This is a genomic window from Nitrospirillum amazonense (assembly GCF_029594735.1).
Lineage (GTDB): Bacteria > Pseudomonadota > Alphaproteobacteria > Azospirillales > Azospirillaceae > Nitrospirillum > Nitrospirillum amazonense.
Genome location: NZ_JARPAF010000004.1, coordinates 1,792,691 through 1,842,224, shown reverse-complemented (window position 1 = coordinate 1,842,224; position 49,534 = coordinate 1,792,691). Strand labels below are relative to the sequence as shown.

General features: G+C 66.8%; 37 protein-coding genes (1 of these 37 only partly in view). 21 read left to right on the top strand and 16 right to left on the bottom strand.

Going from position 1 to position 49,534, the window contains the following annotated elements:
* Positions 1–179: 179 nt before the first annotated feature.
* Positions 180–479, bottom strand: a complete 300-nt coding sequence (locus P5F91_RS29955; protein WP_422394503.1) for a helix-turn-helix domain-containing protein — start codon at positions 477–479, stop codon at positions 180–182.
* A gap of 263 nt (positions 480–742) precedes the next feature.
* On the opposite strand from P5F91_RS29955, the gene P5F91_RS28755 reads away from it, so the two are divergent.
* The 4 genes from P5F91_RS28755 to P5F91_RS28740 all read left to right on the top strand — a co-directional run bounded on the left by P5F91_RS28755 (position 743) and on the right by P5F91_RS28740 (position 4,401).
* A complete protein-coding gene (locus P5F91_RS28755; protein WP_277908933.1) occupies positions 743–1,219 on the top strand; it encodes a helix-turn-helix domain-containing protein in 477 nt (158 codons plus the stop codon).
* An 892-nt stretch (positions 1,220–2,111) separates the two neighbouring features.
* On the top strand, positions 2,112–3,056 hold the full coding sequence (locus P5F91_RS28750) for an HD-GYP domain-containing protein (RefSeq protein ID WP_277908932.1): 945 nt from the start codon (positions 2,112–2,114) through the stop codon (positions 3,054–3,056).
* Between the two features lie 702 nt (positions 3,057–3,758).
* A complete protein-coding gene (locus P5F91_RS28745; protein WP_040842923.1) occupies positions 3,759–3,980 on the top strand; it encodes a hypothetical protein in 222 nt (73 codons plus the stop codon).
* A complete protein-coding gene (locus P5F91_RS28740; RefSeq protein ID WP_145608879.1) occupies positions 3,970–4,401 on the top strand; it encodes a helix-turn-helix domain-containing protein in 432 nt (143 codons plus the stop codon). The genes P5F91_RS28745 and P5F91_RS28740 overlap by 11 nt, the downstream gene beginning before the upstream one ends.
* Positions 4,402–4,461: 60 nt before the next feature.
* On the opposite strand, the gene P5F91_RS28735 is transcribed toward P5F91_RS28740, so the two are convergent.
* Together P5F91_RS28735 and P5F91_RS28730 are read right to left on the bottom strand one after the other, a co-directional pair.
* The gene (locus P5F91_RS28735; protein ID WP_145608880.1) at positions 4,462–5,475 is read right to left on the bottom strand and encodes an NADP-dependent oxidoreductase; all 1,014 of its coding nucleotides are present in this window, start codon (positions 5,473–5,475) and stop codon (positions 4,462–4,464) included.
* A gap of 196 nt (positions 5,476–5,671) precedes the next feature.
* On the bottom strand, positions 5,672–8,584 hold the full coding sequence (locus tag P5F91_RS28730; RefSeq protein ID WP_277908931.1) for a TonB-dependent receptor domain-containing protein: 2,913 nt from the start codon (positions 8,582–8,584) through the stop codon (positions 5,672–5,674).
* Between the two features lie 473 nt (positions 8,585–9,057).
* On the opposite strand from P5F91_RS28730, the gene P5F91_RS28725 reads away from it, so the two are divergent.
* A complete protein-coding gene (locus P5F91_RS28725; protein WP_277908930.1) occupies positions 9,058–10,305 on the top strand; it encodes an aspartyl/asparaginyl beta-hydroxylase domain-containing protein in 1,248 nt (415 codons plus the stop codon).
* Between the two features lie 10 nt (positions 10,306–10,315).
* On the opposite strand, the gene P5F91_RS28720 is transcribed toward P5F91_RS28725, so the two are convergent.
* Positions 10,316–10,918: a TetR/AcrR family transcriptional regulator gene (locus tag P5F91_RS28720; RefSeq protein WP_277908929.1), complete on the bottom strand. Its 603-nt coding sequence runs from the start codon at positions 10,916–10,918 to the stop codon at positions 10,316–10,318.
* A 202-nt stretch (positions 10,919–11,120) separates the two neighbouring features.
* Here P5F91_RS28720 and P5F91_RS28715 point away from each other — a divergent pair, with 202 nt between their 5' ends.
* From P5F91_RS28715 to P5F91_RS28705, 3 genes are read left to right on the top strand one after another with little or no spacing between them, the layout of a single operon-like run.
* Positions 11,121–12,617, top strand: coding sequence for an efflux transporter outer membrane subunit (locus tag P5F91_RS28715; RefSeq protein WP_277908928.1), 1,497 nt, complete (start codon positions 11,121–11,123; stop codon positions 12,615–12,617).
* Between the two features lie 27 nt (positions 12,618–12,644).
* Positions 12,645–13,832, top strand: a complete 1,188-nt coding sequence (locus P5F91_RS28710; RefSeq protein ID WP_145608885.1) for an HlyD family secretion protein — start codon at positions 12,645–12,647, stop codon at positions 13,830–13,832.
* Positions 13,833–13,842: 10 nt separating this feature from the next.
* Positions 13,843–15,354: a DHA2 family efflux MFS transporter permease subunit gene (locus tag P5F91_RS28705; RefSeq protein WP_145608886.1), complete on the top strand. Its 1,512-nt coding sequence runs from the start codon at positions 13,843–13,845 to the stop codon at positions 15,352–15,354.
* A 126-nt stretch (positions 15,355–15,480) separates the two neighbouring features.
* Here P5F91_RS28705 and P5F91_RS28700 read toward each other — a convergent pair whose 3' ends face one another.
* From P5F91_RS28700 to P5F91_RS28685, 4 genes are all read right to left on the bottom strand, one after another.
* Entirely contained in the window at positions 15,481–17,628 is a 2,148-nt protein-coding gene (locus P5F91_RS28700; RefSeq protein WP_186454541.1) for a TonB-dependent receptor, read from the bottom strand.
* A gap of 518 nt (positions 17,629–18,146) precedes the next feature.
* Positions 18,147–18,683 (bottom strand): hypothetical protein, encoded by a 537-nt coding sequence (locus P5F91_RS28695; RefSeq protein ID WP_145608888.1) that lies wholly within the window; start codon positions 18,681–18,683, stop codon positions 18,147–18,149.
* A 180-nt stretch (positions 18,684–18,863) separates the two neighbouring features.
* Positions 18,864–21,797, bottom strand: a complete 2,934-nt coding sequence (locus P5F91_RS28690; RefSeq protein ID WP_277908927.1) for a TonB-dependent receptor domain-containing protein — start codon at positions 21,795–21,797, stop codon at positions 18,864–18,866.
* A gap of 564 nt (positions 21,798–22,361) precedes the next feature.
* Positions 22,362–24,809 carry a TonB-dependent receptor gene (locus P5F91_RS28685; RefSeq protein ID WP_211106826.1) on the bottom strand — a complete coding sequence of 816 codons (2,448 nt, stop codon included), beginning with the start codon at positions 24,807–24,809 and terminating at the stop codon, positions 22,362–22,364.
* Between the two features lie 616 nt (positions 24,810–25,425).
* On the opposite strand from P5F91_RS28685, the gene P5F91_RS28680 reads away from it, so the two are divergent.
* The gene (locus tag P5F91_RS28680; RefSeq protein WP_277908926.1) at positions 25,426–29,034 is read left to right on the top strand and encodes an ATP-binding protein; all 3,609 of its coding nucleotides are present in this window, start codon (positions 25,426–25,428) and stop codon (positions 29,032–29,034) included.
* A 60-nt stretch (positions 29,035–29,094) separates the two neighbouring features.
* On the opposite strand, the gene mbfA is transcribed toward P5F91_RS28680, so the two are convergent.
* Positions 29,095–30,051, bottom strand: a complete 957-nt coding sequence (gene mbfA, locus P5F91_RS28675) for an iron exporter MbfA (protein WP_145608890.1) — start codon at positions 30,049–30,051, stop codon at positions 29,095–29,097.
* A 241-nt stretch (positions 30,052–30,292) separates the two neighbouring features.
* Here mbfA and P5F91_RS28670 point away from each other — a divergent pair, with 241 nt between their 5' ends.
* Together P5F91_RS28670 and P5F91_RS28665 are read left to right on the top strand one after the other, a co-directional pair.
* The gene (locus P5F91_RS28670) at positions 30,293–30,943 is read left to right on the top strand and encodes a LysE family translocator (RefSeq protein WP_246134207.1); all 651 of its coding nucleotides are present in this window, start codon (positions 30,293–30,295) and stop codon (positions 30,941–30,943) included.
* Between the two features lie 146 nt (positions 30,944–31,089).
* The gene (locus P5F91_RS28665; protein WP_145608891.1) at positions 31,090–32,148 is read left to right on the top strand and encodes a tetratricopeptide repeat protein; all 1,059 of its coding nucleotides are present in this window, start codon (positions 31,090–31,092) and stop codon (positions 32,146–32,148) included.
* Between the two features lie 62 nt (positions 32,149–32,210).
* Here P5F91_RS28665 and P5F91_RS28660 read toward each other — a convergent pair whose 3' ends face one another.
* On the bottom strand, positions 32,211–33,248 hold the full coding sequence (locus P5F91_RS28660) for a hypothetical protein (protein WP_211106827.1): 1,038 nt from the start codon (positions 33,246–33,248) through the stop codon (positions 32,211–32,213).
* A 250-nt stretch (positions 33,249–33,498) separates the two neighbouring features.
* Here P5F91_RS28660 and P5F91_RS28655 point away from each other — a divergent pair, with 250 nt between their 5' ends.
* On the top strand, positions 33,499–34,794 hold the full coding sequence (locus tag P5F91_RS28655) for a hypothetical protein (RefSeq protein ID WP_277908925.1): 1,296 nt from the start codon (positions 33,499–33,501) through the stop codon (positions 34,792–34,794).
* 136 nt (positions 34,795–34,930) lie between these two features.
* On the opposite strand, the gene aceB is transcribed toward P5F91_RS28655, so the two are convergent.
* Together aceB and aceA are read right to left on the bottom strand one after the other, a co-directional pair.
* The gene (gene aceB / locus P5F91_RS28650) at positions 34,931–36,577 is read right to left on the bottom strand and encodes a malate synthase A (protein WP_277908924.1); all 1,647 of its coding nucleotides are present in this window, start codon (positions 36,575–36,577) and stop codon (positions 34,931–34,933) included.
* Positions 36,578–36,916: 339 nt separating this feature from the next.
* Positions 36,917–38,206 (bottom strand): isocitrate lyase, encoded by a 1,290-nt coding sequence (gene aceA, locus P5F91_RS28645; protein WP_145608894.1) that lies wholly within the window; start codon positions 38,204–38,206, stop codon positions 36,917–36,919.
* A 364-nt stretch (positions 38,207–38,570) separates the two neighbouring features.
* Between aceA and P5F91_RS28640 the strand changes: the two genes are divergently transcribed.
* Both P5F91_RS28640 and P5F91_RS28635 read left to right on the top strand, forming a co-directional pair.
* A complete protein-coding gene (locus tag P5F91_RS28640) occupies positions 38,571–40,010 on the top strand; it encodes a helix-turn-helix domain-containing protein (protein ID WP_277908923.1) in 1,440 nt (479 codons plus the stop codon).
* Between the two features lie 101 nt (positions 40,011–40,111).
* Positions 40,112–40,630, top strand: coding sequence for a hypothetical protein (locus P5F91_RS28635; protein ID WP_277908922.1), 519 nt, complete (start codon positions 40,112–40,114; stop codon positions 40,628–40,630).
* A gap of 16 nt (positions 40,631–40,646) precedes the next feature.
* Here the strand turns inward: P5F91_RS28635 and P5F91_RS28630 are convergent, their stop codons facing one another.
* Together P5F91_RS28630 and P5F91_RS28625 are read right to left on the bottom strand one after the other, a co-directional pair.
* A complete protein-coding gene (locus P5F91_RS28630; RefSeq protein ID WP_145608897.1) occupies positions 40,647–41,282 on the bottom strand; it encodes a hypothetical protein in 636 nt (211 codons plus the stop codon).
* A gap of 41 nt (positions 41,283–41,323) precedes the next feature.
* Positions 41,324–41,854, bottom strand: a complete 531-nt coding sequence (locus tag P5F91_RS28625) for a GNAT family N-acetyltransferase (RefSeq protein ID WP_145608898.1) — start codon at positions 41,852–41,854, stop codon at positions 41,324–41,326.
* 188 nt (positions 41,855–42,042) lie between these two features.
* Between P5F91_RS28625 and P5F91_RS28620 the strand changes: the two genes are divergently transcribed.
* Together P5F91_RS28620 and P5F91_RS28615 are read left to right on the top strand one after the other, a co-directional pair.
* Positions 42,043–43,359: a metal-dependent hydrolase family protein gene (locus P5F91_RS28620; RefSeq protein ID WP_145608899.1), complete on the top strand. Its 1,317-nt coding sequence runs from the start codon at positions 42,043–42,045 to the stop codon at positions 43,357–43,359.
* Between the two features lie 37 nt (positions 43,360–43,396).
* Positions 43,397–44,344 (top strand): phytanoyl-CoA dioxygenase family protein, encoded by a 948-nt coding sequence (locus tag P5F91_RS28615; protein WP_145608900.1) that lies wholly within the window; start codon positions 43,397–43,399, stop codon positions 44,342–44,344.
* On the opposite strand, the gene P5F91_RS28610 is transcribed toward P5F91_RS28615, so the two are convergent.
* Positions 44,341–44,703, bottom strand: coding sequence for a VOC family protein (locus P5F91_RS28610; protein ID WP_186454544.1), 363 nt, complete (start codon positions 44,701–44,703; stop codon positions 44,341–44,343). The two genes, P5F91_RS28615 and P5F91_RS28610, sit on opposite strands and share 4 nt — an antisense overlap.
* Before the next feature lie 202 nt (positions 44,704–44,905).
* Between P5F91_RS28610 and P5F91_RS28605 the strand changes: the two genes are divergently transcribed.
* Complete coding sequence (locus P5F91_RS28605; RefSeq protein WP_186454545.1) at positions 44,906–45,964, top strand: DUF6624 domain-containing protein; 1,059 nt, start codon at positions 44,906–44,908, stop codon at positions 45,962–45,964.
* A 78-nt stretch (positions 45,965–46,042) separates the two neighbouring features.
* Here P5F91_RS28605 and P5F91_RS28600 read toward each other — a convergent pair whose 3' ends face one another.
* A complete protein-coding gene (locus P5F91_RS28600) occupies positions 46,043–46,522 on the bottom strand; it encodes a YchJ family protein (RefSeq protein ID WP_145608903.1) in 480 nt (159 codons plus the stop codon).
* A gap of 316 nt (positions 46,523–46,838) precedes the next feature.
* On the opposite strand from P5F91_RS28600, the gene P5F91_RS28595 reads away from it, so the two are divergent.
* The 4 genes from P5F91_RS28595 to P5F91_RS28580 form a co-directional block, all read left to right on the top strand.
* Positions 46,839–47,231: a hypothetical protein gene (locus tag P5F91_RS28595; protein WP_277908921.1), complete on the top strand. Its 393-nt coding sequence runs from the start codon at positions 46,839–46,841 to the stop codon at positions 47,229–47,231.
* Between the two features lie 246 nt (positions 47,232–47,477).
* Complete coding sequence (locus tag P5F91_RS28590) at positions 47,478–47,615, top strand: hypothetical protein (RefSeq protein ID WP_157999424.1); 138 nt, start codon at positions 47,478–47,480, stop codon at positions 47,613–47,615.
* A gap of 302 nt (positions 47,616–47,917) precedes the next feature.
* On the top strand, positions 47,918–49,147 hold the full coding sequence (locus tag P5F91_RS28585) for a Bcr/CflA family multidrug efflux MFS transporter (RefSeq protein ID WP_277908920.1): 1,230 nt from the start codon (positions 47,918–47,920) through the stop codon (positions 49,145–49,147).
* A gap of 256 nt (positions 49,148–49,403) precedes the next feature.
* Positions 49,404–49,534, top strand: partial view of an efflux transporter outer membrane subunit gene (locus P5F91_RS28580; RefSeq protein ID WP_186454546.1) — the 5' portion only. It continues 1,423 nt past the right edge of the window; only the first 131 of its 1,554 coding nucleotides appear in the window; its start codon is at positions 49,404–49,406; its stop codon lies off the right edge, out of view.

The following is a 49,534-nucleotide window of genomic DNA, read 5'->3' as shown; positions in this document are numbered from 1 at the left end:
GCGGCCCTTGCGGCGCCTCACCAGGATGGGGGTCATCTGCCCCCGATCCCGCATGCTGGATGCCACCAGCATGGCCCGGGCCGCGTCCACCTCGCGCAGGCGCTCCCCGATTTCGATGTCAGCGATTTCGGCATCAAATTCCGCGCCGATCTGCGGAGAATTCGTTTCGTTAACCATGTTCAGGCGGCCCTACTTTTCTGACAGGACGAAGGGACTTCCACCGCCTTAGGGTTGCGGTGTTCACGAAGTTCTTTCGTACGGTGATCGAGGCGGATGCCATGACAGGACCAGCGGTCGGGCCACAGCTCCCAAAGCGGGATTTTCAGGAAATCGGACAGGGCGCGCTCGCCACCGACATGGCGGTGACGCAGGGCGAAGCGGCAGGCGTCCTCATGCACGTCGGCAGCGAGGGCCACAGCTTTCAGCGTCGAGCCGCGTTTTTCCACGGCTGCGCGGATGTCGGCAGGATGCCAACCCATGCTATGGTGCTCCTTTCCACGGAATGCCCGGCATGGCTCCATGGCGTCGAAGAAGGGTTCTTTTCAGAAGGGTTCGTTATGGGAGGGATGATGATCGAATTTTTCGGTCTTTGCAAGCTCGGAACGTCGAAAAATTAGTTCCAAGGCGGCGACACTCCGCCTATTGAGCGAAAAATTCGTTTTTTCAATCGGTTCAATAGCTTGCGCGAGTTCTGGAACTCGACGTGGGCCGAAGAACCTTGGTTCCAGGAAAGTTCCAGGAAATGGCGCCGCCCCTTAAGCCAAAAAGCCCTTTTGCTGAGCGTCTGATCGAGGCGCGCGGCGACATGAAGCGGATCGATGCCGCCCAGGCTCTTAATTTGACCCCTGGCCGATTGGGCAGCTATGAGCAAGGGACTGCCGAGCCAAGCATTAACACGCTCGCGGCGATTTCTTCGCTTTACCGAATTTCTATACAATGGCTTATAACGGGCGAAGGCGAGATGCGGCCAACTGTGGCCGCACAGGGAATGCCAGCCAGCCAGGAACCTGCGCCGGCGTTGGACGTGGAGATGTTGCGTAGCGCCATCGCCAGCGTACGCCGCTTCGCCCAGGAAGAAGCCTGGGTCGACAAGGCGTCCCCTGAGGTGTGGGCGGAGATGGTGGCGGAGGCCTACCGCTTCCAGGTCACCACGTCCGAGGGCGAAAAGCGGCGGATGGTGGCGGAAGAGAAGGCCAAGACGGACCGGATGGCGGGGTGACCGTCACATCCCGTCACAAAGCGAATACAGTAGTATTCTTAGTAGTGTTAAAGGATGATTTACACCCTAAAGGGTTGACACGAACGCGATAACCCTTTGATATTGAGGGTGCCCCCCAGGCGTAAGGGCGGGGCGGTGGACCGGCCTAGTCCACCGAGGTACGCTACTACCTCCCAGCGCGTGCACTGATGACCCCTGGGTGTACACCCTGGGGTCAGCATACGGGGGTATTCGTTAAGATGGCGTTATCTCGGCCTGTTAAAACCGTCTCTTATCGTGATGAGGCGGGGCTTATATTCCTAAGGCGTAAGTATTCATCCAATTTGGTGTTGCCCGTTCCGCGTTTTCGCGCCCCGGTAACTGTCTTGCGCCTGCCTATTGTTCTGATGCGCGGCAAGACGCACGCCTGGAACTACGGCCTGTTGATGGCCCGCCAGGCGGCGTCTAAGAGCGGCCTAAGAGGGGTTGCCTCGGCCGCCCCGCCACTCCAATTTCATGTGTCGAAACCGCCCGCCAGGGGCGCCCACTCCAACCTCAACGCCGCCCCGCCCGCGCGCCTGGTGGTGGGCCTGGACTGCCCGGTTTGCCTGGGCTGTCCCACTGGATCCCGGAATGTCCCGCCAGATCCCGCCTCACTCCAATCTCATATGTCCCCTAACAGCAGGTCCAGGTTTAGCCGGACTTGCGAACCGCCAAAGCTACCCACCCGGCGAGCGACGCCACGGCCGGTGTGGCCGTGACCAGGTGTGCCGGCGACTTCAAGCAGGGGTGGGCTGGGTCCTAGGTGGTACTCCTTATGCCATCGGCCAAGCAGTCTATTACTTAGGAGCCGGTAGCAAATCCTTAAGCACTTCCCGCCAAGACTGCCTTCGTGGGTAGAAGGAGCGGGGTTATGGATATCGTCGTGATGCGTGCCGGGGCCCTGCTGGTGGCCGACGCCGCGCACCTGGCCGGATACTGGCCCGCCCTGCTGACCGCCGCCCTGGCCGCGGCCGTGGCCGTGCGCGAGGTGTTGCGCCGCCGGACGGCGGTCCGCGCCCGCCGGACGCTCGTGGCCCCACCGCCCCCCGACCGCTTGACGGAAATGAGCCGCATCCTGGCGACGGAGGTGGCTCAGCGCCGCCGGTCGGAAGTCATGCTGGTCAGTGCGCGGGCCCAGCTGGGTGAAGCGCAATCGCAAATGATCAACCGCCTGCGATCCGCCAGCGCCTTGCGGGATAACGAAACCGCCTCCCACACCGACAGGGTGGGGCAGATGGCCCGTCATTTGGCGCTGCTGGCGGGATGCGACGCTGAATTCGCCGACCAGCTGGCGCTGGCGGCCCCCCTCCATGACGTGGGCAAGATCGGCATCCCCGACGCCATCCTGCTGAAGCCCGGCCCCCTGGCCCCCGCAGAATGGGACGTGATGAAGACCCACACCACCATCGGCGCCGGCATCCTCATGGGCAGCGGCCTGCCGCTGCTGGACCTGGCGGCGGAGGTTGCCCTAAGCCATCACGAACGGTGGAACGGCCAGGGCTATCCCCGGGCACTGAAAGGCCCCGCCATTCCCTTGTCCGGCCGCATCGTGGCCCTGGTGGACGTGTTCGACGCGCTCATGTCCGCCCGGCCCTATAAGGAGCCGTGGCCCCTGTCTCGGGCCCTGGCCCACATCACCGGCGAGGCCGGCGCCCATTTCGACCCGAACCTGGTGCGTCTGTTCATGGACCAGATCCAGGATTTCGTTGCCATCCGGGAGCGGGACCGCGACGATGAGGCGATGCTGGGCGCCGACCAAGCCCTGGATTGGGAGGAAATGGCGTCCGCCCAGGTGATTCCCCTGCCGATGCGCTGACCTTCTATAATCCATTTATTGAAATACCCAGGAGCGGGGCCGCAACCATTTGAAAAGGAATGGGCACCCGCCTTTTTCATGTCCGGCCCATGTCGGCCGCGGGCGGTGACCGCATAGGCGGATTGGCGGATGGCGCGCGACGGGTGCGGCCGCTACCGTGGGACCAACGAAAAGGATCCCGTCAGGGACGCCCGAACCGGTAAAGGGCGAATGCCCATTTCTTTTCAGATGGTCCGGCCCCGCCGCTCAAGGTGGCGCCGGGTGGCGTTCCAGGCTTTGTCCGGGCTTCCCCCGTGCCTTCGCGAGAGGGGCGGCAAAATCGGCGCCTTAATCGTTCCTGCAAGCGACAGCTTTTGACGGCTCGTCCGTATAACGACAAAAGCGCACCTAATTCGTGTCGCCCTGCGGAAGAGATGGCTGAAGTGCCAAGGGGCGGCCCCGGTGTCCGGGCGGTTTAGGCCCGGGAACCAGGATTGGTTGCAGCGTTGCATCGGTGTGTTGGGCCCGAGCGATCATGAGTGCCATTTCTGCAATGGCTCAGGTTGATTTCGCAACCACCAGGCGGATCCCGCGTCCGGCTGATGGCGGCGAGGATAGGCCGGGAGACAGCGGATCTGGCGGTTTCGGGCGGTTTCGTCCCGCGTTCCTGGAAGGGGCACGACCAGGGGGCGTGGGGCGGGCCAAGGAAATGGATTTGCAGAAATGAAGATCAAAAGCGTCATCGTGATCGAGGTAGAGGCAGACGACTTCGTGGCGGCGGGTGACCATCAAGCGGCGATCCGCCGTCTGTTCGAGCCCATCATGGCCACCTACCCTCAGGCCAACCTCACATTCTCGCAAGTGAAGCAGCGCGCGGCTTCCCAGGTGCGGCCGTCCCTGCGCCTGGCCTCCAACACGGGGAACATGCACCATTATGACAGCTAATCAGAACGACCACCGCCATCGGCAGCGCAGCGCTCCCCTGGCGGCCCTGGAAGCCATGCGGGCGGTGGATGAGCAGTTCTCGCTGCAGGAGGCCTGCGGTTTCCTGTACATCTGCGAGAACGAAGGCATCAGCCTGCGGGAGCTGGGGATGTTGCTGCGGGCGCAGCCGCACACCGTGTCGCGCATCGTTGCCCGCCTTTCCACCGGGTTCGGCAATCGGGCTTCGGACCTGGTGGAGGCGCGTACGCTGCACCATGACAACCGCGTCCGCACCCTGCACCTGACGGAACGGGGCCGCACCTTGTGCCGCACGCTGAACAGCATCATCGTGCAGGCCGTACCCATCCTGGATGATGGGGAAGGCGCCCCCGCTGCCACCCGGTCTGCTACCGGCGCCACCTGGGCGTCCGCCTCGGCCTGACGTGAAGTCGCGATCCCCGGCGGCGGTTGGGCCGCCGGGGCGCGTCTTGTCCCGTCTTGCTCAGTCGGCGACCTTCAGGGCCAGCTTGCCGAAATTCTCCCCCGTGAACAGCTTCAGCAGCGTGTCGGGGAAGGCGGCCACGCCACCCTCCACGATGTCCTCGCGTGATACCAGCCGGCCTTCCTTGATCCAGCCGGCGATCTCCGCCACCGCCTGCGGATAGCGGTCGGCATAGTCGAACACCACCATGCCCTCCATACGGGCGCGGTTGACCAGCAGCGACAGGTAATTGGCCGGTCCCTTCACCGCCGTGGTGTTGTTGTACTGCGAGATGGCGCCGCACACGACGATGCGCGCCTTGCGCGCCAGCTGCGCCAGCACCGCCTCCAGGATGTCGCCGCCGACATTGTCGAAATAGACGTCCACGCCGTCGGGGCAGTGAGTGCGCAAATCCTTGCGGATGTCGCCGGCCTTGTAGTCGATGGCCGCGTCATAGCCCAGCGTCTCCACCGCGTAGCGGCACTTCTCCGGCCCGCCGGCGATGGCCACGGTGCGGCATCCCTTGATCTTGGCGATTTGTCCCACCACCGCGCCGACGGCGCCGGTGCCGGCCGAGACCACCACAGTGTCGCCCGGCTTGGGCTGGCCCACGTCCAGCAGCCCGAAATAGGCGGTCATGCCCGGCATGCCGAGCGCGCTCAGGTGCACGGGCAGGGGCGACAGGGCGGGATCGACCTTGGTCAGGGCCTTGGCCGACAGGGTGGCGTATTCCTGCACGCCCAGCGCGCCGCTGACGTAGTCGCCGGTGGTGAAGGCGGGGGCGGCGCTGGCCACCACGCGGCCGATGCCGCCGGCGCGCATGACCTCGCCCAGCCCTACGGGCGGGATGTAGGACTTGCCCTCGTTCATCCAGCCGCGCATGGCCGGGTCCAGCGACAGGTACAGGGTCTGCACCAGCACCTCGCCCTCGGCGGGCGGGCGCGCCGGTTCTTCCGTGCGCTGCCAGTCGCTGTCCTTCGGCAGGCCGACGGGGCGGGCCGCCAGGCGGATCTGGTGATTGGTGGGCGTGCTCATGGGCGGATTTCTCCCGGTATCGAAGGGCCGGCGTGCCCCGGCCTTGGCTGACGCGGGACGCAGCCTAGCGCCAAGCGGGTGGGACCGGTATATCGAAAATCATCGATACAATCTTATTTTGCACAAGATATTGCCAACAAAGGAAAACGGCGGGTCCGAAGACCCGCCGTTCGTCTTGACACGGGATGATCGCCAATCAGAAATCGGCGGTCACACCCAGGAAGAAGGTCCGTCCCAGGGTGTCGTAGATGCCGGGGAAGGTGTTGCCATTGCCGTAGCTGGACGTGCCGGCGATGCCGTAGACGTTGCTGTCCAGGATCGGCGGATCCTTGTCGAACAGGTTGTTGACGCCGAAGCGGACCGTGTAGTGGTCGTAGAGTGTGGCCGACAGGGCGATGTCGAAGTAGCTGTAGCTGTTGATGCGGCCGTCGGCCTTGTCGTAGTCGCCCGACAGCAGGGCGTTGCTGGTGTTCTGGTCCAGCTTTACGCCGCCGATGTACCGCCAGTTGCCGGACAGGTCGACGTTCCACGGCGTCTGCCAGGTGACACGCATGGTGTGGCGCCACATGGGCATGGGCTGGCCGCAGGTCACGCCGAACAGGCCGCGGCAGTTGTAGGCGCTTTCGCCCGGCTGCTGCTGCACCAGGTAGTTGGCCATCCAGGTGCCGTTGAAGTTGAACAGCACCGAACCGCGGTCCTTGACGTTCAGGTCTTCCAGGTCGACCAGGTAGTTCAGGCCGATGTCCACTCCCTGCTCGTTCAGGTAGCCGGTGTTCAGCTCGGTATCGATGATGTAGCCGCCGGTCAGCGCCAGGCTGCCGTTGCTGGCGCGGTGCACCAGGCTGCAGTAATAGCTGTCGCCGCTGTTCAGGCACTGGTTCAGCACGGACGAGGCCGACAGGGTGCTGATCAGGTCGGTCACACGGATGTCGAAATAGTCGACGGTTGCCGAGAAGTTACGCAGGAAGGTCGGGGTGATGACGGTGCCGATGGTCCAGGTGTCGGCCGTTTCCGGCTTCAGCGCGGTGTTGCCGCCGGTCAGGACGTTGCACTGCGAGGACGTGCATTCCGCGATGGTGCCGTACTGGGCGGCGGTGACGCCGGTGCGGGCGCACTGGGCCAGCGTGGCCGACGGGCTGGAACCCGCGCACGGATCGGAGGCGGAGGTCAGGCCCACGGTCTGGGTGGAATACAGCTCAAGGATGCTGGGGGCGCGGACGGCGCGGTTGTAGCCGCCGCGGAAGCTGAGGTCTGACACGGGCGCGTAGGTCAGGCTGGCCTTCCAGCTGTCGACCACGCCGGACGAGCTGTAGTCCGACCAGCGGTAGCCGGTATCCAGCACCAGGGCCTTGGCCCACTCCCGCCCCTCGATCAGCGGCACGCGCAGTTCGCCGTAGATTTCCTTCACATCGTAGGAGCCGCTGGAGTTCTGGGTGGCGCCGCCGGAGCCGGCCAGGTCGCCCGAAGAATTCTCCTCGTCCACCTTCAGATTCAGGCCTTCCTTGCGGTACTCGGTGCCGAAGGCGATGGCGACCGGGTTGTTGGCCAGCGGACTCTGCATCCCGAACCGACCGAAGTCGCCGGTGATGGACCCCTGGACCACGTCCTGGGTGACGTTGCCTTCCTTGAAGGAGGTGGTCTTGATGTAGTTCCAGGCGTCGCTGCTGATGCCGTTCAGCGAGAAGATGTTCAGCGGCACGCAGTTTAGGTCGGTGCCGTCGACGACGGACTGGCAGGTGGCCACCCCGTTCACGTTCACGACGTTCAGGGCCTTCTGGACCTTGGAGATGGAGACGTCGTTTTCGTAATGCTCGGTGTAGATCACTTCCGAGTGCTGGGCCGAGACGTCATAGCTCCAGCCGCCGCCCAGATCGCCCTTGGTGCCGATGACATAGCGGTAATCGGTGTGGCGGATGTCGTCGTACCGCTCCATGCCCGAGCCGCTGAAGCGCAGGCCGATGGTGCCCGACCAATTGGTGCTGGTGCCGGCGTTGCTGCCGCACAGCGCCGTCGCTTCAGACGCCGACATCAGCGGGTTGTCGCAGTTGATGTTGTACAGGGCGGAATTGAAGATGGCCGACGGGGCGATCTGGGCCCGGGTGTGGTCGGTCATGAACATGAAGTCGGTGTAGACGTCGAACGCCGGGCTGACCTCATAGTGCGCGAAGGCGCCGCCCGTGTACCGCTCGTCCTGGCGCTGCAGGTAGTTGTAGGGCCCGTAGTTGTAGGACAGGGCGTTGGTGTAAGGCACGAAGGTGGACGAGCCGTCCGGGTTCAGCGACAGGCCGGTGCCCGACCCGTTGGTACGGAAACGGCCATAGGTGTTGTTGCTGGACCCCTGGCAGACGTGGCTGTCGTTGTCGGCGCCCGAGACGGAAAGGGAGCAGGCGGACCAGTCGCGGCTGGACTGTTTCACCGGCTCCGTCCAGCGGTATGTCGCATAGGCGGTGACGTTGCCGCGGTTGTTGGGGGCGTTGGCGCCGATGATGAAGCTGCTGTCGCGCACGAAGCCGTCGAACTGGCTGCCCGGAACGGACACGCCGAAGTTCTTCAGCGCCGTCTGCGCTTCCTTGTTGTCGTTGTCGTGCTGGGCGGCCGACAGCTGATAGTCGACCTTCACGCCCTCGAAATCGCGCTTCATCTTGAAGTTGACGACACCGGCGACGGCGTCGGAGCCATAGACGGCCGAGGCGCCGCCGGTGACCACATCCACACTGTCCACCAGCGCCGCCGGGATGAAGTTCACGTCGGCGTAGGGATAGCTGGGGTCGCCCCCGGCCATGCGGCGGCCGTCGATCAGCACCAGGGTGCGCGAGGGGCCCAGGTTGCGCAGGTTGATGGTGGCCGTGCCGCTGGCGCCGTTGGACACGCCCTGCGTCTGGTCGGCGGTCACGCCTGGCAGGCGGTTCAGCATGGTCTCGACGTTGGTCGTGCCCTGCAGCTTCATTTCCTTGTCGGTGACCGTGGTCAGCGGGCTGTCGCTGCTCAGGTTCGCGGCCTGCTTGATGCGCGACCCGGTGACGACGATTTCCTGCAGATCGTCCTCCGCGGCAGCGGCGGTGCCCACCGCCATCGCCATCACGCATGCGGCCATGGAACCGGCCAGCATGGTCCCCATCAATGTCGTCGACGTGAGCAAACGTCCCCGGTCTGTCATTTTCTTCACTTGTCTCTTCTCCACCCAACCGCCTGTAACGGCGTCTTGACGGTCACGCCGGCAATCCCCGTGCTGAAAAGGGGCTGAGGCTGCCGGATCGCTTGGAGCAGAGTTTTTGAGGAGTGAAAAACGAGCGTCAACTAAACGCGATAATAACGATTCATATAGCGAGTCTATGTCACGTTTCAGTGACACTTAATCTTAATAACGCATCGTGATTTTGGTAACTGCTTCGTAACTGGCATTATATTTATTTTGATGATGCGATCAGTATTAGATGCAATGTCGTGCTTCCATTCTTGGAAGATTGCACAACGGCGGTGCAATTAAGCGCTTTTCCAAAAGGTTAGGGCTCACATCCCTAGCATTGCGGCCAAAGTTGTGCTGCCATGGCGGTGTTAAGGCGCCTACAACGGGGAGCAACGATGCAGCCTGATGTCCCAGCCCAGCGGTCCAATGCGGCCGCCATGGCGGCCATGAAATCAGGCAATTACGCGAACGCGCACGCCATCCTGGAAGAGGCGCTGCGCCAGTCGCCCGGGGAATTGCCGCTGTGGCTGAATCTGGCGGCGGCCCGCCGCGCCATGGGCCGCCACGCCGACGCGCTGGCGGCGGTGGACCATGTGCTGACGGTGGAGCCTCGGCTGTTCATGGCTTTGCTGATGCGGGCGTCGCTGCTGCAGGCCTTGGGCCGCAAGCGCGAGGCGGGCGAGGCCTACGGCGTGGCCGTGGCCCTGGGCGAGACGCAGCAGAATTTGGATCCGCCGACTCAGCGGGCGCTGGACCAGGCACGCAAGGCCCACGCCGCCCATGTCCAGGAGATGGCCGATTTTCTGCGCCCGGTGGTGGACCAGGGCGCTGCGCGGGGCACCAGCGCCGACGCCCGGCGCATGGCCTTCTTCACCGACCAGGTGCTGGGCCGGCGCAAGGTCTACACCCAGCAGCCGACGCATTATCACTATCCCGACATGCCGGCGATCGAGTTCTACGATCGCGAGGAATGCCCATGGCTGCCCACGCTGGAGGCCGCCACGGCCGACATCCAGGCGGAATTGGCGGCCATTCTGGCCGACGAGGCGCTGGCCGACGCCTTTATGCCCTACATCGACTATCGCGATGGCCTGCCCCTGGACCAATGGGCGGAACTGAACCGCTCCCCACGGTGGAGCGCCTTTCACCTGCTGCAGCACGGCCTGCCGGTGCCCGGCAACGCCGACCGCGCGCCCAGGACCATGGCCGTGCTGGAGCAGATGCCGCAGCCGCGCATGATCCGCCGGTCACCCGCCGCCATGTTCTCCGTCCTGAAGCCTCGCACACGCATCCCGCCGCATACCGGTGTCGCCAACACCCGCCTGGTGGTGCACCTGCCCCTGGTGGTGCCGCCGGGCTGCGGCTTCCGCGTGGGCAACCAGACGCGGGAATGGAGGGTGGGGGTGGGTTGGGCCTTCGACGACACCATCGAGCATGAGGCCTGGAACGACAGCGACCAAGTGCGGGTGGTCATGATCTTCGACATCTGGAGCCCGCGCCTGTCGGCTGCCGAGCGTGACTTCATCGCCCACATCATGGCGGCTATAGACGATTTCCAGGCGCAGCAGCCCGTGTCCGTCGGCGGTTTCGGCGCCGCCCCCTTGACGCCCAAGGCGGCGGGTGGCGGCTTCTCCAGCCTGTGACGCGGCCAGGTCAGCCGGCGGCGTAGGCGCGCAGGAACACGTCCACCGCCGAGTCCGCCGCCGTGTCGATGGCGGCGGGACCAGGCTTCTCCTTGGCGTCCAGCATGACCAGGTCCACGTGCTCGGCCTCCACCAAGCCACGGAAGTGGGCGGCGGCGCGATCGGCGTCGGCGCGACGCAGGCGGCCGCGGTCCATCAGAACGGTCAGATAGGCGGCGAATTTCGACCAGCCCACCTTGGGGCCGTTCTCATACAGCAGCCGCCCAACCTCGGACCGCGCCGCTTCCGACACCGCGATGCGGCGGATGGACATGGCCCAGGGCGACAAGACGAAGCGCAGATAGATGCGGCCCAAGCGGGTCAAGGTTTCCCGAACGTCGTCGTCGGGGTTCAGCGCCTCGAACGAGGCTTGCTTCATCTCCGCCGCGGCATGCGCCATGACGGCTACGAACAGTTCCTCCTTGGACCGGAAATAGCTGTACAGCGTGGCCTTCGACCCGCCGACCCGCGTCGCCAGCTCGGACATGGAGGCGGCGGCGAACCCGACCTCCTGGAATAGGGCGCCGGCGGCGTCCAGGATGGCTTGGCGGCGGGCTTCGGTCTTCACCTTCATGATGGCGCGCGTTCCTAAAGGCTGGCCAGCCGGCTGGATTTGGTGGGCCGTGGTCGATGGCGGCGACCATGCCCGTACGGTTCCGCGACGGCAAGGCGTAACATTTCATAACTAAACCGTACGGTACGTTTATGGCTTGACCAGATCGCCACGCAAGCCCATAAAACCAAACCGTACGGTTTATTTATGCCAGTAGGCCCTCATGTCCGCCCCCGCTTCCCTTCCCAGCCGCCCGTTGCAGCGCCTGGGCGTTTCCCTGTGCCTGTCCGCAGCACTCCTGGGCCTGTCCGCCTGTGCCTGGGTACCGGAGGTGGGCCCGGCGCCCGCGCCGCGCGCCGCCGCCGGCTTTGCCACACAAGCCAGCTTTGCCCCTTCCTCTCCCGCCATCGCCGCAGTCGCTTGGCCGCAGGATCGGTGGTGGGCCGCCTATGGCGACGCCCAACTGGATGCGCTGATCGAGGAAGGGCTGGCCGGCGCGCCGGACCTGGCGGCGGCGGCGGCGCGGCTGCGCAAGGCCGAGGCCCTGGCCGACCAGGCGGATGCCGCCCTGCTGCCGCGCGTGACCGCCAACGCCCAGGTGACGGAGGACAAGCAGAGCTACCGCTACCTGTTCCCGCCAGCCTTCGTGCCCAAGGGCTATCACGAGGTGCCGCGCGCCACCCTGGACCTCAGCTATGACTTCGATTTCTGGGGGAAGAACCGCGCCAGCCTGGCGGCCGCCACCTCGGACGCCGAGGCGGCGCGGGCGGAGGTGGCGCAGGCCCGCCTGACCCTATCGGCCGGTATCGCCGCCGCCTACGCCGACCTGGCGCAGCAGGCGGCCGACCGCGACGCCGCGGCCGAGGCGGTGGACGTGCGGGTGCGCAGCACGAATCTGGTACGCCAGCGGCGGGAGAACGGGCTGGAAACCCTGGGCGCTGTCCGCCAGGCGGAAGCGCGCGAGGCGGCAGCCCGGGGTGACTTGGCCGCCCAGGACGAGGCCATCGCCCTGACCCGCAACCGCCTCGCCGCGTTGATGGGCGCCGGGCCCGACCGGGGCCTGTCCATCCAGCCGCCGGCCGGCGCCAGCCTGAAGGCATTCGGCCTGCCGGCCAACCTGGCGGCCGATCTGCTGGGCCGCCGTCCCGACGTGGTGGCCGCCCGCCTGACGGTGGAGGCGGCGGCCAAGCGCATCGCCGTGGCCAAGGCCGCCTTCTATCCCAACGTGAACCTGGCGGCCTATTTCGGGGTGCAGACCCTGGGCCTGAACGCCCTGACCAAATCCGGCGCCACCATCGGCAGCGTCGGCCCGGCCGTCAGCCTGCCCCTGTTCGAAGGCGGGGCGCTTGCCGCCCAGTATCGGGGTGCCCGGGCCGACTACGACGCCGCCGTCGCCGATTACGACGGCACGGTGGCCAAGGCACTGCAGGACGTGGCCGACGCCGCTGCCAGCGCCCGCGCGCTGGAAACGCGGCTGACCCACGCCCGCGACGCCATGGCCGCGGCCGCCGATGCCCATCGCATCGCCACCGCCCGGTACGAGGGCAAGCTTTCCACATACCTGGACGTGCTGACGGCGGAGGACACCCTCATCACCGACCGTCGCGCCCTGGCCGATTTGCAGGCACGCGCCTTCACGCTGGACATCGCCCTCATCCGCGCGCTGGGCGGCGGCTATCAGGCCGCGCCCGCCGCTCCCCAAACCGTCGCCGCCCGCTGACCCGCCGCGCTCCCGAGGATCATCCCCATGTCCACCCCGTCCCGCACCCCCGCCGCCGAGGCGGCCGAACCCTCCTCCGTCCATGTCCTCGCGCCGGCCGCCAGGAAGCCATCGCCCCGGCGCCACCTTTTCGCCGGCCTGGGCGCCGTCGTCCTGCTGGCGGGCTTGGGTTATGGCGGCTATCGCCTGGTGACGGGCGGTCGCTACGTTTCCACCGATAACGCCTACGTCAACGCAGACGCCGCGCAGGTGACCTCCTCCGTCGATGGTACCGTCCGGGCCGTGCCGGTGGTGGACACGCAAAGTGTGAAGAAGGGCGACGTGCTGGTGCTCATCGACGACACCGACGCGCGCATCGCCCTGGCCCAAGCCCAGGCCCAGCTGGGCCAGGCGGAGCGCCGGGTGCGCGGCTACTTCGCCAATGATGGTGCCCTGGCCGCCCAGGTGGCGGCGCGCGACGCCGACGCCGCCCGGGCCGAGGCGCAGCTGACCTCCGCCCAGGCCGATTATGATCGCGCCCGGGTGGATTTGGACCGGCGCCGGGCGCTGGCCGCCTCCGGCGCCGTGTCGGGCGAGGAACTGACCAGCGCCCAGAACGCCTTCGCCACCGCCACCGCCAACTTGGCCGTGGCCAAGGCGGCCCGGGCCCAGGCCGCAGCCAACCGCGCCGCCGCCCAGGGCTCGCAAAAGGTGAACACCGTGCTGATCGCCGACAGTGACGTGGCCACCAATCCCGAGGTCATGGCCGCCCGCGCCCGGGTGGAGCAGGCCCAGGTGGATCTGGGCCGCACGACGGTGCGGGCCCCCTTCGACGGCGTCGTCGCCCGCCGCCAGGTGCAGGTGGGCCAGCGGGTCAAGGCCGACACCATGCTGATGAGCGTGGTGCCGGTGGGCGAGGCCTATGTCGATGCCAACTTCAAGGAGGTGCAGCTGGCCCATGTGCGTCCCGGCCAGCCGGCGGAGCTGACGGCCGACCTTTATGGCGGGGGCGTCGTCTTCCATGGCCAGGTCGCCGGCCTGGCCGGTGGCACCGGCTCCGCCTTCGCCGTCATTCCGGCCCAGAACGCCACCGGCAACTGGATCAAGGTGGTGCAGCGCGTGCCCGTGCGCGTGGTGCTGGACCCCAGCGAGCTGGCGATCCATCCCCTGCGCGTCGGCCTGTCCATGAACGTCACCATCGATACGGCGCCGACTGGCGCCGCCGGCAAGCGCTGAGGGACCGCCCATGAGCAGCGCCGTCTCCGACGCCGGGGCGCCCAAGACCCTGGCCGGCGGGCAATTGGCCGTGGCGGCGCTGCTGCTGGCCGCCGCCAACTTCCTGGTGGTCCTGGACACCACCATCGCCAACGTCTCGGTGCCCAACATCGCCGGTGGCCTGGCCGTTTCCTCCAGCCAGGGCACCTTCGTCATCACCTCCTACTCGGTGGCGGAGGCGGTGACCGTGCCGCTGACCGGTTGGCTGGCCGGCCGCTTCGGCACCGTGCGTACCTTCGTCATCGCCATGCTGGGCTTCGGCATCTGCTCCGCCCTTTGCGGCTTCGCCCAGTCCCTGGGCATGCTGGTGCTGTTCCGGGTGTTGCAGGGCCTGGCCGGCGGGCCGCTGATGCCCCTGTCGCAGACCCTGCTGCTGCGCGTCTTCCCCAAGGAAAAGGCGCCGTCCGCCATGGGCATCTGGGCCATGACCACCCTGGTGGCGCCCATCCTGGGGCCCATCCTGGGCGGCACCCTGTGCGACAGCTGGGGTTGGCCCTTCATCTTCTACATCAACGTGCCCATCGCCATCCTGTGCGCGGCGGCCTGCTGGGTCCTGCTGAAACTGTTCGAGACGCCGACCGTTCGCCCCCGCTTCGACCTGGTGGGCCTGATCTTGCTGATCGTCTGGGTGGGCGCCCTGCAGATCATGCTGGACGAGGGCAAGGACATGGACTGGTTCTCCTCCACCGAGATCGTGGCGCTGGCCATCGTCGCCGCCATAGGCCTGGCCGCCTTCCTCATCTGGGAACTGACGGAGGCGCATCCGGTCGTGGATCTGAAGGTCTTCCGCCATCGCGGCTTCGCCATGGCGGTGCTGACCATCAGCCTGGGCTTCGGCGCCTTTTTCGGAGCCACCGTGCTGACGCCGCTCTGGCTGCAGAGCAATATGGGCTACACCGCCACCTGGGCCGGTTACGCCACGGCGGCCACCGGCATTCTGGCGGTCATGGCGGCGCCCATGGTCGCCAGGATGTCGGCCAAGGTCGATCCGCGCCCGCTGGTGTTTTTCGGCCTGATGTGGCTGGGCCTGGTCACCTTCTACCGCAGCGGCTCCAGCACCGACATGACCTATGGCCAGATCGCCTTTCCCTTGCTGTTGCAGGGTCTGGGCATGCCCTTCTTCTTCGTGCCTCTCACCGGCCTGGCGCTGGCCAGCGTGACGGTGGAGGAAACCGCCTCGGCGGCGGGCCTGATGAACTTTCTGCGCACGCTGTCGGGCGCCTTCGCCACCTCCCTCGTCAACACGCTGTGGGAGGATGGCGCCACCCGCAACCGGGCTGAACTGGCGGATTTGCTGCGTCCCGGCCTGGTGGGTCCCGACCTGTCCATCCAGCAGTTGGACCGCATCGTGCAGGGCCAGGGTGTCATGCTGGCCACCAACCAGATCTTCCTGGGGGTGGCCATCGCCTTCGGCCTGTCGGCCCTGGTCATCTGGCTGGCACCCAAGCCCACGCGTGTGGCCGACACCACCGGGGTGCACTGAGGCGGGCCCCCAGTCGCCGGCGCCCACAGCTTGGCCAAAGAAAAGGCCCCGCCCGGCGTGCCGTCCGGGCGGGGTCCAGGTTCGGGGCCGTCAGTCATCGCCCCCGGGGAAGATCAGCCTGGGGCTTTAAAACGTATATGTGGCCTTCAGCCCGAATTCGCTGCGGTCGTTGTTGCGGATGATCTCGGTGAAGCCGGCGAAGGCGTCATCCAGCCGGCCCACGTCGTAGCGTTTGTTGAAGATGTTCTCGCCATACACGGCCGCCGTCCAATGGCCCTGGGCCGGTGTGTAGGCGATGTTGAAACCGAACAGGCTGCGCGACTTGATCAGGTTGTAGCTGTCGTTGGCCGATTGCCCGTATTCCTTGCCGCGATAGGAATAGTCGATGCGGGCGTCGATGGTGCCGCTCTCCAGGAACAGGTGGTACTGCGGCGCCACCGACAGAGTCCACTGCGGGGTCAGCGCCGGGGTGAAGCCGACCTTGATGGCGGTGGCGTCGCTCGGTACCGCCGTGATCTGGGCGTCGATGAAACCGACGGAGGTCTGGATGTCGAAGGCCCTGCTCAGCTTCAGCGTGCCCTCGACCTCGAAGCCCTTGGCCTCCGACTGGCCGGCGCTCTCGATGCGGGTATTGAAGCCGGTGGCCGATGGCTGCGACACCTCCAGCGGCAGGTCGGTGTACTCGGTGTAGAAGCCCGACACGTTCATCTGCAGCAGGTCGAAGAAGACACCCTTGATGCCCGTCTCGTAATTGGTGGCGAAGGTGGGGTTGAAGGCGGTGAAGTAGCTGGGCCCGTTGAAAGGCCGGGGCGGGAAGCCGCCGCTCTGGTACCCGCGGGAGATGGTGGCGTAGGCGGCCACGGACTTGGCGATGTCATAGGTGGCCGACACGTCCCAGGTGGTGGCGCTCCACGACTGGCTGCGGTAGACGCGCGAAGGATCGGTCCAGCTGTCGAACTGGGCGCTGGCGTCCTTATGGTCATCGGAATAGCGGGCGCCGGCCGACAGCTTCAGATCGTCCAGGATCTTGTAGCCGGCGTGGGCGTAGACGGCGTAGCTGCTGGTCGTCTGCTTCAGGTCGAAATAACCGCTGGGGCTTATGTAGACGGTGGGACCTGAATTGGTGTTGCCCTGCTCATCACTGGCATAGGCGCCGATGACGAAGTCCAGCTTGCCGTATTCGCCGTTCAGCTGCGGTTCCACCGAATATTGCCGGGCGAAGCCGCGTTCCGGATAGGATTCCAGGTCCAGGTAGGTCTGATCGTCGTCCAGGCCGCCGGTGTAGTGGGTATAGCGGAAGCCGCCCAGCACCTTGGCCGTCAGGTTCTCATTCAGCTCCCAGTTGGCGGTCAGCGAGGCGCCGCGGTTCTGGATGGTCTGCTTGAACAGTTCCGCGTGATTGGAATTGCTGTCGTCCGGGTTGGCCGGCAGCAGGCTTTCGCTCAGGCCCAGGGTGCCGGTGAAGAAGCCGTTGGGGTTGTTCACCTCCATGGTGGTGGGCGTCTTGCCGTAGATGCCGTTCATGGCGTCCAGGGTCAGCAGCAGCGAGAAGGTTTCCGAGGCCTGCAGCTTGGCGGCCGCGCGGCCCGATACCTCGTTGATCTCGCCCACATCCTCGGGCGCGTTCACCTTCAGGGCCTGGCCGATCCCGTCGCGGCGGTTGACGGCGGCGGTGAAGGACACGGCTAATTTATCGGTGACCTTGGTGTTGGTGTAGACGTTGGCCTCGACCCGGGCGCGGCTGCCCACCTTCAGTTCCGCCTTGGTCACCTGCTCGTCGCCCGGCTGGGCGGTGATGATGTTGACGGCGCCGCCGATGGTGTTCTTGCCGTAGAGCGTGCCCTGCGGCCCGCGCAGCACCTCCACCCGCTCGATATTGGCCAGGGTCAGGTTGGACCCCATCTGCCGGCCCAGGTAGACGCCGTCGACATAGACCCCCACGCCGGGGTCGGTGGTGATGATGTGGTCCTGCAAACCGATGCCGCGGATGAAGATGGCGGCATGGGCCGGGTTGCCCACGCCGAAGCGGTTGATCTCCAGGTTGGGGACGTACTTGCCCACGTCCGCCAGGTTTTCCATGTTGCGCTGCTGCAGGTCCTCCGCCGTGAAGGCGGAGATGGCGGTGGGCGTCTCGGTCAGGCTTTCCGCCCGCTTGCGCGCCGTCACCACGATTTCCTGGAACACCGAGTCGTCGGTGGCGGTGGCCGCCGTTTGCGCCTGGGTGCCGCCAGCCAGCAGGGCGGCCGCGCCACCCGCCAGAAACGACGTCAGCATGGCGCGCATCTTCTTTTGATCTTTGCCCGTTATAGGAACTGCCCTGTTCGACATTGTTGTCCCCGTCTTTCGTGATTGGATTTGACGAAAGCAGGCTCGATGGATTCCGCCCGTTTTATTGTGGGGCCGTTTTATTGTGAGGCCCTTTTTGCCGTGGTTGGGCGGGGCGATCGTTGACGAGCCCCGAACCTACCCGCCCCGAGGCCCGCGGGCGGTTTGCCGCGCCTGTCGTTCCTGGGATGCCATCAGCATCGGCGCAGCCTGGGGTTGCGGCAACCATTTTCTGACCGAATGGTCAGGTTTGGCACAGCCAGGCGCTGGGCGCTTTCCATTCGCGCTTGCCAATGCCCCTGTGTTCCGCGCCAGAGGTATGCCGGATGGTGTAGAGGGTTGATTGTGCGGGTTCGGTCCGGGCCTGGCGCTGAATGGCCATGCCCCCGAGTCGGCATGCGGAAAGGGCGGCCATGAGGGCCGCCCTTCGAAATACACGATGTAATGACTGAGGTGCTGATGGACGGTCAGCTCACGCGCGTCGCCTTCGCCGGCCGGCTGCGGCCCACCACCATAGAGTAGCTGCCGAACAGGCCGTGCATGACGCGCACCTCGTCGCCCGGCTTCGGGTCGAAGGTCAGCGCCTCCTTGCTGACCCAGGTTTGGCCGTTGGCTAGGGTCACGGCGAACAGGCGATAGGGCAGGGCCACCGACGAGGCGACCGTGGAATGCATCTCCTCATCCTGTTCGGCATCGTCCTTGGCCTGCTGCTCTTCCGTCCGGGGCAGCTTTTCCTTGCCGAACCGTGCCGTGGGATCCTCCGGCACGGCGGGCGCGGTTGGGGTGGCGTTGGCAGTGGCGGCGTTGGGAAGGGGGGCGGCCGGCGCGTTGGCTGCGGCGGCGGCCAGGGCGTCATAGCAGGCCAGACGCTGGGTGGCGTCACCAATCGCCCGGCAGGAGGCCAGGCTCTCGGCGGCGCGGGCCGGCTGCGGGGCGGCGGGTGCCACGGCCAAGGCCAGCAACAGGGTGGCGGCCGTCAGCGACGGCATCTTCTTGAACGACATGGTCCGGGATTCCTAAGGCGTGATCCGTGGGCGGCAGTGTGCCACGGCTTTACACCGGGCGGAATAGCGACGGCTGTCGCCCAGGGTCAAGCAACCATCGCCAACGCATTGAATGGAAAAAGAAAACGGCGGGCCCCGGGGGACCCGCCGTCTCTGGACTGAAGGCTATGCCGTGTTCGATTAGAACTTGGCGGAAGCCTGGAAGAAGAAGTAACGGCCCAGGCTGTCGTACACCTGAGAATAGGTGTTGCCGTTGATGAACGAGGAGTTGCCGTTCACCTGGGTCGTGACCAGCGGCGGATCCTTGTCGAAGACGTTGTTCACGCCGCCGCTCAGGGTCAGCCAATCGCTGACCTGGTAGGAAGCCGAGAAGTCGAAGTAGTCGTAGCTGTCGATGTGAGCCAGGCCAGGGATGACGGAACCGTTCAGCGTGGCGTTGCTGCTGGTCCGTTCCCAATCGGCGCCGCTGATGTGGCGCCAGTTGACCGACATGGTCGCATCCCACGGGGTTTCCCAGGTCATACGGACCTTGTGGCGCCACACCGGCAGCGGCGTGGAGCAGGTCGCGCCGTACAGGCCGGCGCAATCATAGCCGTCCGAGCCCGGCAGGGCCTGGGTGACGAAATCGATCAGATAGGTGCCGGTGAAGTTGAAGTTCAGGGCGCCCAGCTTCTCAATGCCGATGTCGGCCAGGTCCAGACGGTAGTTGGTGTTGAAGTCGATACCCGACGTCTCTTCGCTACCGGTGTTCTGGTTGGTGTTGGTGACGTAACCCGTGGTGCCCAGCCACAGCGAACCGGTCGCCGAGCGCTTGATCAGCGGGCAGTAGAAGCTGGTGTTAACACCGGTCAAGCAGTTGGTCATGATCAGATCGGCGCCGATGCCGCTGATCAGGCCGTCGATCTTGATGTTGAAGTAGTCGGCCGAGAAGGTCAGGTCCGGCAGGAAGGTCGGGGTGATCACGGCACCCACGGTCAGGGTGTCGGCCGATTCCGGCTGCAGGTTCGGATTACCACCTTCCAGGTCGTTGTACTGACCGGCGCTGTTGGCGACGATCTTGCCGTACTGGGCGGCGGTCACACCGGTGTTGGCGCACTGCGCGGCCGTGGCGGTCGGGGCCGCACCGGCGCAGGGGTCGTTGGACAGGCCCAGGGCCACGCCCGACGGCGTGAACAGCTCGACCACGTTCGGCGCGCGGACGGCGTGGTTGAAGCCGGCGCGGAAGCGGACGTCCGAGGTCGGGGCCCACTCACCACCCACCTTGTAGGTGTCGGTCTTGCCCGAGGTGCTGTAGTCGGAATAGCGGTAACCGCCTTCCAGGTTCAGGTCCTTGACGAAGGGCTTGTCCTGGACCAGCGGAATCTTGACTTCCATGAAGGCTTCACGGACGTCGTAGGCACCGGCCACACCGTGGGTCGGACCGCCCTGGCCCGCCAGGTCACCGCTGTCGAACTCCTGGTCGACCTTCAGGGTCAGCTCTTCACGACGGTATTCCGTACCGAACGCGATGCCGACGCCATGGCTGGCCAGCGGGCTCTGGATGCCGTAACGGCCCAGATCACCGCTGATGGAGACATCCACCACGTCCTGGACGGTCGAGCCTTCCTTGAAGCCCGGGGTCTGCAGGTAGGTCAGCGCGGCCGGATCGATGGCCGTGCTGCTGCTGAACACGTTGTAGGGCACGCAGCCAGCGGCCACGGCGGCGGAGTTGGCGCAGACCAGCTTGCCGTTGGCATCGGTCGTGGCGTTGAACGCCTCGGCCGTGCGGGCCAGCGAGAAGTCGTTCTTGTAGGTTTCCGACAGGATGACGGTGCTGCGCTGGGCGTAGGCGTCATAGCTCCAGCCGTCCCACAGGTCGCCCTTCAGGCCGACCAGCTCGCGGTAGGAGGTGTGGCGCAGGTCGTCGATACGGCCGCCGCCTTCGACGTTACGGCGCAGGACGCTCACATCGGCCTGGTCGGAGGCGGTCAGGCCGTTGTTGGTGCAGAGCGTGGTGACTTCGCTGGCGGACAGCAGCGGGCTGTTACAACCGATGAGGAATTCCTGACCGAACACACCCGACGGCGCGATCTGGGCGACCGTGTGGTCGTCGTGGAACATGAACTCGGTGTAGACCTGGACATGCGGGTTGAATTCGTAGTGACCGAAGAAGCCCGCGGAGTAACGCTGGTCCGGACGCTGGTAGTAGTTGTACGGCGCGTAGTTGAAGGCATCGGCCGAGGTGTAGTCGCGCAGGCTGGTGCCGCTGACGATGTAGTCGCCGCCACCGATGTTGTCGATGATCTGGGCCGGGGCCGTGGTGCCCGAGCCGCCGCACGAATAGGCGCCCTTGGCCGAGACGCTGATGGCGCAGGCGCTGTAGTCGCGCTTGTCCTGCGTCACCGCCATGGTCTTGCGATAGTCGGCGTAGACGGTGATGTTGCCCTTGCCGTCGGGGGTGTTCACACCCAGCACGCCGGAGTAGGTGCGGGTGAAGCCGTCGGTGACGTCGTCTTCCGGCAGGCCGAAGTTGCGCGCCTTGACGGCGTTCTGGAACTTCGTGGCGTCGTTGTTGTGCTGATAGAAGCTGTAGCTGATGTCAGCCTTGGCGCCCTCGAAATTGTCGTCCATCACGAAGTTGACGACGCCGGCGACGGCGTCGGCGCCGTACACGGCCGAGGCGCCGCCGGTCAGCACGTCAACGCGCTTCACCAGGGCTTCGGGGATTTCGTTCAAGTCGGCGGCCGGGTTCAGCGGCGAACCGGCGGGCATGCGGTGACCGTTGACCAGCACCAGGGTACGGGACGCACCCAGGTCGCGCAGGTTGACGGTGGCGGTACCGCTGGAACCGTTGGAAATCATGCTGCCCTGGCCGGCGAAGGCCTGGGGCAGGTTGTTGATCACGTCTTCGATGCGGGTGGCGCCCTGCAGCTTGATTTCCTCGCTGCCGACGCTGGTCACCGGGCTGATGCCGGCGGACGAATCCGTCTTAATACGCGAACCCGTGATGACGATTTCCTGCAGATCGTCGGCGGCCGCCGCGGCGTAGGCCGTCGTCGACATCGTGAGGGCGCACACGCCAAGGGCGGCGCCCGTCAGCAGCGACTGACGGATCCTGCTCTCAAATCCCTTCATGTAGTCCATCTCCATTTCGGATTGGTTGTTCCCCGTTCGGCGCCGCCTGGGCGTGTTTCCCGGCCTCTGGCGGCAGCTCCCCAGTCCGCTTCTGCCCAGCGTTCTGTTTGGCTTGGGAGGAAGTTTTCCGATCACGTTAGCAATGCGTCAACGACCCAAGGGGTAGGGCGGCCGATTCCGTGCATGTCTGTAGCTTTTTGGTTACACTTAAGCGATAAACTTGCGCCAAAAATGTTGAAATTGGACAAAAATAACCAGGCGACAGAATGAGCTGTCCGACACACATCTGTTGCAAATTAAAAACCAAACGGTAACAGCGACAAATTGCATCGTTTCGCGGGTGGGGACGGGGCCCGCGCCGGGGCCGCTGCCGAATCAGTAGGCACTACCGCCCATTGCCCAAAGAGCGGGCGGCGCGTTCGCGCCCGACGAGAAAATCCGTCTTATCGCGCGCCTTATACATTCCCCGGTGTTCCGCGATGAACCAAAGAAAAAGGGGCGACCCGAAGGCCGCCCCTTTCGCATTGGGCCCGGCGGCTCGCAGACCGCCGGAGGAACGCGCGATCAGAACGAGGTATGGATGGTGCCCATGAACGTGCGCGGGGCGCCAACCTGGTAGAACGGCAGGCTGCTCTTGCCGGCCACCGTGGCGATCGAGGTCGAGGACGAGATCGTGTTCAGGTAGCGGCGATCGAACAGGTTGTTCACGTTGAACTGCAGGTACGTGCCCTTGAAGCCGCCGGCGTCCGGCAGATCCAGGCGGGTCTCGAAGTTGGCGACGAAGAACGGGGTCGTCCATTCGTCGTTCACGTCGGTGGCGGCGCGGGTGCCGGTGTACTTGCCTTCGATGGAGGCCGACAGGATGTCCAGCGGCTTGTATTCGACGCGGCCGGCGGCCATCCATTCCGGCGTGTCCACCAGCTGCTTGCCGGACGTGTTGTAGACGTAGCCCGCCGGGCCGGCCAGGTTGTTCTTCACTTCGGAGTGCGTGTAGCTGCCCGAGGTGTAGAAGTTGACCTGATCGGTGATGGCGAAACCGGCCTCGATCGAGGCGCCGTACAGATCGACGCGGCCCAGGCTGCGGTCGATGGTGTTGTTGGCGTCGTTCGGGTCCAGGGCGGACACGATGCGGTTGATGTAGCGGGTGTACCAGCCGCTGACCGAGGTCATCAGCCAGTTGGTCTGGAAACGCTCGCCCAGTTCGAAGTTATAGGTCTTTTCCGGATCGACGATGCCCGGCTGGTCGGTCTTCACGCCGTACAGGTTGTCGGTACGCGGCGCGGAGAAGCCTTCCGAGAACTGGAAGTAGACCTGGTGTTCCGGCGTGATCTGGTAGACGACGCCCAGGCTGGGCAGCGGATCGCTGAAGTCCTTCGTGCCGGTGAACGGCGTCCGGTACAGGTTGGTCTGCGTGATCGTCGGGTTGGTGGTGCAGTACTGGTTGCTGCTCAGTGACGCCACGTTGGTGGAGGTGCTGGTGTAGGTATAGCAGTACTGGTTCAGCTCACGGTGGAAGAAGGGCAGGCGCAGGGCCGGCACCACGGTCAGCTTCTGGTCCAGGGCCTTGAACACGTATTCCAGCGACGCCTGGTTCAGCTCGGCGATGGAGTAGCGGTTGCGGGCTTCCAGCTGCGAGCCGTCGGCGGCGTAAATCTGGCCGGAGTTCTTGCCACCGAACACGTCCAGCGGGGTGCCGTCGGCGCCGATGTAGCTGAAGTCACCGGTCTGACGGTGGCGGCCGTAGTCCAGGGTATAGCCGACGCGCAGGCGGTTGTTGTCGTCGATGTCCCAGATCAGGGAGGAGGTGACGCCGCTGCGGAAGGTGTTGGTGTTGCTGGGGGCGTACAGCAGCACGGTGTCCAGCAGGTCGCCGTCGCCGTTCAGGTCCACGCCCTTGGCGGTCTTGCTGGTGCCGATCAGGCGGGGGTCGGTTTCCTTGATCGAGGTGGTGCCGCCGCCGTTGGCCAGCGTGTACTGGAAGTACGGGTCGACGGTCAGCATGACGTCGTCGGACAGGTGGAAGCGCGACTGGCCGCGGATGTTGCCCGTGTTGGACGGGTTCACGCGCACATTATAGTAGTTGCTGTCCGTGCTGGGGACGGTATCGGCCTTGCCGTTGACGGCCGTCTGCGGCACCCAGGTGTTGTTGTAGTCGGCGAAGTAGTTCGAGGCGAACGTCGCGCGGCTGTTGGTCTGGTACGAGTTGTTGCGGTTCTCGTTGTAGTGGGCCGCGACCGAGATGAAGTCGCCGCCACCCAGATCCTCATAGATACGGGTGTTGAACTGCTTCTTCTGCAGGCTGCCGTAGCCCTTGAACTTGTCGTAGTCCTGGTAGGACGCGGCCAGGAAGGCCGAGGTGCGGTTGCCGGGGCCGAAGTCGCCGGTGTCAAGCACGGTGAAGATGCGCTTGTAGCTGTTGCTGCCGAAGCTCAGCTTGCCTTCGACACCCAGCTCGTCCAGCGGCTTGCGGGTCTGGACGTTGATGGTGCCGCCGGTGGCCGACGCGGTCGGGCTGTCGACGTCGGTGGTGCCGATGTTGACGGTGGCGCGGTTCACCAGCTCTTCATCGATGACCTGGTTGGAATAGATGGCGTAGTTGCCGGTGTCGTTCAGCGGAATGCCGTCGAAGGTCAGCGAGACGCGGTTGCCGTCGAAGCCGCGGATGCGGATGTTGCCGCCGGAGGAGCCGTAGGCGTCGTTGTTGGTGAAGTTCACGCCCGGCAGCAGGTTCAGGCTGGCCAGCACGCTCTGGCCCGCGGTCTGCGTGGCCAGGTATTCCTGCGTCACGGTGGAGCGAGACTTCGGGGACGTCTCGGCCTGGATCAGGCCGGCGATGTTGGGCTGCTTGCGCGCGCCGGTGATGACGATCTCATCCATTTCGGACGCGGTGGACTGCGCCAGGGCCGGAGCGACCCAGGCGGTGGCGGTCGCCAGGGCGACCATGCCCGTGCCAAGCTTCAGGAAAGTGGCGTAGCGGCGCCCCGGCGCCTGCGCGCGATTAAGCTTCTTCATCGATTGCCCCCAGAATTTGGATCGTTCGTCGTTCGGTCAGCCACACACCCGTCCGCACCCGTTCGTTCAGCCAGGTGAGGCCGTGTCGGGCGCTTTATTCCCTTCTTCGTATTACAACACCATTACAGAGGCGCGGCCTTCTTGCCCAACTCCCACCAAAACGCGCCGATTTGCCCCTAACTGTGGCCGTCAAAGCACATGTGATACGGGCGGCGCGACAAAGTGCAGCGCAGCTTTTTTGCGCAGAAATGGTCAAAAAATAATTTACTATCAATAAGATGAATATTGACGCACATGCGTCCACCATCTGTGTCGGGGCAAGTGTTGCAGAATGATGAAATCTTGACCTGTTGATCAGGAATTCGGGCGAATCAGCGCCGTGGGCGGCGGCGCGGCCGCCAGTCCGGCCGGCGGGGCCCGGTATGTCCGGAACGGCATGGTGGAATGACGGGACCTTCCTACCACCCAATCGCCAGTCTCGCGGCGGGCGCCGCTCTTGGCGGGGGCGGCGCCCGGCCCTAATATAGATATTGGTATGCCTTCCAGGGGCTTGCCGGCCAGGGCTTGCCGGCTGTAATCGGGGGCGGTGCATGCGGCGCGCGGACGGTGAGGGGTGATGCGGCTACCGGGACTGCGCAGCAGGCTGCTGTTGCTGCTGGTGGCCGTCATCGGCGCCATGGCGGCCCTGATGGTGGTGGAAGGGCAGTCCAGGCGCCAGGCGGCGGTCATGGCTGCCCAGGCCCACGTGCGCATCCTGACCCAGGTGGCGGAGGAGGAACACCGGGTGCTGGTGGAGCAGCTTGGCCATCTGGTGGAAACCGTTGCCCTGCAGGAGGTGGATCTGTCGGCCGGCGACTGCGCCGGCGACCTGGTCCGGCTGAAGGCGGCGGAGCCGTGGATCGCCAACGTCTTCCTCTCGCGGCCCGACGGCACCACGATCTGCGCCTCCACCGGCAACCCCCCGGCCGCCCTCAATGTCAGCGACCGCCCCTATTTCCAGGAGGCGGTGCGCACCGGCCGCGCCACGCTCAGCGACTACATGATAGGCCGCACCACGCAGGCCCCCATCTTGGCCATGGCCCGCCCCATCCTGGGTCCGGATGGCCAGGTCAAGTCCGTGGCCCGGGCCAGCATGCGGCTGAACTGGGCCGGTCGCCTGGCGGCCATGGCCGCCGACATGCCCAATGGCCTGTTCGCCATCGTCGATGCCAAAGGCGAGGTGCTGGTGCGCTTCCCCGCCCCGGCCCAGGCACCCGCTGCGGCGGCACCCCTTCCGGTGGAGCCCCAGGCGGACGGCGCGGCCGCCCCGCTGGGGAACACCCCGTCCGGCGCGGTCCTAACCGGCCAGCGGCTGGACGACGCCCTGGTTGCGCAGCTGTTCGCCCAACCCACGGGCACGCTGCTGTCGGCAGGGCTGGATGGTGTGCCGCGCATTATCGGCTTCGGCACCCTGCAGGGCATCAATGCCCGCGTTGTGGTCAGCCTGCCCCGGGCCGAGGCGGTGGGTGAGGCGGACGATGATTTCTGGCGCAGCATGATGGGCCTGGCGGCCGTGGCCGCCGCCGCCCTCCTGCTGGGGATCTTCGCGCTGGAAACCTCGGTCATGAGTCGCCTCGGCACCCTGACCCGGGTGGTGGAGCGGATCGGCCGGGGCGAGCGGGGGGCGCGCGCGCCGGAACGGGCGTCGGACGCCGAATTCGCCGTGCTGGCCCGGGCCATCAACACCATGGCCCATAACCTGGAACAGGGCGCCACCGACCTGGCGGAGCGCGAGGTGCGCTTCCGGGACCTGATCGACGTGTCCACCGATTGGTACTGGGAGGCGGATCCGGACCGCCGGCTGACCTATGTGTCGCCCGGCGTGCGGTCCATCGGCCTCGATCCCCTGCGCATGGTGGGTCAGAAGCAGATCGGCGGCCTGACCCCCACGCCCGAGACCGCCGCCGCCCTGGCCGGCGGTGCCGACAAGCAGGAATTCCGCGACCTGCGCTATGTGGTGAGCCACCCCAGCGGCAGGCGCTACCACATCGTATTGTCGGGCCGCCCGCTTTATGACGCCGACGGCGCCATCCGGGGCTGGCGCGGCGTCGGCCGCGACATCACCGCCCTGGTGGAGGCGCGCGACGCGCTTGAAGAGAGCGAGGCCCGCTTTCGCTTGTTGGCGGATCGCGCCAGCGACATCATCCTGCTGACGCGGCCCGACGGCACCCGCCTCTACGTTTCCCCTTCCGTGGAACGCATCCTGGGTTACGGCGTGGCGGAATTCACGCAGCTGCCCCTGTCGGATCTGCGCCATCCGGACGACCATGCCATCGACGCCACCCTGGACGCGCTATCGGCGGCGGCCTCGCGGGCCGGTTCCGGCGCAGCCGGGGCCATGGCCGACGGCGACCTTGCCAGCGGCGTTTCCGCCCGCTTCCGCCTGCGTCACAAGGACGGCCGCTGGATCTGGCTTGAGACCATCATCTCTCTCACCCGGGGCGACGACGGGATGCCCCTGCTGATCTCCGCCGCCCGCGACGTCACCGAGCGGGTGCGGCAGGAGGAGGAGTTGCGCGCCGCCCGCGATACCTTGACCACGGCCGCCGCCGAGCTGGAGCAGGCGCGCCGCGTGGCGGAAGACGCCAATGCCGCCAAGTCCGCCTTCCTGACCGCCACCAGCCATGAAATCCGCACCCCGCTGAATGGCATCATCGGGGCCGTGCAGCTGCTGGCGGCGGAGCCGCTGGCGCCCCTGCAGCGCGACCTGGCCGCGATCATCCGTGACAGCGCGCAGACCCTGTTGCTGCTGGTGGACGATCTGTTGGACCTTTCGAAGCTGGAGGCCGGGCGGGTGGACCTGGTGGCGACGGACTTCCAGCTGGCCGCGGTGGTGACGGAGGCCGCGCGCCTGATGGAAGGCCAGGCCCGGGCCAAGGGTCTGGCCCTCAGCACGCGCATCGCGCCCGAGGCGGCGGCCACCTTCCGCGGCGACGCCCGCCGCCTGCGCCAGCTGCTGCTGAACCTGCTGGGCAATGCCGTGAAGTTCACCGACAAGGGGCAGGTCCAGCTGACGGCCGAGGTGGTCGAAGGCGCGCCGGTGGGGAACGCGGGCCGCCCGCGCGACCTGCGCGTGGTGCTGACGGTGCGTGATACCGGCATCGGCATGACGGCGGATCAGCAGGCGCGGCTGTTCAACCGCTTCGTCCAGGGTGACGACAGCATCGCCCAGCGCTATGGCGGCAGTGGCCTGGGCCTGTCCATCTGCCGCGAACTGGTGACCCTGATGGGCGGCACCATCACCCTGGACAGCTCACCCGGCCAGGGCAGCACCTTCATCATCGACCTGACCCTGCCGCGCCTGCCCGGCCAGGCCGCAGCCGAAGCGGCGCCGCTTCCCTCCGCCCCGTCCCCAGCCCCCCCGCCCAGACGTGGCGCTGGCCGCCGCGTGCTGGTGGTGGAGGACAACAGCATCAACGCCCGCCTGACGGAGATGATGCTGCGCACCGAAGGCTACGCCGTTGAATTGGCCAGCGACGGGGCCGCGGGCGCCACTATCGCCTTGGGCCAGCCGCCGGTGGATCTGGTGCTGATGGATATCCAGATGGCCGGCCTGGACGGGCTGGAGGCGACGCGCCGCATCCGCGCGGGCGAGCCGCCGGGCCACCGCGTGCCGGTCATCGCCATGACCGCCAACGCCATGGTGGGCATGCGTGAGGAATACCTGGCCGCCGGCATGGACGACTACGTGTCCAAGCCCTTCGACCAGGGCCGCTTCCTTGACCTGGTGGCCCGCTGGACCGGTGGGGCCGCCGTGTCGGCGGTCCCTGGCGCGACGGAGGGGCCACAGCCCATGGCCGGCCCCAGCGACGGCTTTCCCATGGCCGACCAACCCCTGTTCGATGGCGAGCCGCTGGCTAAATTGGTGGACCTCGCGGGGCGTGATGGCACGGTGGACATGGTGCGGGAGTTCGTCAGCTTCGGACAGGCCCGCATCGCCCGCACCGCCGGCCTGGTCACCGCCGGCAACCTGCCCGAGGCGCGGCGCGAGGCGCACAGCCTGATCTCCACCGTGGGCAATCTGGGCCTGCGCCGCCTGCAGTACCTGGCGCAGTCGCTGGAGCAGGCGTGCATCCAGGACGACGCCGAAGAGGCGCGCCAGCTGGTCGCCGCCATCGTCGGCGTGGCGCCGGCATCCTGGGCCGCGCTGGCCCGCGACTATCCGGTGCCCATCGCCGCGGCCTAGCTGTGTAGTTTCTTCAGATGCCGGCGTCCCATCCGGGGGCGCCCGTGTCTGAGAAGCGCGTCACGCGCTTCCGATCAAAATCCCCGTCGCGAACACCAGCAGGCCGCCGATGATGACCTGGAAGGCGGCGGCCAGGAAGGTCGTGTCCATGTAGCGGTTGCGGATCCAGGAGATGACGCCCAGTTCCACCACCACAACGGCGGCGGCGGCGGCCGTGGCCGTCCAGAACTGGGGGATGAGATAGGGCAGGGTGTGCCCCAGGCCGCCCACGGCGGTCATGATTCCGCAGACCAGGCCGCGCAGCCAAGGGCTGCCCCGGCCGGTCAGGCTGCCGTCGTCGGACAGCGCCTCGGCGAAGCCCATACTGATGCCGGCGCCCACGGCCGAGGCGATGCCCACCAGGAAGGTTTGCCAGGTGTCGTGGGTGGCGAAGGCGGCGGCAAACAGCGGCGCCAGGGTGGAGACGGAACCGTCCATCAGCCCCGCCAGGCCCGGCTGCACCACCTGCAGCACGAACAGGCGGCGTTCCGACGCGTGCTCCTCCTCCCGCACCTGAGGCGTCACCAGGCGGGACTCCAGCTGCTCCGCCCGGGCCTCATGGCGGCGCTCCTCATCCGCCAGGTCGCCCAGCAACTGGCGGATGGCGGCGTCGGTGGAGCGGCGGGCCGCCCGGGTGTAGAAGCGCTTGGTCTCCGCCTCCATCAATTCGGCCTGCTGGCGCACTGTCTCCAGCGACAGCGGGCGGATCAGCCAAACCGGCTTGCGCTGCACGAAACCGCGCACGTCCTGGCGGCGGATCAGGGGGATATGCTCGCCGAAGCGCTGGCGGTACAGCTCGATCAGGCGGTGGCGATGGCCGTTCTCTTCGGCTGCCAGGGCGTTGAAGACCTTGGCGCTTTCCGGAAAGTTCTCGCGCAGGCCGGTGGCGAATTCGTCGTAGATGCGCGCGTCCTCCTCCTCCAGCGACACGGCCAGCGCCAGCAGCTCCTGTTCGGTGAGGTCGGAGAAGTCCTTCATGGGGATGGCCTTGCGCAGGAACGGGGAATGCCGGGAAGACTAGCCAAGTCATGGCGCCCGTCAACCCGCCGCGTGCGTGGCCAACGCGGGATATACGAGTAATAATAATGAGTTGCGCTTGCTGTCCCGAGATGGACGCCATGGCATGGCAGCATGGGCTCCCTGCGCGCGATCCCCCTCATCAGCCGGGGTCTTCCGCGTTAAACTCCCGCCCCACTCCATCCTTCGAGGACGCCTGGGCATGTTGAGCTGGCAGACCCTATCGGCCTTCGCCGTCACCTGCTTCTTACTGTCGGCCACTCCCGGCCCGAACATGCTGTTCGCCATGGGCATCGGCCTGCGCCATGGCGTGCGCGCCGCGGCCTGGGCGGGGGCGGGCATGTGCCTGGCGCTGGGCGCCATGGCCGGCCTGTCGGCGGTGGGCATGGCGGCGCTGCTGCAGGCTTCCTCCACCGCGTTCATGGTGGTGAAGGTACTGGGCGTGGCCTACCTGCTGTACCTCGGTGTCCAAGCCTGGCGGGCGGACCCGAAGGAGACGCTGCGCGCCGAGGCGGACGTGGAACAGCGGGGGGAGGCCGTACGTCCCGCCGACGCCAGCGCTCATCGACTGCTGCTGCGCGGCCTGCTGGTCTGCGGTTCCAATCCCAAGGCGCTGATCTTCATGGCCGCCTTCTTCCCACAGTTCATCGACGCCGCCCAGCCGCTGACGTCGCAGCTGGTCCTGCTGACCGTGCTGATGGTGGTGATCGAGTTCGGCTGGATCCTGACCTACGCCATCGGCGGGCAAACCCTGGCCAGCCGTCTGCAGACGCCCAAGGCCGCCCGCCAGCTGAACCGCCTCACCGGCGGCTTGCTCATCGGGGCTGGCGGCGTCCTGGCGCTGATGCGCTGACTGGATCCGCGCCAACGGGGTGTGCGCTGACTGGCGGCTATCGTGCCCGTGTAAAGCTGGGTCGCTTGCGGATCCGCGTCCATGGCCTACAGTGGGCGCGGGACCGGCTTGCGGTTCGTCCTGGGTATCATCCATATCGGGGTGTCATGCGTTCGCGTCGTCTTTCCGCTTCCGTCGCCGCCGCCGGCTTGGCCGCGTCCCTGCTGTCCGGCTGCGCCTTTTTCGAGGGTGACGACGATACCGCCCCCGCCAAGCCCGGCGACGGCCTGCTGTCCCGGTTGGCCCAGGGCCCTGAGGCCCCACCCGCGCCGGCGTCCGCCCAGCCTGCGGGTTCTGCCCAGTCAGTGACGCAGGCGCCCGCCGCCTCGCCGGCCGCCCCGATCAATGTTCCCGTCCTGCCGGCTCCGGCGGTACAGGCGCCTCCCGCGCAGGCCGAGCCGGTCCAGACGCCCGATACCATTATGCCCGGCGCGCAGGGCCGGGCGGGTCAGATGGCCATGTCCACCCTGCCGCTGGACGGCCACATCAATCCCCCCGTCGATCCGCCGGACGCGCAGCGGCTGGTGGCCCAGGCCGACGCGCAGATGGAGGATAAGAACGGCAAGGGACCGTCGTCGCAGGACATGGCCTCCGCCCTGGCGCTGTTCGACCAGGCCATGGCCCGCGGCAGCCTCAAGGCGCGCGAGGCGCTGGCGGTCTATTATTACTACGGCCGGGGTACGGCCCGGGATCCGCAGAAGGCGGCGCAGGTGGTGAAGCCCGCCGCCCAGGCCGGCCTGGGCATGGCCGCCCTGATCTACGGCCAGTTGTACAACAACGGCAGCATCCCCGGCGGCGGCGCCGGAGAGGCGCAGTACTGGTACAACATCGCCCGCCGCGCCGGCTGCGCCCCCTGCATATCCAGCCACCAGGAATTCCTGAACAGCATCGAGGCCAAGCTGAACCTGCCGGCCAGCAAGGGGCAGGGGGACCTCGCCAGCGACCCCATCGTGCTGGCCGGCATCACCGATAGCGCCGCCGGCACCAAGCGCGAATACACCACGCTGGGCATCCTCTATCCGGGCTGGAAGCAGGTGGAACAGCGCCAGCTGACGGAAAACGACCATGTGCTGGACCAGTTCACCCTGGAAAACGCCCAGCAGCGACGCGTGCGCGTCTATTTCGACGCCACCGGTTGGGGTAAGCCGGCACCCAAGGCCAAGTAGGAAGCCGGCCCACCGGATGCTGCCGCCCGGAACCACGAAATCCGGCCGAACACGAAGCCCGACTATTGATTCCAGGCGCGGCGCAGGGCCTGGCCGCAGGCCATGCTGGCCAGATACGCCTTCGGCGCCATGACCTCGCGCGCGATCAGGCCATAGGTGCGGCGGTCGGCGCTGATCCAGGGATAGAAGCCCATCATGCCCGGGCTGCTGAAGGCGCCGTCGCCGCCGGGGCCATCCTCCACCCAATGGTTCAGGCTGTAGTGCCAGGGCTGGGGCAAATCCGGCGCCTGCACGGCGGCGCAGTCGGGCCCCTGGGTGCAGACGGGGTGGCTGCCCAGCAGGTCATGGATGCGCAGATGGCCGGACACCACCTTGCGCAGGAAGGCACCATAGGCGGCCGGGCTGGCCTTCAGGCCGCCGGACACGCGGGGGGCGGCATAGTCTAGGTGCAGGTCCGGGCCCAACACCCGCCGCACCTCCGCCGCCAGGCCGTAGCGATCCAGATCGCCCAGACCCAGGGTGGTGGCCAGATACTGGTCGTGGCCGCCGTTATAGCTGAACCGGCCCTGGTGCTCGGCATTCCGCAAGCCGTTGCCGCGCCGGTCCAGGCAGGCGGCCACGGTGTGGGCGGCGAAACAGGCCAGCGGGTTGAAGTTGTCATAGCCGGACCGCATCTCCAGCGCGTCTAGCTGATCCGGCGTCAGCTGGCCGCCCACCCGCTCCACCACATACGCGGCGAAGACCAGCTTGCTGGCGCTGGCCACCTGCAAGGGCTTGTTGGCGCTGTAGCGGCTGCCCCGGGTGCCGCTGGCCAGGGTCCCGCTGCCGTCGCCGATCTCCCAGTAAAAATCGCCCATTTCCCGGCAGGCGGCGTCGGTGCTGGCCGCCGCCGCCACGGCCGCGCGGCGGCGGGCCAGACCATGATGGGGGTCGGCCTTCTGGTACGCCTGGGTTTGCGGGGCATCCACCGGGACGGCATGAGCGACCTCCGGCGAGGCTGGTGACGGGGCCGGCGATTGGGCGCTGGTCCCGGTGGCGGTCATCAAGGCGGCACCCGACAGGCCTGCCGCCAGGGCGGCCGCCCGCCATTTCACCGTCATTTCCAACACCCGCCGTTGCACACGCACGTCCGCCGACCACACCCATTGCCCAGAGCGCGGCCATGATATCAGCCGCCCCCGATGGCGGGTATGGATGGGGCCGGTACTGTCGTCTTTGTCGCAGGCGGGCTGTCCTGGCGACATGCATCTCATGCGCGTGTTGAACGGAAAATACATACGTATTAATTGTATTTCCGCCTTCATCTGGGACGCTCTTGATGGCGTCCTGCAATCAGCGGGAGTAAACGGGATGGTGACGACCTACGACGCGTGGCAGACCACCTTCTTCTTCAACAACATCGCCAACGACGCCGGCGGGCAGGACGTGACGGTGGACTTGGATAAGTCCTTGCCCAAAAACGCCGCCCTGCAGGCGGGCGCCACGGCGGCGGCGGCGCAGCTGACGGCCATCCTGACGACCGGCGTCGACAAGGCGATCAAGGCCGCTGGCTCGCAGCTGGGGGCTGACGACTGGACCGTGGTATGGGGCCCCCAGGTCCTGTGCATCAATCCGGTCGCATTAAGCGTCCGTTGGGAGGCGTCGCCGCCCACCGCCCGCTTCAACGCCGCCAACGCGCTATTCGTGGTCTACAGCCCCACGCTGGCCCGCTATGTCGTGGCCATCGCCGCCACCAACTTCAAATCCTTCTACGATTGGCTGAAGGAGGATTTCGCGGTGGCCACCGTGGTGGCCTGGGAAGGGGCCTTGCAGATGTGGAATGGCGGCACCAACGATACCCAGCCCAGCGCCCAGATTCCCTGCATCTCCATGGCGACGTACACCGGCATCACCAACCTGCTGGGCATCATCGACACCCAAATCACCCAGCAGACCTTGGTGGCTTTCCTCAAGGGGCTGACCCCGCCCGCCGGCACCACGCTGACCTTCACCGGCCACTCGCTGGCGGGCGCCCTGTCGCCGACGCTGGCCATGGCCTGTTTCGACCCCACCGCCGGCCTGCTGCAGGGCAGTTCGTGGACGGCCGGCGACGCCATGATCTACGCCACCGCCGGCGCCACCCCGGGCAATGCCCCCTTCGCGGCGCTGATCAACGGCACCGGCTGGGCGGGCGCAGACCAGACGGGCAGCCAGCCCTGGCAGATCTGGAACCACGACATGTACAACAACGTGGATGTGGTGCCCCACGCCTGGGGGTCCGCCATGCTGGACGCGATTCCCGGCTATTACGGCACCTATTACGGTGCGCTGACCACCGACCTCATCACCCACCTCATCTCGCACGCCCGCGCCCATGCCAAGAAGGGGGAGGCCGTGGCCGGCCCCTACACCCCCATCAACAACCAGGCGCTGAATCCCGAGGGGCAGTCCGCCGCCTTTGACGAATTCGTCTCCAGCTACAAGGTGTCCGAGGGTGGCGGCGAGGTGATCGAATACCTGACCCCGGCCCAGGCCGCGGCGGTGTCGCCCCCGCCCACGGATAAGACGCAGGTGTCGTGGACCGAGCAGGTGCTGTTCCAGCACACCACGGCCTATGGCCAGCTGATCCTGCAGAACCCGCCCCAGCCGGTGAAGTTGCCGTCTTAAGGCCGAGGGGACCAAACGCCGAGGGGACCAAACAAGGAAAGCAGGCCAACAAGGAAGGCCGGCATCCATCCGGGCGCCGGCCTTTCCCCGCGGTCTTCGCCCTTTTGCTTGGGCGTTCCTCCCTCTCCCCGGGAACTCAGGAACCTGTCTCCATCAGCCGATCATAGGCCGGCAGGGTCAGGAATTCGGCGAAGCGGTGCTGGAACACCAGGTCGGAGAACAGGCGCGCCGCCTCCTCATGCCGGCTGTGAGCCAGGGCCACCTCACCCACGCGGCCGATCCAGGCGGCCAGTTCCTCCTCGATGATGCGTTCCACCAGGGCATGGTCGACGGTGCGGCCGTCGTCCAGCTTGGCGCCGTGGCGCAGCCACTGCCAGACCTGGGCGCGGCTGATCTCCGCCGTGGCCGCGTCCTCCATCAGGTTGAACAGGGGCACGCAACCCTGGCCGCGCAGCCAGGCCTCGATATAGCCGATGCCCACCGCCACGTTCTGGCGCAGGCCGGCCTCGGTGCGCGGGCCCTGGGGGATGGCCAGCAAATCCTCCGCCGTCACCCGCACGTCGTGGCAGGTGGCGTGGATCTGGTTGGGGGTGCGCATCAGGTCGTCGAACACTTCGCGCGCTACCGGCACCAGCGCCGGATGGGCCACCCAGGTGCCGTCATGGCCGTTGCGGGCCTCCCGTTCCTTGTCCGCCCGCACCTGGGCGAAGGCGCGGGCGTTGGCGACGGGATCGTCCTTCACCGGGATGTAGGCCGCCATGCCGCCAATGGCCGGGGCGCCGCGGCGGTGGCAGGTCTTCACCGCCAGGCGGGAGTAGGCATTCAGGAAGGCCTTGTCCATGGTGACGGCCGCGCGGTCGGGCAGCAGGGCGTCGGGATCGTTCCGGAATTTCTTGATGAAGCTGAAGATGTAATCCCAGCGGCCGCAGTTCAGGCCGGCGGAATGGCAGCGCAGCTCATACAGGATCTCATCCATCTCGAAGGCCGCCAGGATGCTTTCGATCAGCACCGTCGCCTTGATGGTGCCGGGGGGCAGGTCCAGGCATTCCTGGGCATGCAGGAACACATCGTTCCACAGGCGCGCCTCGGCCCGGCCCTCGATCTTGGGCAGGTAGAAATAGGGACCGCTGCCCCTGGCCAACAGTTCGCGGGCGTTGTGGAAGAAATAGAGGCCGAAGTCGAACAGCGCGGCCGACACGGGCCGGCCGTCGATCAGCACGTGCTTTTCCTCCAGGTGCCAGCCGCGGGGGCGGACCATCAGCACCGCGACCTTGTCATTCAGGGCATAGCTCTTGCCCGACACGGGATCGGTATGGGTGATGGTGCGGCGAATGGCGTCGCGCAGGTTGACTTGGCCATCCATGACGTTGGCCCAGGTGGGGGCGTTGCTGTCCTCGAAATCGGCCATGAACACCTGCGCGCCTGAATTCAGCGCGTTGATGATCATCTTGCGCTCGACGGGGCCGGTGATCTCCACCCGGCGGTCGCGCAGGTCGGCCGGCTGCGGCTCGACCGTCCATTCCTCGTGCCGGGCATAGCCGCAGGCGGGGTTGAAGGCCGGCTTCTCACCCGCGTCCAGACGGGCCTGGCGCTCCACCCGCTTTTCCAGCAGATAGCGCCGGCGCCAGCCGAAGCGGCGTTCCAGGTCGGCCACAAAGGCCAGGGCGGCGGGGGTCAGGAGGACATCATAGCCGGGCTTGGACGCGGCGCGGATCTCGATACGGCCTACCGGGGCATCCGGGGACAGGCGGGGGGCCGAGGGGGCGAGCAGAGCGTCAGGCATGATACCTCTCCCTTCAGATCAGGGGGCCTGTCGCGGATAGGCTCAGGCCCTCGGAGGCGGTGATTTAAGGGGGCAGGGGTGCGGCGGCGGGACGCTCCAGCGTCGTTCAAACCCCGTCGCCGCACCCTTGCCAGGGCAGGGGATGGAATGGGCCATCCCCTGCCGATCTCGTGGACGCGTTGGAATTCGGTGAAATCCGGAGGGAAATCCGGAGGGGAAAACCGGGCGGCGGCGGGACGCTCCAGCGTCGTTTATTCCCGCCGCCGCCCGAAGGGTGCTTCCAGGCGAACGGTGCGTCGGCCTTCCCTGGGAGTCACCCCATTCCGGGGACGGAGACGATCAGTGGAACTGGTCGGTCTCGGTCGAGTCCTTCATGGCGGTGGTGCTGCTGGTGCCGCCGGTGATGGCCATGGACACGGCGTCGAAGTAGCCGGTGCCCACCTCGCGCTGGTGCTTCACCGCGGTGAAGCCGTGCTCCACGGCGGCGAATTCCTTCTGCTGCAACTCGGAGAAGGCGGCCATGCCGCGCTCCTTATAGCCGCGCGCCAGCTCGAAGGTGGCGTAGTTCAGCGAGTGGAAGCCCGCCAGGGTGATGAACTGGAACTTGTAGCCCATGGCGCCCAGCTCTTGCTGGAAGCGGGCGATGGTCGCCTCGTCCAGGTTGGCGCGCCAGTTGAAGCTGGGCGAGCAGTTGTAGGCCAGCAGCTTGCCCGGGAACTGCTTGTGCACGGCCTCGGCGAAACGGCGGGCGTCATCCAGGTTGGGCTTGGACGTTTCCCACCACAGCAGGTCGGCATAGGGGGCGTAGGCCAGGCCGCGGGCGATGCAGTAATCGACGCCCATGCCCTTGCGGATGCGGAAGAAGCCTTCCGGCGTGCGGTCGTTGCGGTCGATGAAGGGATGGTCGCGCTCATCCACGTCGGACGTGATCAGCTGCGCGCTTTCCGCGTCGGTGCGGGCAACCACCAGGGTGCTGGTGCCGGAGACGTCGGCGCCCAGGCGGGCGGCGTTCAGGATGCGGATGAACTGCTGGATGGGGATCAGCACCTTGCCGCCCAGGTGGCCGCACTTCTTTTCCGACGCCAGCTGGTCCTCGAAATGGACGGCGGCGGCGCCGGCCTCGATCATGGACTTCATCAGCTCATGGGCGTTCAGCGGGCCGCCAAAGCCAGCCTCGGCGTCGGCGACGATGGGCACCATCCAGTTGATGTCGTCCTTGCCCTCGGAATGGGAAATCTGGTCGGCGCGCAGCAGGGCGTTGTTGATGCGCTTCACGACGCTGGGGACCGAGTTGGCCGGGTACAGGCTCTGGTCCGGGTACATCTGGCCCGCCAGGTTGGCGTCCGCCGCGACCTGCCAGCCGGACAGATAGATCGCCTCCAGGCCAGCCTTGGCCATCTGCACCGCCTGGTTGCCGGTGAAGGCGCCGAGGCTGTGGACATAGGGGCGGGTGTGCAACAGTTCCCACAGGCGGCGGGCGCCCAGTTCGGCCAGGGTGTATTCGATCTTCACCGTGCCGGACAGGCGCTTCACGTCCTCCATGGTGTAGTCGCGCTTCACACCGTCGAAGCGGCGGGCATGCAGCGCCTTCAGGTCGGTGGGGGTGGTGCCTTGATCCAGCGGAGCCATGATCGCCTAATTCCTTTCATTCAAGACGTCGGACGGCCTTTTGAGCGGGGTTGGAACCATGATGGTTCCGGCCGACCTGATGATGTTCCCGTGACCGCCGGCGTTCGCCTGTTTCGCACTGCGTCCGTCGCGTTCACTGCACTGCATTAGACTTGGCGATTTGGTAAACTGGATCAATAAGTCTTTGATTGAAAAGTGGTAACGATGTAATCTCTTGTAATGTCGGTAAGTGAAAACTTGTAAAGTTTGTAAATTCACTTACCTTTCCGGCGCAGTGCTGAAGGGGTGGGAACCAAGTGGCGGCAGGGCTAAGACCCCGTCTGAACAGGCCGCCACGGGACCGGATGGGAGGGGGTGGCGGGCGATGGCGGAAAAGAAGGCGATGCTGGGCCACAAGGTGCGCCGCCTGCGTCGCGACCTGCACCTGACCCAGGCCCAGATGGCGGAGATGCTGGCCATCTCCCCCTCCTATCTGAACCTGATCGAGGGGAATCAGCGGCCGCTGACCGTGGCGCTGCTGCTGAAGATCGGCCAGACCTTCGACGTGGACCTCGCCACCTTCGCCGAGGATGACGAGGTGCGGCTGGTGGCGGGCCTGCGCGAGGTGTTCGCCGACCCGCTGTTCGACCATACCGACATCAAGAACCAGGACATGAAGGAATTGGCGGCGGTCGCCCCCGGCCTGGGCCAGGCGGTCGTCACCCTTTACCGCGCCTATCTCGAGGCGCGGGAGGATATCCAGGCGCTGGCGGAAAAGGTGGATGACCGCGACCGCCAGCACCCCCAGGCGGCCGGCCAGCAGTTCGCCCAGGATGAGGTGGGGGAGTTCTTCCAGGACCAGAACAACCATTTTCCCGAGCTGGAGCTGGCGGCGGAAACGCTGTGGTTCGACGGGGACCTGGATTCGGCCGACCTCTATGGTTCCCTCGCCCGTTTCGTGCAGAAGGCCCACGGCCTGACGGTCAAGCTGATGCCGGTGGAGGTGATGGGCGAGACGGTGCGCCGCTACGACCGCCATTCCCGCCGCGTGCTGATCTCGGAAATGCTGCCGCCGGCGGGGCGCACCTTCCAGCTGGCGGTGCAGGTGGCCCTGATGCGCCACCGCGACCTGCTGTCGGCCACGGTGGAAAAGGCCACCATGGCCAGCGAGGACTCGCGTCAGCTGGCCCGCATCGTCCTGGCGGGCTACTTCGCCGCTGCCGTCATGATGCCCTATGGCCGCTTCCTGGAGGCGGCCAAGTCCGCCCGCTATGACATCGAGGTGCTGATGCACCGTTTCGTCGCCAGCTTCGAGCAGGTCTGCCACCGGCTGACGACCTTGCAGCGGCCGGGGGCCAAGGGCGTCCCCTTCTTCCTGGTGCGGGTGGATCCGGCGGGCAACATTTCCAAGCGGTTCAGCGCCGTGCCTGGCTTCCACATGGCCCGCTTCGGCGGCGGTTGCCCGCGCTGGACCGTGCACCAGGCCTTCCGCAACCCGGGCCAGATCCTGACTCAGCTGATGCGCATGCCGGACGGCACCAGCTATTTCGCCATTGCCCGCACCCTCAGCAAGGCCGGCGGGTGGAAAAGCGTGCCGCGCCAGTTCGCCCTCAGCCTGGGGTGCGAGGCGACGCAGGCGCACCAGCTGATCTATGCCGACGGCATCGACCTGGCCGGCGCGCAGGCCACGCCGGTCGGCACCAACTGCCGCCTGTGCCCGCGCCTGGACTGTACGCAGCGGGCCTTCCCGCCCTTGAACCACCGCCTGGTGGTGGATGAGAACATCCGGGGCCTGTCCAGCTATATCGGGCCGCCCACCGGCTGACGGTCATATTAACGGCGGGCATCCATCCCATCCCCTTGCGTCCTTGCCGCCTAAGGCTGTAGGCGGCAGGGTGGCGCCGGATCGTCGTGGGGGAATGCATCATGCGCAGGTTGGCGGTGGGTATGGCCTTGGGCGCCATCGGGGGCGTGTCGATGGCCGCGTTCGCCGATCCGGCGCCGGGTCTGAAGCCCATGGCCTTTCTCGCCGGCCATTGCTGGAGGGGTGAATTCCCCGGCGGCCAGCGTACCGATACCCACTGCTTCGCCTGGCTGTATGAAGGCAAGGCCCTGCGCGACACCCACACGGTGCGCACGCCCGGCCAGCCGGACTATGTGGGCGAAACGACATACTATTGGGACCCGGCGGCCAAGCGGGTGGAATACCTCTACATCGAGAACCAGGGCGGCATCAGTCACGGCACGGTGACGGCCGAGGGCGGCGCCCTGGTCTTCCCCGCCACCCAGTATGTGGCGGAGGGCCAAGCCATGACCTATCGCGTGCGCTGGACCCCGCAAGGGACCGGCGATGGTGAGCCCGCATCATATGAGGCGTGGAGCGAGGCCCAGACCAAGGACGGCTGGTCCACCATGTTCAAGCTGGCGCTGAAGCGGCAGCCCTGACCTTGCCACCGCCGGATCAATGGCTCTTGGGGGTTTCCAGCGCGCGGTCGGCCGCCGCCAGGGCGCCCTTGCCGGCCAAGGCCAGGACGATGACGTAGTTTTGATAGTGGCGCAGCCGTTCGATCAGGGTCTGGCGCTGGGCGGGGCTCATCTGGGCGGGATCGGTGCCGAACAGGCGCATGTCCTGCCATTCCGCCAGCTGCGCCTTCTCCTGCTCTGTGAACAGGCGGAAGCCGGCATAGGCTTCGGCGTAGCGGCGCACCTCGTCGTAGGGCAGTTCACCCAGGGCCTGGGTGGCGATGGCGGCATCCCAGCTTGCGCTGGACATCAGGTCCAGGCGGATGCCGGGGTACTTAAGCTCCGCGCCCGCTGTCCCTTTGCCTTGCTGCCAGGCGGTCAGCAGGGCGATGTCTTCCTCCGCCCGGCTACTGTGCCCGGCGACCTCGGCCATGACCTCCTGCACCGCCTTGCGATTCTCCGCCAGCTCGGCATGGAAGCTTTCCACCGCCTGCCGCGCCAATTCATGGCGATGATAGGCCTCCACCGCCTGTTCCAGGCCCAGCGCGATAAGGATGCCGATGGTGACCACGCCGATATGGATGGCGAAGTCCTTCAGGGATTGGATGGGGCCTTCCGGGGCGTGGATTTCCATGGGCGTGTTTCGCGTCTGGTCAGGATGGGAATGGGAAAGGGTCAGTTCAGGATTTTCTGCAGGAACACCAAATCCAACCAGCGGTCGAATTTGCGCCCCACTTGGGGCAGGCGCCCGGTCTCGCTGAAGCCATAGCGCTGGTGCAGGCGGATGCTGGTCAGGTTGCTGGCCTCTATCCCCGCGATCATGACATGCAGGCCGGTGGCCGTCGCCCGCGCCAGCAGGGCGGACAGCAGGGCGGTGCCGATGCCCCGGCCCCGCGCCGCCTCATCCACGTACAGCGAATTCTCCACCGTGTGCTGATAGCCGCTGCGGGCGCGGAACTCCCCATATGTGGCGAAGCCCAGCACCTCGCCCGGCGGCGCGTCGGGGCCGGGTGTGGCCACCAGCACGGGCTGTCCCTTGGACTGGCGCTCGGCCAGCCAGGCGGCACGCTCCGCCACCGAGGTGGGCTCCAGGCTCCATATCGCGGTGGTATGGACGATGGCCTCGTTCAGGATGGCCACGATTCGCGGCAGATCGGCGGCGTTGGCGTCGCGGATGTGGACGAAGGGGGACGGCGCGGCGGACATGGGCGTCGGACGGACCTCGGGTTCTCGCTTTGGTGGCACCGGTAAAACACATGAACGCGGCCCCTTTGGCAATGGCCGTTGCCGGACCGGGGCCGGGCCGGATACCGTTGCACCAAGGGCCGCCGCCGGAACGGGCGGCCCCACAAAGATGGGCGACCGGCAGAAAGGGCATGGGGATGAGGGGCTTGATGGGGACGTGCGCCGCGGTGGCGGCGCTGCTGGCGTCCACGGCGATGATGGTGGGCGCGCGGGCGGCCGAGGCGCCGCACGACACCGTGGTCTATGCCGGGGCGCTGATCGACGGCGTCACCTTCACCCTCCGCCGCCAGGTCACCATCGTGGTGCACGAGGGCAAGGTGGCGGCGGTGGAGGCCGGCTACGTCGCCCATCCCGGCGCCACGGTCGTCGACCTGAAGGACCAGACGGTGCTGCCGGGCCTGATCGACTGTCACGTCCACATCTCGTCCAAGCTGCCCAGCCAGGCCAACGCGGTGGAGGACATGATGACCCACACCGCCGTGGACGCGGTGCTGGACGGCGCCATCTTCGCCCGCGCCATGCTGCTGCAGGGCTTCACCAGCGCGCGCGACGTAGGCGGCGGGGACGACACGGTGTCGCTGCGCAACGCTATCAATGACGGCAAGGTGCCGGGCCCGCGCCTGTGGGTGTCGCTGGAACCGCTGGGCCCCACCGGTGGCCATGGCGACCCGTCCAACGGCTTCGACTCCCGCCTGCACCATCCCGACTGGCAGAACGGCATCGTTGATACGCCGGACATGGCCCGGCTGCGGGTGCGGGAGCATCACAAGCGGGGCGCCGACGTCATCAAGATCATGCCGTCGGGCGGCATCGCCAGCACCGGCGACGACCCCCGCGCCCAACTGATGACGAATGAGGAGATCAAGGCCGCCATCGACACCGCCCACGCGCTGGGCATGAAGGTGGCGGCCCACACCTACCCCGCCCAGGCCATCATCAACACAGTGAACGCCGGCGTCGATTCCATCGAGCACGGTTCCTTCGCCGATGCCGACGCGGTGAAGGCCATGAAGGCCCACGGCACCTACCTGGTGCCGACGCTGACCGTCTACGACGTGTTCATGAAGGCGGCGCAGGAACATCCTGAGCTGCTGCCCCCCGGCACGGCGGAAAAGGAACTGGCCAACGACGCGATCCCGAAGCGCAACCTGCCGCTGGCCTACAAGGCGGGGGTGAAGATCGCCTACGGCACCGACATCGGCGAGGGCGACCACGCCCGGGAATTCGCCCTGCTGGCCGAGGCGGGCGTGACCCCGGCCGACGCGCTGGCCTTCGCCACCCGCAATGCCGCCGACCTGATCGGTGCCACGGACCGCATCGGCACGGTGCAGCCGGGCCGCTATGCCGACCTGATCGCCGTGACCGGCGATCCGCTGAGCCATCTGGAGTTGATGGAACAGGTGCGGTTTGTCATGAAGGGGGGCGTGGTCTACAAGGCCGATGGCCGCCCCGTCCTGCTGCCCTGAGCGCGGGCGGAACCAGACGGTGAAGGGGGAACAAGCGGTGACGGGATCTCGGGAGGGCGACATCAGTTTGGTGGAGCGCTGGCGTACCCGCATCCCCTCCTGGCGCGTCTTCCTGGAACGGGCGCAAATCGACCGGCGGCTGGCCATCTATGACCTGCTGCCCATGATCTGGACGCCGCGGGCGCGTGATGTCGCCGCCGCCGTCGTGGCCTTCTTCCAGCCCAAGTCGCCTTGGCCTCGGCCCACGAACCAGGCCCGGTCCTGGGCGCGCGACTTGGCCTGGCAGGGCCTGGTGCCCCTGCCGGCCCTGGATGGCGAGGTGGCGGCGGAGATCCGCGCCTATTTCCAGGGTGTGCGGTGCAGCGACCCTTTCCGGCCCCACCTGGGGACCTTCCCCTGGGATCAGCCGGCCAGCGATGAGACCAACATGGGCTATTACGCGGTACAGGACATCCTGGCCGCCCCCCATGTGCTGGCGCTGCTGAACGATCCCACCATCCTGGACGTGGCGGAACTGTACCTGGGCTGCAAGCCGGTGCTGGACAACATCGGCTGCTGGTGGTCCTACGGCGACCGTCCGTCGGCCAAGGGCACTCAGCGCTATCATCGCGACTGGGACTCGCTGAAGGGCTTCAAGCTGTTCTTCTACCTGACCGACGTGGGGGAGGAGGACGGCCCCCATGTCTTTGTGCGTGGCAGTCACCGCGACCCCCGCCTGGCGGTGGGCAAAGCCTTGTCGGACGAGGTGGTGCACCGTGTCTTCGGCGCCGACAAGGTGGCGACGGTGACCGGGCCGGCCGGCACCCGCTTCCTGGCTGATACCTTCGGCTTCCACAAGGGGCAGCTGCCCCGCGGCGGCCGCCGCCTGATCCTGACGGCCCAGTACAACGTCCACTCCTCCCCCCATACGCCGCGCCAGCCCTGGCTGCCCCGCGACAGCCATTTCGACCCGGACGTGAACCGGCGGGTGATGAAGCGGCGCTAGCGCTGCTGGAAGATGAAGGTGTTGCCGCTGGGATCGTCGATATAGACCTCGCGCGTGCCCCAGGTCTGATCCAGTGGCCCCTCATGCACCGGTGAATTCGCTCTCGTCGGTACCACCAGGCCACGCGCCGTGAAGGATGCGAACAGCCCGTCGACATCGTCACAGAGAACGATGGTCGACGCGCGGCCGTATCGCCCGTCCGGGGTGAGGTTGAGGTGCAATTCGTCCATGCCCCTGTTCAGAAGGGCGTAAAATGGCGCTTCTGCCGGAAAGCTCCGGACCAGGTTGAAGTCGAGCACCTGGGTGAGGAACGTCAGCGCCTCCGCCATGTCCCGCACGATAAGCACAGGGATAAGCATGGGCCCATCTCCTCGCCTGGTTTTATCGTCCGCGACGGTCGCATGAAAAGCGAACTGCCAGCAAGCGTCGGACGGGTTACCCGCCCCGTGACAGCCATGTCGGCCCAAAGTCCGAAGACGGGACGAAGCGACGTTAGGACGCGCCGGGTACCGCAGGCGCTGATAGTATAAGCAACGGCATATTCCATTTGTGGGGGGCGCGATGCGGCGTGGATGCGGTGGCGTTTTGCTGGCTATGGGCGTGATGCTGGCGGTGGCGCCGGCCGGTGCGGTCTTCATCCAGCCCCAGACCACCGGGTCTTTGGCTCAGGCGGCGCCTCAGGCCGCGGCCTACATGGCACGGTCGCAGGCGGCGTTGGACGACCACACCTGCGACCCGGCCGAAATCGTCTGCGCCGTGGGGATCGCCGCCTTCGCCACGACCGCCGTTTTCACGGTCAGCCATGCGGCGTGCGATGACGCCGCCTGTGAAACGGAACGCGCGGCCCTGGTGTCCAATTATCGCAACCAGGTGGAGGCCATCCGCGCCCGGATCGCCCACGACAACACGTTTTTGGCGCAGGGCCCTGGCGGTGGGCAAGGTTCCGTGGGCATGGTCGATGGCCTTCGGGCCCGCGGCGACATGCCCAGCAAGGCGCAGGTGGACTCGCTGCTGGTCCGGGCGCAGACGGCTCTAAACGCCGACGCTTGCCCGCTTACCGCCCCAGCCTGCGTGGAAGGTGAGCTGTGGCTGATCTGGGACATGGACCAGATGGTCCGCGCCTTCCCTAATTGTAACACCTTGCCCAGGGTGGAGGTGCAGGCCTGCTGGCAGGCGCTGGGCCCGCGCATGCGGGCGGCTGACACCTATGATCGCCGGCGGCTGCGACGGCTCATGGACGCGGTCGGCTGGCCGGCCGAGGTTGACTGGGGGCGTCGCGCGGCGACGGGGGCGTGGCTGGTGGCGCAGCACTCGGGCCGCACCGATCCCGACCTTCAGGCGGCCGTGTTGGTTGCAGTCAAAGCGGCGGTTGACGCGGGGAAGAGCCCGGCGGTGCAATACGCCTATCTGTTCGATCGCAACGCCGTGTCCAACCAGCACCCGCAACTGTACGGCACCCAGGGACGGTGCGACCCCGCCACCAAAACCTGGGTCATGAGCGAGGTCAGTGATCCCGATGGGCTGGCGGCGCGCCGCGCCGCCCTGGGCCTCGACCCCATGGCGCTTTACCAACAGCAATCCGACCGGTTCTGCCGGGGCGGCAGGGAGGACGACGACTGAACCCGATCCTCATGGCTGGAATCGAAACCCCCGCCGGGCTTCGCCTGGCGGGGGGCAATCGCGTGAACGCCAGGCGGCTCAGGCGCCGTGGCACTTCTTATACTTCTTGCCGCTGCCGCAGGGGCAGGGGTCGTTGCGGCCGACCTTCTCCGCCGTGCGCGGGCGTGGGCCCATGGCGCCGTCGACATAGTACCAGCGGCCGTCGCGCTTCTCGAAGCGGCTGGTCTCGTGGTGCAGGTAGTCCTTGCCCTCGAAGTTGAAGCGGGCGACGAACTCCACCTTGCCGGTATCGTCCTCGGGGCCGCCGGCCTCGGTCCACCGCACTTCCAGGCCCTGCCACGTGCTGTCGCGGGCCCACTGCTCGGTCTCTTCGCGGTTGAAGTCCTCCGCCGTCTCCGGCAGCAGGGTGCTCTGCAGGTAGTCAATGTTGTGCACGATGAAGGCGGAATAGCGCGAGCGCATCAGCGCCTCGGCCGTGGGCGGCAGGGCGGTGCCCGCGTGATAGGGGCCGCAGCAATCTTCATAGGCGCGGGCGCTGCCGCAATGGCACTGGCTCATCGTCGTGATGTCTCAAGGCTGAAAGAAGGGGTATCTGTGCTGCCAGATACCGCAAACCGTCGCCGGACACCAGTGCGCAGGCCGCGCCACCGCTTTCCCGCCACCGTTGGCGGGCAACCATCGGCCGCAACCCTGCGCGCATGGGCGGCACGCCAGCCTTGCGGCGCCCGGGTCTTGCGGCGGCGGGGCCGAGCGCTCATTTGCTTGATGTAACAGGATGTGTGCCCGGGTCGCATGCCGGGGCCGACCACCGCCGATCCCAGGGCCGACCCCATCCTCGCCCGCCGCACGATCCCCCTCAGGGAGTGCACGAACCATGTCCTTGCCTGGCAACACCGCGCTGACGACCGGGCCATCCACGGCCCCGAAACGCCGCTGGCCCTTCCTGGCGTTGAAAGGCCTGGCGGCTGGCGCGGCGCTTCTGGCCCTGTCGGGCTGCGTGGCCGACGGCTACTACGCCACGCCGGTCTATTCGGGCCCCTACGCCTATTCCACCTACCCTTACTACGACGGCTACGGCTATTACGGCGCCTATCCTTATTACGTCGGCATCGGCGGCTATTACCCGTATTACGGCTGGGGCCATGGTTACTGGCATGGCCACTACGGGGGCTGGTCTGGCGGCCACTGGGGAGGCGGCCACTGGGGTGGTGGTCATTGGGGCGGTGGTCACTGGGGCGGACACGGCGGCGGGTTCGTCCACCACTGACCCCGTCCCCAGGCGGGAAGCATCGGCATAAGCATTTGCGGGCTTGCCAGGCGCCCGGTCCAGCGATGGGCCGGGCGTTCTGCTGCGCACTCCGCGGCGCTTTCCCTGCGTCAGCGTGCCACGGCATGAACCCGATCATGCCCAGCAGCCGCCGTCTTGTTGTCGCATTTGGCTGCCAGATTTTTCCCATGCCGATAGCCCCACGGGACACGCCCAGGGCGCGGCCCGATAGTCCGGAGATACATCATGTCTGATCGATCCCGTTCCATTCTGACCCGGCTGGTCCTGGCCGGGATGGTGCTGGCCGGACTGTCCGGCTGCGTGATTGAGGAACGTCCTTATCACCACCACTATTGGCATCACGATTATTACGACCACTATTAAGCCAATCGGGCGCCGACGTCGGGCGCCGGAGGCGATCGCGAAAGGCCGGAGGCGCCGGGGGACCGGGGCCTCCGGCCTTATATTTTGGGAAATGGCTATCTTGGGAAATGGCGGTGACGCCGCCGCCCGTCGTCCGGCGCGGGGCTGATCCGCACAAAGGCCGGATTGGTTAGCGGCCCGGCTGTGGCCATCATTGTTGCACATGCTCAATGGCGTGGTTGGGGGCGGGCGCACCGCTCAAGGAGCTGAAGGTGGCGGTGGAACAGGTGGCCTCGGGATCGGCGATCGCCGGCGGTGCGTCGATGGGGATCTCCGCGGTCTCGGGGGCCGTGGATGCGGGCAGGCGCCGGGGCGCTGGGCTGCTGACGCAGCGTGGCGTGGGCTTTGTCGCCATGCTGGCCATGCTGATGTCCTTCGGCTCCATGTCGGTCGACATGTACCTTCCGGCCATGCCGCAGATCGCCCGGGACCTGGGGGTCACGCAGGCCGGGGTTGAATCGTCGCTCACCGCCTTCTTCCTGGCCTTCGGCCTGTGCCAGCTGTTCTGGGGGCCTCTGGGCGACCGTTTCGGCCGCCGCGGGCCTATCCTGGTGGGGATCCTGCTGTATCTGGCGGGCAGCGCCGGCTGCGCCGCCGCGCAGGACATCACCACCCTCAGCCTGTGCCGCGCCATCCAGGCGGCGGGCGCCGGCGCCGCGCCGGTTCTGGCCCGCGCCATGGTGCGCGACGTGTTCGACCGTGACCGCGCCGCCAGCGTCTTCTCCATGATGATGCTGGTCATGGGTGTCGCCCCTATGGCCGCCCCGCTGCTGGGCGGCCAGGTGCTGGCCTACCTGGACTGGCGGGCCATCTTCTGGGTGCAGGCGGGCTTCGGCCTGGTGGCCATGGTGGGCCTGATCAGCCAGCATGAGACCCTGAACCCGGCCTTGCGGGCGCGGTCCAACGGGCTGGCCCAGCTGCGCAGCTATGGCCAGCTGATGATCAGCGGCCGTTTCCTGGGCTACGCCCTGACGTCCGCGATGATCTATGGCGGCATGTTCGCCTACATCGCCGGCACGCCCTTCGTGTACATCGACTATTTCCAGGTGCCCGCCCGCCTGTACGGCCTGCTGTTCGGCCTCAACATCGTCGGCATGATCATCGTCAACATGATCAACAGCCGGTTGGTGCTGCGCCTGGGCACGGATCGCCTGCTCGCCTGGGGATCGGCCTGCATTGCCCTGTTCGGCATCGGTCTCGCCATCGCCGGCCACACCGGCGCGGGTGGCTTGTGGGGCATCGTCGCGGGCCTGTTCCTGTTCATGGCCTTCACCGGCCTGATCGGCGCCAATGCCACGGCGGGCGCCCTGGCCTCATACCCGCACATGGCGGGCACGGCCTCGGCCCTCATGGGGTCAACCCAGTTCGTCACCGGCGCCGTGGTCGGCACCCTGGTGGGCTGGCTGGCCGACGGCACGCCCTGGCCCATGGCCGCCATCATCGGCGGCGTGGGTGTGCTGGGTTTCGTCTTCAACCGCCTGCTGATCCGCTGAACGCAACAGTGGCATGCGCCACTATTGTGCGCCCGCGTTAATCCATGTGCGCCGCGTCACTGAGACGCGATCGGGGTTTGCCTTAAACAACGGCACGATTGCACCGGGTCGGGTGCGCAGGGCAGGGGCGGGGGGCCAACCCGATCGGCCTGGCGCACGCCGCTTCCCTCTGACACGCGTCCTATCTGCCCAGCCCCTGCGCCGTTTCCGCGCGCGAGGGGCACGAAACCGTTTTGCCGGATCGAAGGTTTCCACGATGTCCACGTCGCGTACCCTTGCTTCCACCTCCTGGTTCCGCCGCCTCGCCACCCGTCGCCTGGCCGTCGCCTTCCTGCCGCTGATGCTGGCGGCCTGCGCGCTGGACGGGGAAACCCCGGCCGACCCGGC

Bases quoted from the DNA above. Each gene is read 5' to 3' on its own strand.
- P5F91_RS28720 (WP_277908929.1), bottom strand. From the start codon at position 10,918: ATGAAGGTGAAGACCGAAGCCCGCCGCCAAGCCATCCTGGACGCCGCC.
- P5F91_RS28755 (WP_277908933.1), top strand. From the start codon at position 743: ATGGCGCCGCCCCTTAAGCCAAAAAGCCCTTTTGCTGAGCGTCTGATC.
- P5F91_RS28750 (WP_277908932.1), top strand. From the start codon at position 2,112: ATGGATATCGTCGTGATGCGTGCCGGGGCCCTGCTGGTGGCCGACGCC.
- P5F91_RS28605 (WP_186454545.1), top strand. From the start codon at position 44,906: ATGCGGCGTGGATGCGGTGGCGTTTTGCTGGCTATGGGCGTGATGCTG.
- P5F91_RS28665 (WP_145608891.1), top strand. From the start codon at position 31,090: ATGCGTTCGCGTCGTCTTTCCGCTTCCGTCGCCGCCGCCGGCTTGGCC.
- P5F91_RS28715 (WP_277908928.1), top strand. From the start codon at position 11,121: ATGTCCGCCCCCGCTTCCCTTCCCAGCCGCCCGTTGCAGCGCCTGGGC.
- P5F91_RS28600 (WP_145608903.1), bottom strand. From the start codon at position 46,522: ATGAGCCAGTGCCATTGCGGCAGCGCCCGCGCCTATGAAGATTGCTGC.
- P5F91_RS28690 (WP_277908927.1), bottom strand. From the start codon at position 21,797: ATGAAGGGATTTGAGAGCAGGATCCGTCAGTCGCTGCTGACGGGCGCC.
- P5F91_RS28640 (WP_277908923.1), top strand. From the start codon at position 38,571: ATGGCGGAAAAGAAGGCGATGCTGGGCCACAAGGTGCGCCGCCTGCGT.
- P5F91_RS28730 (WP_277908931.1), bottom strand. From the start codon at position 8,584: ATGCTGGCCGGTTCCATGGCCGCATGCGTGATGGCGATGGCGGTGGGC.
- P5F91_RS28625 (WP_145608898.1), bottom strand. From the start codon at position 41,854: ATGTCCGCCGCGCCGTCCCCCTTCGTCCACATCCGCGACGCCAACGCC.
- P5F91_RS28745 (WP_040842923.1), top strand. From the start codon at position 3,759: ATGAAGATCAAAAGCGTCATCGTGATCGAGGTAGAGGCAGACGACTTC.
- P5F91_RS28590 (WP_157999424.1), top strand. From the start codon at position 47,478: ATGTCTGATCGATCCCGTTCCATTCTGACCCGGCTGGTCCTGGCCGGG.
- P5F91_RS28735 (WP_145608880.1), bottom strand. From the start codon at position 5,475: ATGAGCACGCCCACCAATCACCAGATCCGCCTGGCGGCCCGCCCCGTC.
- P5F91_RS28705 (WP_145608886.1), top strand. From the start codon at position 13,843: ATGAGCAGCGCCGTCTCCGACGCCGGGGCGCCCAAGACCCTGGCCGGC.
- P5F91_RS28725 (WP_277908930.1), top strand. From the start codon at position 9,058: ATGCAGCCTGATGTCCCAGCCCAGCGGTCCAATGCGGCCGCCATGGCG.
- P5F91_RS28630 (WP_145608897.1), bottom strand. From the start codon at position 41,282: ATGGAAATCCACGCCCCGGAAGGCCCCATCCAATCCCTGAAGGACTTC.
- aceA (WP_145608894.1), bottom strand. From the start codon at position 38,206: ATGGCTCCGCTGGATCAAGGCACCACCCCCACCGACCTGAAGGCGCTG.
- P5F91_RS28620 (WP_145608899.1), top strand. From the start codon at position 42,043: ATGGGGACGTGCGCCGCGGTGGCGGCGCTGCTGGCGTCCACGGCGATG.
- P5F91_RS28635 (WP_277908922.1), top strand. From the start codon at position 40,112: ATGCGCAGGTTGGCGGTGGGTATGGCCTTGGGCGCCATCGGGGGCGTG.
- P5F91_RS28700 (WP_186454541.1), bottom strand. From the start codon at position 17,628: ATGCTGACGTCGTTTCTGGCGGGTGGCGCGGCCGCCCTGCTGGCTGGC.
- P5F91_RS28740 (WP_145608879.1), top strand. From the start codon at position 3,970: ATGACAGCTAATCAGAACGACCACCGCCATCGGCAGCGCAGCGCTCCC.
- P5F91_RS28655 (WP_277908925.1), top strand. From the start codon at position 33,499: ATGGTGACGACCTACGACGCGTGGCAGACCACCTTCTTCTTCAACAAC.
- P5F91_RS28660 (WP_211106827.1), bottom strand. From the start codon at position 33,248: ATGACGGTGAAATGGCGGGCGGCCGCCCTGGCGGCAGGCCTGTCGGGT.
- P5F91_RS28695 (WP_145608888.1), bottom strand. From the start codon at position 18,683: ATGTCGTTCAAGAAGATGCCGTCGCTGACGGCCGCCACCCTGTTGCTG.
- aceB (WP_277908924.1), bottom strand. From the start codon at position 36,577: ATGCCTGACGCTCTGCTCGCCCCCTCGGCCCCCCGCCTGTCCCCGGAT.
- P5F91_RS29955 (WP_422394503.1), bottom strand. From the start codon at position 479: ATGGGTTGGCATCCTGCCGACATCCGCGCAGCCGTGGAAAAACGCGGC.
- mbfA (WP_145608890.1), bottom strand. From the start codon at position 30,051: ATGAAGGACTTCTCCGACCTCACCGAACAGGAGCTGCTGGCGCTGGCC.
- P5F91_RS28680 (WP_277908926.1), top strand. From the start codon at position 25,426: ATGCGGCTACCGGGACTGCGCAGCAGGCTGCTGTTGCTGCTGGTGGCC.
- P5F91_RS28710 (WP_145608885.1), top strand. From the start codon at position 12,645: ATGTCCACCCCGTCCCGCACCCCCGCCGCCGAGGCGGCCGAACCCTCC.
- P5F91_RS28670 (WP_246134207.1), top strand. From the start codon at position 30,293: ATGTTGAGCTGGCAGACCCTATCGGCCTTCGCCGTCACCTGCTTCTTA.
- P5F91_RS28610 (WP_186454544.1), bottom strand. From the start codon at position 44,703: ATGCTTATCCCTGTGCTTATCGTGCGGGACATGGCGGAGGCGCTGACG.
- P5F91_RS28595 (WP_277908921.1), top strand. From the start codon at position 46,839: ATGTCCTTGCCTGGCAACACCGCGCTGACGACCGGGCCATCCACGGCC.
- P5F91_RS28685 (WP_211106826.1), bottom strand. From the start codon at position 24,809: ATGAAGAAGCTTAATCGCGCGCAGGCGCCGGGGCGCCGCTACGCCACT.
- P5F91_RS28585 (WP_277908920.1), top strand. From the start codon at position 47,918: ATGGGGATCTCCGCGGTCTCGGGGGCCGTGGATGCGGGCAGGCGCCGG.